General features: G+C 67.9%; 58 protein-coding genes, 1 pseudogene and 3 riboswitches (1 of these 62 only partly in view). Of the genes and pseudogenes, 20 read left to right on the top strand and 39 right to left on the bottom strand.

Features of this window, described 5'->3' with window-relative positions; all coding sequences use genetic code 11:
- Positions 1-1388: the 5' portion of a cobaltochelatase subunit CobN gene (cobN, locus tag ABZ789_RS18045; RefSeq protein WP_358426376.1), read on the bottom strand. 2224 nt of this gene lie to the left of the window's left edge; 1388 of the gene's 3612 nt are visible here — the first part of the coding sequence; its start codon is at positions 1386-1388; the stop codon falls past the left edge of the window.
- 52 nt (positions 1389-1440) lie between these two features.
- Positions 1441-1633: riboswitch (cobalamin riboswitch) on the bottom strand.
- A 37-nt stretch (positions 1634-1670) separates the two neighbouring features.
- On the opposite strand from cobN, the gene ABZ789_RS18040 reads away from it, so the two are divergent.
- The 3 genes from ABZ789_RS18040 to ABZ789_RS18030 are packed head-to-tail and all read left to right on the top strand — an operon-like array spanning position 1671 to position 4983.
- A complete protein-coding gene (locus ABZ789_RS18040; RefSeq protein WP_358426373.1) occupies positions 1671-2741 on the top strand; it encodes a cobalamin biosynthesis protein CobG in 1071 nt (356 codons plus the stop codon).
- Positions 2738-3412: a precorrin-8X methylmutase gene (locus ABZ789_RS18035; protein WP_358426370.1), complete on the top strand. Its 675-nt coding sequence runs from the start codon at positions 2738-2740 to the stop codon at positions 3410-3412. Before ABZ789_RS18040 ends, ABZ789_RS18035 begins: the two co-directional genes overlap by 4 nt.
- Complete coding sequence (locus ABZ789_RS18030) at positions 3409-4983, top strand: precorrin-2 C(20)-methyltransferase (RefSeq protein ID WP_358426367.1); 1575 nt, start codon at positions 3409-3411, stop codon at positions 4981-4983. The genes ABZ789_RS18035 and ABZ789_RS18030 overlap by 4 nt, the downstream gene beginning before the upstream one ends.
- On the opposite strand, the gene ABZ789_RS18025 is transcribed toward ABZ789_RS18030, so the two are convergent.
- The 4 genes from ABZ789_RS18025 to cbiE all read right to left on the bottom strand — a co-directional run bounded on the left by ABZ789_RS18025 (position 4938) and on the right by cbiE (position 8986).
- Positions 4938-5486 carry a TetR family transcriptional regulator gene (locus ABZ789_RS18025; protein ID WP_358426364.1) on the bottom strand — a complete coding sequence of 183 codons (549 nt, stop codon included), beginning with the start codon at positions 5484-5486 and terminating at the stop codon, positions 4938-4940. The two genes, ABZ789_RS18030 and ABZ789_RS18025, sit on opposite strands and share 46 nt — an antisense overlap.
- Positions 5487-6917, bottom strand: a complete 1431-nt coding sequence (locus ABZ789_RS18020) for an MFS transporter (protein ID WP_358426361.1) — start codon at positions 6915-6917, stop codon at positions 5487-5489. It abuts the gene before it with no gap.
- Between the two features lie 105 nt (positions 6918-7022).
- Positions 7023-7784: an SAM-dependent methyltransferase gene (locus tag ABZ789_RS18015; protein ID WP_358426358.1), complete on the bottom strand. Its 762-nt coding sequence runs from the start codon at positions 7782-7784 to the stop codon at positions 7023-7025.
- Positions 7781-8986, bottom strand: coding sequence for a precorrin-6y C5,15-methyltransferase (decarboxylating) subunit CbiE (cbiE, locus tag ABZ789_RS18010; RefSeq protein WP_358426355.1), 1206 nt, complete (start codon positions 8984-8986; stop codon positions 7781-7783). The genes ABZ789_RS18015 and cbiE overlap by 4 nt, the downstream gene beginning before the upstream one ends.
- A 40-nt stretch (positions 8987-9026) precedes the next feature.
- Positions 9027-9223, top strand: a riboswitch (cobalamin riboswitch).
- A gap of 34 nt (positions 9224-9257) precedes the next feature.
- Here cbiE and ABZ789_RS18005 point away from each other — a divergent pair.
- Genes ABZ789_RS18005 through ABZ789_RS17990 form a run of 4 tightly spaced genes read left to right on the top strand, consistent with a single transcriptional unit; the run spans position 9258 to position 15056 of the window.
- A complete protein-coding gene (locus ABZ789_RS18005; protein ID WP_358426352.1) occupies positions 9258-11153 on the top strand; it encodes a VWA domain-containing protein in 1896 nt (631 codons plus the stop codon).
- Positions 11153-11767 (top strand): cob(I)yrinic acid a,c-diamide adenosyltransferase, encoded by a 615-nt coding sequence (gene cobO, locus ABZ789_RS18000; RefSeq protein ID WP_358426349.1) that lies wholly within the window; start codon positions 11153-11155, stop codon positions 11765-11767. The genes ABZ789_RS18005 and cobO overlap by 1 nt, the downstream gene beginning before the upstream one ends.
- Positions 11764-14139 (top strand): cobyrinate a,c-diamide synthase, encoded by a 2376-nt coding sequence (locus ABZ789_RS17995; RefSeq protein WP_358426346.1) that lies wholly within the window; start codon positions 11764-11766, stop codon positions 14137-14139. Before cobO ends, ABZ789_RS17995 begins: the two co-directional genes overlap by 4 nt.
- Positions 14136-15056 (top strand): cobalamin biosynthesis protein, encoded by a 921-nt coding sequence (locus ABZ789_RS17990; RefSeq protein WP_358426343.1) that lies wholly within the window; start codon positions 14136-14138, stop codon positions 15054-15056. The genes ABZ789_RS17995 and ABZ789_RS17990 overlap by 4 nt, the downstream gene beginning before the upstream one ends.
- 9 nt (positions 15057-15065) lie before the next feature.
- Here ABZ789_RS17990 and ABZ789_RS17985 read toward each other — a convergent pair whose 3' ends face one another.
- On the bottom strand, positions 15066-15755 hold the full coding sequence (locus ABZ789_RS17985; protein WP_358426340.1) for a haloacid dehalogenase type II: 690 nt from the start codon (positions 15753-15755) through the stop codon (positions 15066-15068).
- 114 nt (positions 15756-15869) lie between these two features.
- Between ABZ789_RS17985 and ABZ789_RS17980 the strand changes: the two genes are divergently transcribed.
- Positions 15870-16391: a hypothetical protein gene (locus ABZ789_RS17980; protein ID WP_358426337.1), complete on the top strand. Its 522-nt coding sequence runs from the start codon at positions 15870-15872 to the stop codon at positions 16389-16391.
- Between the two features lie 99 nt (positions 16392-16490).
- A complete protein-coding gene (locus ABZ789_RS17975; protein ID WP_358426334.1) occupies positions 16491-17039 on the top strand; it encodes a hypothetical protein in 549 nt (182 codons plus the stop codon).
- On the opposite strand, the gene ABZ789_RS17970 is transcribed toward ABZ789_RS17975, so the two are convergent.
- The 4 genes and pseudogenes from ABZ789_RS17970 to ABZ789_RS17955 all read right to left on the bottom strand — a co-directional run bounded on the left by ABZ789_RS17970 (position 16975) and on the right by ABZ789_RS17955 (position 19922).
- Positions 16975-17772 carry a cobalt-precorrin-6A reductase gene (locus ABZ789_RS17970; RefSeq protein WP_241384717.1) on the bottom strand — a complete coding sequence of 266 codons (798 nt, stop codon included), beginning with the start codon at positions 17770-17772 and terminating at the stop codon, positions 16975-16977. The genes ABZ789_RS17975 and ABZ789_RS17970 overlap by 65 nt on opposite strands.
- Positions 17769-19247: a cobyric acid synthase gene (locus ABZ789_RS17965; RefSeq protein WP_358426331.1), complete on the bottom strand. Its 1479-nt coding sequence runs from the start codon at positions 19245-19247 to the stop codon at positions 17769-17771. Before ABZ789_RS17965 ends, ABZ789_RS17970 begins: the two co-directional genes overlap by 4 nt.
- 4 nt (positions 19248-19251) lie before the next feature.
- A pseudogene (locus ABZ789_RS17960) lies at positions 19252-19674 on the bottom strand (CbtA family protein); the annotation flags it as partial.
- Positions 19675-19733: 59 nt separating this feature from the next.
- Positions 19734-19922 (bottom strand): CbtB-domain containing protein, encoded by a 189-nt coding sequence (locus ABZ789_RS17955; RefSeq protein ID WP_241384720.1) that lies wholly within the window; start codon positions 19920-19922, stop codon positions 19734-19736.
- A 54-nt stretch (positions 19923-19976) separates the two neighbouring features.
- Positions 19977-20046, bottom strand: a riboswitch (cobalamin riboswitch).
- An 81-nt stretch (positions 20047-20127) separates the two neighbouring features.
- On the opposite strand from ABZ789_RS17955, the gene ABZ789_RS17950 reads away from it, so the two are divergent.
- Positions 20128-20664, top strand: a complete 537-nt coding sequence (locus ABZ789_RS17950) for a histidine phosphatase family protein (protein ID WP_358426327.1) — start codon at positions 20128-20130, stop codon at positions 20662-20664.
- A 94-nt stretch (positions 20665-20758) separates the two neighbouring features.
- Here ABZ789_RS17950 and ABZ789_RS17945 read toward each other — a convergent pair whose 3' ends face one another.
- From ABZ789_RS17945 to ABZ789_RS17935, 3 genes are all read right to left on the bottom strand, one after another.
- Positions 20759-21688, bottom strand: a complete 930-nt coding sequence (locus ABZ789_RS17945) for a cation diffusion facilitator family transporter (RefSeq protein WP_241384723.1) — start codon at positions 21686-21688, stop codon at positions 20759-20761.
- Between the two features lie 85 nt (positions 21689-21773).
- Complete coding sequence (locus ABZ789_RS17940; RefSeq protein WP_241384724.1) at positions 21774-22919, bottom strand: FUSC family protein; 1146 nt, start codon at positions 22917-22919, stop codon at positions 21774-21776.
- A gap of 10 nt (positions 22920-22929) precedes the next feature.
- Positions 22930-23346, bottom strand: coding sequence for a DUF3151 domain-containing protein (locus ABZ789_RS17935; RefSeq protein ID WP_358426323.1), 417 nt, complete (start codon positions 23344-23346; stop codon positions 22930-22932).
- Positions 23347-23426: 80 nt separating this feature from the next.
- Between ABZ789_RS17935 and ABZ789_RS17930 the strand changes: the two genes are divergently transcribed.
- On the top strand, positions 23427-24377 hold the full coding sequence (locus tag ABZ789_RS17930; protein WP_358426320.1) for a hypothetical protein: 951 nt from the start codon (positions 23427-23429) through the stop codon (positions 24375-24377).
- 130 nt (positions 24378-24507) lie between these two features.
- Here the strand turns inward: ABZ789_RS17930 and fbaA are convergent, their stop codons facing one another.
- Complete coding sequence (gene fbaA / locus ABZ789_RS17925; RefSeq protein WP_358426317.1) at positions 24508-25545, bottom strand: class II fructose-bisphosphate aldolase; 1038 nt, start codon at positions 25543-25545, stop codon at positions 24508-24510.
- A gap of 167 nt (positions 25546-25712) precedes the next feature.
- Here fbaA and ABZ789_RS17920 point away from each other — a divergent pair, with 167 nt between their 5' ends.
- Positions 25713-26456 (top strand): VTT domain-containing protein, encoded by a 744-nt coding sequence (locus ABZ789_RS17920; RefSeq protein WP_358426314.1) that lies wholly within the window; start codon positions 25713-25715, stop codon positions 26454-26456.
- A 97-nt stretch (positions 26457-26553) separates the two neighbouring features.
- Here the strand turns inward: ABZ789_RS17920 and ABZ789_RS17915 are convergent, their stop codons facing one another.
- From ABZ789_RS17915 to ABZ789_RS17900, 4 genes are all read right to left on the bottom strand, one after another.
- Complete coding sequence (locus tag ABZ789_RS17915; RefSeq protein ID WP_358426311.1) at positions 26554-27711, bottom strand: glycoside hydrolase family 76 protein; 1158 nt, start codon at positions 27709-27711, stop codon at positions 26554-26556.
- Between the two features lie 77 nt (positions 27712-27788).
- The gene (locus ABZ789_RS17910; protein WP_358426308.1) at positions 27789-28475 is read right to left on the bottom strand and encodes an RNA methyltransferase; all 687 of its coding nucleotides are present in this window, start codon (positions 28473-28475) and stop codon (positions 27789-27791) included.
- A gap of 2 nt (positions 28476-28477) precedes the next feature.
- Positions 28478-29083: a hypothetical protein gene (locus ABZ789_RS17905; protein ID WP_358426532.1), complete on the bottom strand. Its 606-nt coding sequence runs from the start codon at positions 29081-29083 to the stop codon at positions 28478-28480.
- Positions 29084-29142: 59 nt separating this feature from the next.
- Positions 29143-29925, bottom strand: coding sequence for an SDR family oxidoreductase (locus ABZ789_RS17900; protein ID WP_358426305.1), 783 nt, complete (start codon positions 29923-29925; stop codon positions 29143-29145).
- 68 nt (positions 29926-29993) lie between these two features.
- On the opposite strand from ABZ789_RS17900, the gene ABZ789_RS17895 reads away from it, so the two are divergent.
- Positions 29994-30434: a hypothetical protein gene (locus ABZ789_RS17895; protein ID WP_358426302.1), complete on the top strand. Its 441-nt coding sequence runs from the start codon at positions 29994-29996 to the stop codon at positions 30432-30434.
- Here the strand turns inward: ABZ789_RS17895 and ABZ789_RS17890 are convergent.
- The 9 genes from ABZ789_RS17890 to clpB all read right to left on the bottom strand — a co-directional run bounded on the left by ABZ789_RS17890 (position 30431) and on the right by clpB (position 39872).
- Positions 30431-31171 (bottom strand): lysoplasmalogenase family protein, encoded by a 741-nt coding sequence (locus ABZ789_RS17890; protein ID WP_358426299.1) that lies wholly within the window; start codon positions 31169-31171, stop codon positions 30431-30433. The genes ABZ789_RS17895 and ABZ789_RS17890 overlap by 4 nt on opposite strands.
- Before the next feature lie 22 nt (positions 31172-31193).
- Positions 31194-32315, bottom strand: a complete 1122-nt coding sequence (gene galK, locus ABZ789_RS17885; protein WP_358426297.1) for a galactokinase — start codon at positions 32313-32315, stop codon at positions 31194-31196.
- Positions 32312-33427: a galactose-1-phosphate uridylyltransferase gene (gene galT / locus ABZ789_RS17880; RefSeq protein WP_358426294.1), complete on the bottom strand. Its 1116-nt coding sequence runs from the start codon at positions 33425-33427 to the stop codon at positions 32312-32314. The genes galK and galT overlap by 4 nt, the downstream gene beginning before the upstream one ends.
- Before the next feature lie 4 nt (positions 33428-33431).
- Positions 33432-33971 (bottom strand): orotate phosphoribosyltransferase, encoded by a 540-nt coding sequence (pyrE, locus tag ABZ789_RS17875; RefSeq protein ID WP_358426291.1) that lies wholly within the window; start codon positions 33969-33971, stop codon positions 33432-33434.
- An 86-nt stretch (positions 33972-34057) separates the two neighbouring features.
- Complete coding sequence (locus tag ABZ789_RS17870; RefSeq protein WP_358426288.1) at positions 34058-34675, bottom strand: LemA family protein; 618 nt, start codon at positions 34673-34675, stop codon at positions 34058-34060.
- A 113-nt stretch (positions 34676-34788) separates the two neighbouring features.
- Positions 34789-35571, bottom strand: a complete 783-nt coding sequence (locus ABZ789_RS17865) for an SDR family oxidoreductase (RefSeq protein WP_358426285.1) — start codon at positions 35569-35571, stop codon at positions 34789-34791.
- 41 nt (positions 35572-35612) lie between these two features.
- The gene (locus ABZ789_RS17860) at positions 35613-36272 is read right to left on the bottom strand and encodes a hypothetical protein (protein ID WP_358426529.1); all 660 of its coding nucleotides are present in this window, start codon (positions 36270-36272) and stop codon (positions 35613-35615) included.
- Between the two features lie 29 nt (positions 36273-36301).
- Positions 36302-37249, bottom strand: coding sequence for a hypothetical protein (locus ABZ789_RS17855; protein WP_358426282.1), 948 nt, complete (start codon positions 37247-37249; stop codon positions 36302-36304).
- Positions 37250-37316: 67 nt separating this feature from the next.
- Entirely contained in the window at positions 37317-39872 is a 2556-nt protein-coding gene (clpB, locus tag ABZ789_RS17850; protein WP_358426279.1) for an ATP-dependent chaperone ClpB, read from the bottom strand.
- Between the two features lie 270 nt (positions 39873-40142).
- On the opposite strand from clpB, the gene ABZ789_RS17845 reads away from it, so the two are divergent.
- Positions 40143-41303 (top strand): FAD-binding oxidoreductase, encoded by a 1161-nt coding sequence (locus ABZ789_RS17845; protein WP_358426276.1) that lies wholly within the window; start codon positions 40143-40145, stop codon positions 41301-41303.
- Here the strand turns inward: ABZ789_RS17845 and ABZ789_RS17840 are convergent.
- The 3 genes from ABZ789_RS17840 to ABZ789_RS17830 form a co-directional block, all read right to left on the bottom strand.
- Positions 41284-41850, bottom strand: coding sequence for an ester cyclase (locus ABZ789_RS17840; protein WP_358426273.1), 567 nt, complete (start codon positions 41848-41850; stop codon positions 41284-41286). The two genes, ABZ789_RS17845 and ABZ789_RS17840, sit on opposite strands and share 20 nt — an antisense overlap.
- Before the next feature lie 100 nt (positions 41851-41950).
- A complete protein-coding gene (locus ABZ789_RS17835) occupies positions 41951-42514 on the bottom strand; it encodes a hypothetical protein (protein ID WP_358426270.1) in 564 nt (187 codons plus the stop codon).
- Positions 42515-42590: 76 nt separating this feature from the next.
- The gene (locus ABZ789_RS17830; protein WP_358426266.1) at positions 42591-43241 is read right to left on the bottom strand and encodes a hypothetical protein; all 651 of its coding nucleotides are present in this window, start codon (positions 43239-43241) and stop codon (positions 42591-42593) included.
- A gap of 77 nt (positions 43242-43318) precedes the next feature.
- Here ABZ789_RS17830 and ABZ789_RS17825 point away from each other — a divergent pair, with 77 nt between their 5' ends.
- From ABZ789_RS17825 to ABZ789_RS17815, 3 genes are read left to right on the top strand one after another with little or no spacing between them, the layout of a single operon-like run.
- The gene (locus tag ABZ789_RS17825) at positions 43319-43642 is read left to right on the top strand and encodes a type VII secretion target (RefSeq protein WP_358426263.1); all 324 of its coding nucleotides are present in this window, start codon (positions 43319-43321) and stop codon (positions 43640-43642) included.
- Positions 43639-44340: a hypothetical protein gene (locus ABZ789_RS17820; RefSeq protein WP_358426260.1), complete on the top strand. Its 702-nt coding sequence runs from the start codon at positions 43639-43641 to the stop codon at positions 44338-44340. The genes ABZ789_RS17825 and ABZ789_RS17820 overlap by 4 nt, the downstream gene beginning before the upstream one ends.
- A 33-nt stretch (positions 44341-44373) precedes the next feature.
- Positions 44374-44649: a hypothetical protein gene (locus tag ABZ789_RS17815; protein WP_358426257.1), complete on the top strand. Its 276-nt coding sequence runs from the start codon at positions 44374-44376 to the stop codon at positions 44647-44649.
- Between the two features lie 133 nt (positions 44650-44782).
- Here ABZ789_RS17815 and ABZ789_RS17810 read toward each other — a convergent pair whose 3' ends face one another.
- Positions 44783-46336: an AMP-binding protein gene (locus ABZ789_RS17810; RefSeq protein ID WP_358426254.1), complete on the bottom strand. Its 1554-nt coding sequence runs from the start codon at positions 46334-46336 to the stop codon at positions 44783-44785.
- 221 nt (positions 46337-46557) lie between these two features.
- Here ABZ789_RS17810 and ABZ789_RS17805 point away from each other — a divergent pair, with 221 nt between their 5' ends.
- Positions 46558-47349, top strand: a complete 792-nt coding sequence (locus ABZ789_RS17805) for an FAD-binding oxidoreductase (protein WP_358426251.1) — start codon at positions 46558-46560, stop codon at positions 47347-47349.
- Between the two features lie 21 nt (positions 47350-47370).
- Here the strand turns inward: ABZ789_RS17805 and ABZ789_RS17800 are convergent, their stop codons facing one another.
- The 8 genes from ABZ789_RS17800 to ABZ789_RS17765 form a co-directional block, all read right to left on the bottom strand.
- Positions 47371-47886, bottom strand: a complete 516-nt coding sequence (locus ABZ789_RS17800; protein ID WP_358426249.1) for a hypothetical protein — start codon at positions 47884-47886, stop codon at positions 47371-47373.
- Positions 47887-47915: 29 nt separating this feature from the next.
- The gene (locus ABZ789_RS17795) at positions 47916-49628 is read right to left on the bottom strand and encodes a 3-ketosteroid-delta-1-dehydrogenase (protein WP_358426246.1); all 1713 of its coding nucleotides are present in this window, start codon (positions 49626-49628) and stop codon (positions 47916-47918) included.
- A 121-nt stretch (positions 49629-49749) separates the two neighbouring features.
- On the bottom strand, positions 49750-50673 hold the full coding sequence (locus ABZ789_RS17790) for an alpha/beta hydrolase (RefSeq protein ID WP_358426243.1): 924 nt from the start codon (positions 50671-50673) through the stop codon (positions 49750-49752).
- A gap of 63 nt (positions 50674-50736) precedes the next feature.
- Positions 50737-51222, bottom strand: a complete 486-nt coding sequence (locus ABZ789_RS17785) for a hypothetical protein (protein WP_358426240.1) — start codon at positions 51220-51222, stop codon at positions 50737-50739.
- Positions 51223-51225: 3 nt separating this feature from the next.
- Entirely contained in the window at positions 51226-51747 is a 522-nt protein-coding gene (locus ABZ789_RS17780) for a nuclear transport factor 2 family protein (protein WP_358426238.1), read from the bottom strand.
- A 55-nt stretch (positions 51748-51802) separates the two neighbouring features.
- A complete protein-coding gene (locus ABZ789_RS17775; protein ID WP_358426236.1) occupies positions 51803-52693 on the bottom strand; it encodes an SDR family NAD(P)-dependent oxidoreductase in 891 nt (296 codons plus the stop codon).
- Positions 52690-53583, bottom strand: coding sequence for an SDR family NAD(P)-dependent oxidoreductase (locus ABZ789_RS17770; protein WP_358426233.1), 894 nt, complete (start codon positions 53581-53583; stop codon positions 52690-52692). The genes ABZ789_RS17775 and ABZ789_RS17770 overlap by 4 nt, the downstream gene beginning before the upstream one ends.
- A gap of 118 nt (positions 53584-53701) precedes the next feature.
- Positions 53702-54550, bottom strand: coding sequence for an SDR family oxidoreductase (locus ABZ789_RS17765; RefSeq protein ID WP_358426526.1), 849 nt, complete (start codon positions 54548-54550; stop codon positions 53702-53704).
- Between the two features lie 81 nt (positions 54551-54631).
- On the opposite strand from ABZ789_RS17765, the gene ABZ789_RS17760 reads away from it, so the two are divergent.
- The gene (locus ABZ789_RS17760) at positions 54632-55276 is read left to right on the top strand and encodes a TetR family transcriptional regulator (RefSeq protein WP_358426230.1); all 645 of its coding nucleotides are present in this window, start codon (positions 54632-54634) and stop codon (positions 55274-55276) included.
- Positions 55277-55330: 54 nt separating this feature from the next.
- Complete coding sequence (locus ABZ789_RS17755; RefSeq protein WP_358426227.1) at positions 55331-56539, top strand: NADH:flavin oxidoreductase; 1209 nt, start codon at positions 55331-55333, stop codon at positions 56537-56539.
- Positions 56540-56664: the final 125 nt, after the last annotated feature.

The raw sequence follows: 56664 nt of genomic DNA, 5'->3' as shown, positions 1-56664 counted from the left end.
ATCGCCTTGTCGTCACCGCTGCCGTCGACGAACAGCGACCCGGGCGCCGGTCCCCACGCCTCGACGATGGCATCGGTGAGCTCGACGGGTAGATCACCGGTCCATGCGAGATAGTCCGACCTGGTCACTCGCACCGGGTTTCCGGCCAGCTGGTCGGCGGTGAGCCATTCCTCGTCCTGCCCACCGGCATCGATCAGGGCGTGGATGAGGGTGTTGCCGGCCTCGGTGTCGTCCTCGACGTCCATGCCGGGAAATCCGTCGCCGAGGTCGTATCCGGCATCGCGTAGAGCGCGCAGCATGCGGATCGCCGACACCGGGGTATCGAGACCGACGGCGTTACCGACCCGGGAATGTTTGGTCGGGTAGGCGGACAGCATGATCGCTATCCGGCGCTGCGGCGGCGGCACATGTCGCAATCGTGCGTGCGCCACCGCGATACCGGCGACGCGTCGGCACCGTTCCGGATCGGTGACGTAGCAGGGCAGTCCGTCGGCGTCGAGTTCCTTGAACGAGAACGGCACCGTGATGATGCGGCCGTCGAACTCGGGAACCGCGATCTGCGTGGCCGAATCCAGCGGCGACACACCGTCGTCCGACTCCGCCCAGTCGTCACGACTCCAGGTCAGACACAGCGCTTGCAGGATCGGGATGTCCAGTGCCGCCAGATCCCCGACGTCCCATGCCTCGTCCTCACCGCCGGCGCTCACGGTGGCAGGTCTGGTTCCGCCGGCCGCCAGCACCGTCACGACGAGCGCGTCGAGGGTTCCGAGCGCAGCGAGCAGATCGTCCGGCGCACCGCGCAGCGAGGCGCAGTGGATCACGACTCCGCGGGCCCTGCCCGTGGCGTCGATCGCGTCGGCGAGGTCGTGTGCGAATTGCACGTTTCCGCTGGTGTGGTGGGCTCGGTAGAACAGCACGCCCACACGGGGCAGGTCGTCGCCGGCCGGCGCCGCGGGCCGGTCGAGTATGCCCCACGCGGGCAGTTCGGCGGGCGGTTCGAAGCCTTCACCGCCGAGCAGCACGGTGTCGCACAGGAATGCGTGCAGCTGTGCGAGATTCACCGGGCCACCGTGGGCGAGATAACGATGCGCCTCGGCGGCGGTGCCGATGGGTACGGTCGAATGCCCCATGAGCTCGGCGTCGGGAGTCTGCTCACCGCCCAGGACGACCACCGGAACCCCGGCCGCGAGCACGGTCTCGAGCCCGTTCTGCCAGCTACGCGCGGAGCCGAGTATCCGTACGACCACCAGGTCGGATCCGTCGAGCAGAGCAGGCAGTTCGGTGGACACGTCGAGGCGCGAGGGGTTACCGAGCGTCCACTCGGAGCCGCTCGACCGCGCCGACAACAGGTCGGTGTCGGACGTCGACAACAACGTCAGGCGCGTCACGACGCGGCCCGAAAATACAGGCGTACAGCCATGTTCAGTCTCCAAAACCCTCGTGGACCTCACGTGCCGTGGCCGGTCTCCTGGCTGACGGGTCATCGCTGCTGCGCCGACCTTCCCGGATGACTCCAGTGGCCTCCGAACCGGCGGACCGGTACGGACGAGGGCGAGCAACTATCCGCTCACAGTGGCGAGGGCCGCGCCGGTTTCCCACCGGCTTCCCGAGCACCACGGCGATGCGAGCGTAGCGCACGCCGGCCGGAAGGTGTGCAAGCATGTGCGTCCGTGGACACTCAGCCACCCCTTCTCCCCCCCGACCGGTGCCCCGGAATTCTCCGGCCGCACATCGCTGCCGACGGTGCGCTGGTGCGCGTGCGGGTACCCGGCGGGCAACTCCCCGACGGCGCTCTGCACGCGCTCTCCGCGGCGTCCACCGCGTTCGCCGACGGCGACGTGCATCTGACGTCGCGCGGAAACCTGCAGCTCAGGGGTATCGAACTCGACGAGTGCGGGTCGGTGCCTACTGCCCTGGCGGCAGCGGTGATCGCGGCGGGACTGTTGCCCTCCGGGAGTCACGAACGGGTACGGAACATCGTCGCCTCGCCACTGTCGGGACTGCAGGGCGGTCTCGCCGACGTCCGTCCGCTCGTCCGCGAGCTCGACGCCGCATTGTGCGCCGATTCCACGCTCACGGATCTGCCGGGACGGTTCCTGTTCGGCATCGACGACGGTCGCGGTGATATCGCCGCTTTGCGATGCGACCTGACCGCGATCGTCCGCGACGCCGGGACGGCGACGATCTCGATCGGCGCGCTCGAGGGCCCGTCGGTCCCCTTTTCGCAGGTTCCGGCGACCCTGATCCGGCTCGCTCGCCACTTCGTCGAGATACGGGAATCGGTGTGGCACGTGCGCCTGCTCCCGCGCGCGGGTGCCGAGCTCGGGGGCGGGGATCCCGTACCACGCCCGGCCGGCTTCACCATGCCGTACGGAATGCTCGGTGACGCGGTGTCGGTTCTGGTTCCGCTCGGGATTCTCACCCCGGGAATGGTGGCCGCCCTGCCCGATCGGGGTGTCGTCGTCACACCCTGGCGTGGTCTGGTGATCGCGGGCGGAACGAATCCCGTTGTCCTGCGGGAAGTCGGCTTCGAGACCACTGCCGAGTCGGTCTGGCAGCGGGTGAGCGCGTGCACGGGCGCGCCCGGGTGTAGCCTCGCCCAGGGTGACACCCGGGCCGAGGCCCGCCGGATCGTCGCCGGAGATACCACCGATTCCCGAATTCATGTCGCCGGGTGCGAACGCGCCTGCGGCGCACCGCACTCCCCGCACACTCTTGTCCTCGCCAGGAGCTCACCGTGACCGTCCAGCCTCCGCGCCCCCCGCGCGTGTCCGCACCGCCCCGCCGGTACGACTACGTCACCGACGGCGCCGAGATCTACGTCCGGTCGTTCGCGACGATCCGCGCCGAGTCGGATCTGACCGCGGTCCCCGCGAATGCCGAGAAGGTCGCCGTGCGGATGATCCACGCGAGCGGACAGACCGATCTCGCACGCGATCTCGTGATCCATCCCGATCTCGTTCCGGCAGCGCGCGCTGCGCTCAACGCCGGCGCGCCGATACTCACCGACGCGAACATGGTCGCCTCCGGCGTCACGCGCACGCGGCTTCCCGCCGGCAACGACGTGGTGTGCCTGCTTGCCGATCCGCGCGTTCCCGAACTCGCCGAGCGCTGGGCCACCACGCGGTCGGCCGCGGCGGTGTCGTTGTGGACGGACCGGCTCGACGGGGCGGTCGTCGCGATCGGCAATGCACCGACCGCGCTGTTCCATCTGCTCGAGATGCTCGACGCGGGCGCCCCGCGTCCCGCGGCGATCGTGGGCGTGCCCGTGGGGTTCATCGGTGCCGCCGAATCCAAGGAAGCACTGCTCGGCCATCCGTTGCGGATACCGCATCTGGTGGTCCGGGGGCGGCGCGGCGGTTCGGCGATGGCGTCGTCCGCGATCAATGCACTTGCGCAGGAGGCGGAATGAGCGAGACGACGATGCCCGGCAGACTCTACGGGGTGGGTCTCGGGCCCGGCGACCCGGAGCTGATCACGCTCAAGGCGGCCCGGCTGATCGGTGAGGCCGACGTGCTCGCCTACTATTCCGGCACGCACGGCCGTTCCATCGCCCGATCGATCGCGGCCGGGTTGATCTCGGACGGGGTGATGGAGGAACTGCTGGTGTATCCGGTGACCACGGGCGCCACCGAACACCCCGGTGGCTACGACGGCGCGATCGCCGACTTCTACGACGAGTCCGCCGAGCGGCTGGCCGTCCATCTCGGCGCGGGCCGCACCGTGGTGGTGCTGTGCGAGGGTGATCCGCTGTTCTACGGCTCGTACATGTATCTGCACGACCGCCTCGCGCCGCGATACCCGACGGAGGTGGTACCGGGTGTGACGTCGGTGTCCGCTGCTGCGGCTGCCGCGGCCGAGCCGATGGTCCGCCGCACCGACGTACTCACCATCCTGCCGGGCACGCTTCCCACCCCGGAACTGGCCCGCCGCCTCGCCGACACCGACGGCGCGGCGATCATGAAGCTGGGCAGGACGTTCCCCGCCGTCCGGGAGGCGCTCGCCCAGTCCGGTCGACTCGACGACGCGGTCTACGTCGAACGCGCATCGATGGATCGGCAACGCATCCTGCCGGTCGCCGAGGTCGACGCGGACACGGTGCCGTACTTCTCGGTGATCCTCACCGCCGGCGACCGCGCGCCGAAGAACCGCGAGATCGGCGACCGCTCCCGGCCGGTTGTGGTGGAGCCGCCGGAAGCGGACGTGACGAACGAGTTGCTCGTCGTCGGGCTGGGCCCGGCCGACGACAAGTGGCTGACGTCCGAAGCCGCGGACGCGCTCACGCAGGTCGATCACGTCGTCGGATACGGACCGTACGTCGACCGCGTTCCGGTTCGCCCCGGGCTGCACCGTCATTCGAGTGGCAACACCGTGGAGGTGGACCGCGCACGATTCGCGCTCGATCTCGCTCTGTCCGGTGAGAAGGTCGCTGTGGTCTCCGGCGGTGACGCCGGAGTGTTCGGGATGGCGTCGGCGGTCTTCGAGGCCGCGCAGGACGAGAAGTACGCGTCCGTACCGATCCGCGTCCTGCCGGGTGTCTCCGCGGTGCAGGCCGTGGCAGCGCGGGCGGGCGCCCCGATCGGTGGTGACTTCGCGGTGATGAGCCTGTCGGATCGCCTCAAGCCGTGGAACGTGATCGAGAAGCGACTGGCGGCGGTCGCCGAGGCCGACCTCGTCCTGGCTGTCTACAACCCGGCGTCGCGCTCGCGCAGCACGCAGGTCGCCGATGCGAAAGCGATACTGCTGAAACATCGTCCGGCCGACACCGTCGTCGTGATCGGGCGCGATGTGGGACGACCCGGCGAGTCTCTCGAGGTGACGACGCTCGAGAAGCTGGATCCGGTGAGCGTCGACATGAGATGCCTGCTCATCGTCGGCGCGGCGGCTACGTCGGTGACGTCGACCGGTGCCGTGTGGACGAAGCGGTCGGTCGACGTTCAGAGTTCGGGATCGTCGACGACCGCTTGGACGAGCCGGCCGTAGGTCTCGATGAGGGTCGCGCTGGGAATCACGTCGGGTGGCAGCATCTCGAACGTCCTCAGGCTGCCCGCCAGCCCCAGCAGAAGCGTGACGACCATCTGCGAGCGCGCCGTCCCCGCCGACCGGTCGCCGATCAGCGCCGCGATCCGGCCGACGACCCGCTCGCTCGTGCGTGCGCGGGCAACCGCCGGATCCGTTGCCTCACGAACCAGGAAGGGTGCCACCGCCCAGAATTCGTAGTCGTCCGAATCCCGTCGTTCGACGACGGCACGCACCATCCGGTATCCGACCGGCTCGTCGTGACGGACGGCCTCGGCGAGCCCGGGAGAATCCGGAGCCGCCGCCTGGAACAGTTCGGCCTTGCTGCCGGTCAGTTTCATCACGAGCGCCGGTGAGACACCTGCCGCTTCGGCGACATCTCTGATGGTGGTGCCGTTGAAACCCCGCTCGGCGAACAGCGGCCGGGCGGCGTCGAGGATGACCTCGCGGGTGGATCGTTCGGTCACTTATGCCTTCGCCTCCACTGATACGTCCGCGACGCTCGCCGTCGACGGTCGATGCCGGGGAAGGAACACGGCTGCCAGGCCGGCGGAGAACGTCGCGACGCCCGCGATCGCGAACATCACCGTGAAGGCACTGTGGGACGGGAAGACCGTCCCGGCCACCTCGACGGTGAGACCGGCGACCAAGGCTGCGACCACCGCACTCATACCCGATGATCCGATCGTCCGGAGCAGGCTGTTGAGACCGTTGGCCGCAGCGGTCTCGGAAAGCGGGACGGCTCCCATGATGAGTGCCGGCATGGTGGCGAAGGCCATCGCGTTGCCGATGCTGACGAGGACACTGCCGATGATGATGAGCGCCACCGTGTCGTCGAAAGCCATCCGGAATCCGTAGGCCACGGTCATGAGCAGGCCCGCGGCCAGGAGTGTGGTGCGGCCACCGAAGCGTGCGGTCAGGCGGGCCGACAACGGAGAGACGACGAGCATCGTGAGTCCGCCCGGAACCATGCACAGTCCCGCGGTCGCTGCGCTGAGTCCGAATCCGAAACCGGTGACCTCGGGGAGTTGCAGTTGCTGCGTGGTGGAGAGCGTGTTCGCGTACGCCGCGAAGCCGACGAACAGCCCCGCGAGGTTGGTGAGCAGAACGGGCCGGTGGGACGAGACCCGCAGGTCGATCATGGGAACGGGCACACGCAGTTCGTAGGGCACCCAGAGCGCGAGGACGACGGCGGCCGCCCCCAGGCTCACCAGGGTCTGCGGACTCGACCAGCCCCACACCGGGCCCTTCGAGATGCCGAGGAGCAGCGCCACCAGCGCGAGCGACAGCAACACTGCGCCGACGAGGTCGAAGCGGCCCCGGGCACCGGATGCGCTCGCCGGAACCGTGACGAGGATGCCGACGAGGAGGAGCACACCGGCAGCCGCCGAGACGTAGAAGACCGACGCCCACCCCAGGGTGTCGTAGAGAATGCCCGCTGCGGGCAGTCCCAGGGCGCCGCCGATGCCCATCGTGGCGCTGGTCAGCGCCACCGCGCCGGCGACCTTCTCGCGGGGCAGCAGGTCGCGCAGTACTGCCATGGCGACGGGGATGAGCGCCGAGGAGAAGCCCTGCAGGGCGCGCCCGATGAGGACCGCGAGGTAGCTCCCGCCGAGCGCGGCGATCAGCGACCCCACGATCATCATGGCCAGCGACAGCACCATCATCCGGCGCTTGCCGAACATGTCGGCGGAGCGGGAGACGATGGGCGTGGCGACCGCTCCGGTCAGCAGCGTGATGGTGACCAGCCAGGTCGCGGCGCCGGCCGAGGCGTCCAGGATCTCGGGGAAGTCCGGGAGCAGCGGAATGACCAGCGTGGTCTGCAGGGCCGCGACGAGGCCGGCCAGGCTCAGCAGCGTCGTGATCGTGGTGCTCGACGCCGATGTCGTTCGTGCCATGTCCCCATCTCCGTTGTCGCCCATCAGGGTGAACACCGTTCACCCTGACCGAGTGAACGGTGTTCACCCCCGGCTTGTCAACAGGTCCGGCGCGAGGATGAAGCGTTATCCGAGACCGTGACGTTCGCGGGCGGGGTCGTAGAGGTGCGAGCAGGCGACATCGGGTTGCTCCCGGACCCCGAGGGCCCGTCCGACGACGATCACAGCGGTGTGCTTCAGTCCCGTTGCCTCGACACTGTCGGCGATGTCCGCGAGGGTGCCGCGCAGCACGACCTGGCCCGGGCGCGACGCGAACGCGACCACCGCGACGGGGCAGTCGGCGCCGTACTCCACCGTGAGTTCCTCGGCGAGGACCCGGACGCGTGTGATCGCCAGGTGCAGGACGAGACTCGCCCGGAGCCCGGCGACCCGCGCGAGCGCCTCCGTGCCGGGCATCGCCGTCGACCGGGCCTGGGTGCGGGTCAGCACGACCGTCTGTACGAGTTCGGGAACGGTCAGTTCGGTACCGAGCGCCGCGGCCGCCGCAGCGTAGGCCGGAACACCGGGCGTGACGTCCCAGGGCACCCCTGCGGCGTCGAGTCGTCGCGTCTGTTCGGTGAGCGCGGAGTACAGCGACGGGTCGCCGGAACACAGCCGCACCGCATCGAGCCCGCGCCGGTGTGCGTCGACGAGGTGGGCGGTGATCTCGTCGAGGTCCAGATGTTGCGTGTCGATCAGTTCGGCGTCGTCACGGCAGTGCGAGAGGGTCTCGGCATCGAGATAGGTACCGGCGTACAGAACCACCGGGACCTCGCGGAGCAGGTTCACCGCCCGCAGCGTGAGCAGGTCGGCCGCTCCCGGTCCGGACCCGACGAAATGGACGGTCATCGTTCACCTTTCACTGCACTCCATTGCACCACGGGTCGTTGCGCGCGCCACCCGGTGAATGTTCCGATCGGATCTGCGTGTTCGACGGACAGGCGCACGAGTTCACCGCCGTGCATCTTCCACCACCGCACCAGGACGGCCTCGGTCTCCAGGGTCACCGCGTGCGCGACGAGCCTTCCGCCGGGAGACAGTGCGTCCCAGCATGTGCCGAGCACGCCGTCACGGCTTCCTCCCCCACCGACGAAGATCGCGTCGGGCGCTTCGAGACCGGCGAGTGCAGCGGGGGCGGGTCCGCGGACGACGCGCACGGTGGACGGCACACCCAGCGCGGCGGCATTGCGCTCGATCGCGTCGGCGCGACCGGCCTTGCCCTCGACCGAGATCGTGCGGCAACGGGGATGCGTGCGCGCCCATTCGATTCCGACGGAACCGGCACCGGCACCGACGTCCCACAGCAGCTCCCCCGGACGCGGCGCGAGGGCACATACCGCGGCGAGGCGCACGGTCCGCTTGCTGAGCTGGCCGTCGTGCTCGAACAGCTCGTCGGCGAGACCGGGCACTGCCGACAACCCCGCGGAACCGTCGACCTCGATGCACAGCAGACTCAACGGCGGAACCGATGCGTTCACGAGATCGTCTGCTGTCGAATCGATCCGGGATTCTGCGTCCTCCCCGAGATTCGAGAGCACCGTCGTCCGCGACCGGCCGAATCCCCCCTCGGCGAGCAGCGCCGCGACGTCCGGCACCCGCCCTCCGTCGACGAGGACGACGAGCCGCCGCCCGCGGGTGAGAAACCGTCGCAGCGAGTCGATCTCGCGTCCCACCACGGTCACCGTCTCGCATTCCTCCGCAGACCAGCCCATGCGGGCGCGGGCGAGCGCCACCGAGGACACGGCGGGGATCACCCGCACGGCGTCGCGGCCCAGTCGACGGATCAGGGTGGTGCCGATCCCGGAGACCAGCGGATCGCCCGACGCGAGGGCGACGACATCCCTGCCTGCGTGCCGCTCGAGGAGATCGTCGAGGCCCGGCAGCAGCGGCGACGGCCACTGCTCGCGCATCGCACGGCCGGCAGGTACCAGCCCGAGGTGCCGCCGGCCGCCGAGCAGAACGTCGGCGGCGAGTATTCGTTCCCGGACGAGCGACGGCACACCCGGCCACCCGTCCGCTCCGATACCGACGACGGTGATGCGTGAACCCATGGCGGTGAACCCTAGCCCACGGGTTGGGGTTAGACTCGGCCGCAGCAAGGCAATCGAAGGTGCCCCTCACGGGGATAATCGGGAAGCCGGTGAGAATCCGGCACAGGCCCGCTGCGGTGACCCGGGAGTCGTCGATCACGCGCATACGCGCAGCCACTGGACCACACGGTCCGGGAAGGCGATCGCACGGCGTCCGACCGGGAAGTCCGAATACCGGCCTTCGAACAGCTTGCCCCGGAGAACATCCCAGCGGGAGCCTGTGGAGGTTGGAGTGCACGTGTATCCGTTCGGCGCGGTGGTCGGTTCCGACGACCTCGCGCTGGCCCTGACCCTGTGTGCGGTGTCGCCGTCGATAGGCGGTGTGCTGGTACGCGGCGAGAAGGGCACCGCGAAATCGACGACGGTGCGTGCCCATGCCGCACTGTTGCCGCCGGTCACCGTCGTGGAGGGGTGCCGATTCTCGTGCGATCCGACCGCACCCGATCCGTCCTGTCCGGACGGCCCTCATCCTGCCGATGCGGCCGCGCACATCCGGCCGGTGCGGCTCGTGGAACTACCCGTCGGTGCGGCGGAGGATCGTGTCACCGGCTCGCTGCATCTCGGAAAAGCACTGTCCGAACGCAGGGCCGAATACGAACCCGGCCTCCTGGCCCTCGCCCATCGGGGTGTGCTGTACGTCGACGAGGTCAACCTCCTGCACGACCACCTCGTGGATCTGCTGCTCGACGCCGCCGCGATGGGCCGTTCCACCGTCGAACGTGACGGTGTGTCCGTCGCACACGCTTCCCGGTTCGTGCTGGTCGGAACGATGAATCCCGAAGAAGGCGAACTGCGTCCGCAACTCCTCGACCGCTTCGGACTCGCCGTCGACGTAGCCGCGCCCCGCGACCCGCGGGTGCGTGCCGAGATCGTGCGGCGACGCATGGCCTTCGACGCCGATCCCGCCGGATTCGCCGACCGCTGGGCGGATCGGGACGCCGAATGGTCACGGGGCATCGTCGCCGCGCGCGAACTCGTCCCGCAGGTCGTGCTGAGCGACGACGCACTGGTCTCGATCGCCGAGGTGTGCGCGGCCTTCGACGTGGACGGCATGCGCGCCGACCTCGTCACCGCTCGCACCGCGATCGCGCACGCCGCGTGGTACGGGCGCACCGAAGTGACACGCGAGGACATCGCGGCAGCGGCGCGGCTGGCACTGCCGCACCGGCGGCGACGCAATCCCTTCGATGCGCCCACCAGCAGCGACGACCTGCTCGACGAGTTGCTGAGCGAGGACGACGCCGACCCTGATCCCGATCCCGGCCCCGACGACGATCCCGGTGGCGGGGAGAGCGCACCCGGCGAAACTGCGGGCGACGTGGCCTCCGACTCGGCCGGCCGGTCGTCCACCACGCTGTCGGCGGCGTCGGATCCGTATCGCACCGAGGTGTTCTCCATCGACCGGGTCGGGCGCGGGGCGGCCGGTCGCCGGTCGCGGGCGGTCACCACGATCGGCCGCACCGTGGGAAGCCGGCGCGGCGATTCCGGTCCCGTCCACCTGCCCGCGTCGATTCGTGCCACGGTCGTCACCGACAAGGACGGCTGGCAACTGCGCCGCAAGATCATCGAGGGCCGCGAGGCCAATCTGGTGCTGCTGTGCGTCGACGCCTCCGGGTCGATGGCGGCACGCAATCGGATGGTCCAGGTCAAGACGGCAGTCCTGTCCCTGCTGCTCGACGCCTACCGCCGCCGCGACACCGTCGGTCTCGTGACGTTCCGCGGCACCGGCGCCACCCTCGTACTTCCGCCGACCGGTTCGGTCGACGTCGCGGCCGCCCGGTTGCAGGAACTTCCGGCGGGCGGACGTACACCGCTCGCAGAAGGACTGCTCGAGGCTGCGAGCACCATCCGGAAACACGCGCTGCGCGACCCGGAACGGCGGGCACTGCTCGTCGTGGTCACCGATGGCCGCGCGACCGCGGGGCATCACGCTGTCACGCGATCCCTCGATGCCGCAGACATCATTGCCGCGCAAGGCATCTCCTCGGTCGTCGTGGACTCCGAGACCGGCCGGTTCCGGATGGGTCTCGCGGCCCGTCTGGCCGAACGCCTCGGCGCCGAATACGTACCCGTCGGTGAGGTGGACGCCGACGCACTCGCCGGAATCGTCAGGGAAAGGGCTGCCTGATGCCCCAGGGACAACCCACCGTCGTGCCCGACGACGGTCTCACCACCCGCCAGCGTCGGAACCGGCCCCTGTTGATGGTCAACACCGGTGACGGAAAAGGCAAGTCGACAGCAGCTTTCGGCCTCGCTCTGCGCGGGTGGAACCAGGGATGGTCGGTCGCGGTCTTCCAGTTCGTCAAGTCCGCCAAGTGGCGCCTCGGTGAACAGACGGCCTTCGAGACTCTCGCCCGCCTGCACGACGAGCGGGGTACCGGCGGTCCCATCGAGTGGCACAAGATGGGGTCGGGCTGGTCGTGGTCGCGAAAGGAGGGCGCCGAGGAGGATCACGCGGCGGATGCTCTCGCCGGATGGCGCGAGATCCAGCGACGTCTCGCTGCGGAACAGCACGGGTTGTACGTGCTGGACGAGTTCACCTATCCCATCGGATGGGGTTGGATCGACATCGACGAGGTCGTCGAGACCCTCACTTCACGGCCGGGGCGCCAGCACGTGATGATCACGGGCCGCCGGGCCCATCCGAAGCTCGTCGAGGTCGCCGACCTCGTGACGGAGATGACGAAGATCAAGCATCCGATGGATGCGGGACAGAAGGGTCAGCGAGGGATCGAGTGGTGAGAGTTCCACGTGTGGTCGTCGCCGCACCCGCGTCCGGGCACGGCAAGACGACTGTCGCCACCGGTCTCATGGCCGCTCTGCGAAGGGCCGGACACATCGTGTCGGGCCACAAGATCGGACCCGACTACATCGATCCCGGATACCATTCGCTCGCCACGGGCCGGCCCGGTCGTAACCTCGACCCGCACCTCGTCGGCGAGGACCTCGTCGCTCCCCTCTTCCTGCACGGCGCCGCCGGCGCGGGCATCGCCGTGATCGAAGGCGTCATGGGGTTGTACGACGGGATGATCGACACCGACGGGTACGCGTCCACCGCGCACGTCGCGTCTTTGCTGGCCGCGCCGGTGGTTCTCGTCGTCGACGTCTCCCATGCCTCCCGGTCGATCGCGGCGATCGTGCACGGCATGGCGTCCTACGACCGCGGCACACGGATCGCCGGTGTGATCCTGAACAAGGCCGGATCCCGGCGGCATTCGGACGAGGTCGTCCGCGCTCTCGAACCGACCGGCATCCCGGTCCTCGGAGTCGTCGGGCGCGACGACGGTATCACCGTCCCCTCGCGGCATCTCGGACTCGTTCCGGCCGAGGAGCGCGGCGAGGCGACAGCACAGGTCGATCGGCTTGCGACGCAGATCGCCGAACGCATCGATCTCGCCGAGATCGTCGGTATCGCCTCGGCGGCACCGGATCTCCCGGCCACGGCGTGGGATCCGGGATCCTCCGCGGAGGACGGTCCGGTGATCGCCGTCGCCGGTGGCCGGGCCTTCACCTTCCGGTACACCGAGACCGAGGAACTGCTGCGAGCCCACGGATGCCGGCCCGTGGCGTTCGACCCGCTCCGCGACGAACGACTGCCCGCCGGCACCGCAGGCATCTATCTCGGTGGCGGCTTCCCCGAGGTGCATGCCGCCGACCTCGCCGCGAACGCGCCTCTGCGCGCGCACCTGCGCGACGCGATCGCGGCGGGGGTTCCGACCGTCGCCGAATGTGCCGGTCTGCTCTACCTGGGACGCGACGTCGACGGGCACGAGATGGTGGGCGCACTCGACGCCTCGGCGCGGATGACACCGCACCTGACACTCGGCTATCGCACGGCGATCGCCCCTCAGGACACTCTCCTCGCTCCTGCCGGCAGCCGTGTGACCGGACACGAATTCCACCGCACCATGATCGATTCCGGCTCGTCCCCGGCGTGGTTGCTCGACGGCCGGCCGGACGGCGTCGCGACCGCGACCGTACACGCGTCGTATCTGCACACGCACTGGGCCGGACATCCCGAGCTCGCAGGACGATTCGCGGACGCCGCACGGGCAGCGGAACCCGCGCCCGAACCCACCTCCGCACCGGCACGTCGTCGAACACCCGAACCCGACCTGCACCATCATGGCGACCGCGACGCGGCCGAAGGGCTGGTCGACCTGGCCGTCAACGTCTCGCGCCGACCGCGACCGGCCTGGCTCGACGACGCCCTGCGTTCCTCGCTCGACCGTCTCGATCGTTATCCCGACCCGAGCGGCGCCCGCGCCGCCCTCGCCGCCCGTCACGGCCGCAGCATCGAGGAGGTTCTCCCGACGGCCGGAGGCGCCGAGGCGTTCACCCTGCTCGCCCGGGCACGCCCGTGGCGGAAGCCGGTCGTGGTGCACCCGCAGTTCACCGAGCCCGAGGCCGCCCTGCTCGCTGCGGGACACCACGTCACCCGTGTGGTGCTGCGCCGCGAGGACGGATTCGTCCTCGATCCGGCTGCGGTTCCGGAGGACGCCGACCTGGTGATCGTCGGCAATCCCACCAATCCCACCTCGGTGCTGCATCCGTCCGGCACCATCCTGGCACTGGTACGACCAGGGCGGGTCGTCGTAGTCGACGAGGCGTTCATGGACGCCGTTCCCGGTGAGACGGAATCGCTGACGGGCCGGCGCGTTCCGAGGCTGGTGGTGCTGCGGTCGCTCACCAAGACCTGGGCGATCCCGGGTCTGCGCGCCGGGTATGTCGTCGGCGACCCTGAGATGATCGCGGATCTCGCTGCGCAGCAACCACCCTGGTCGGTATCGACTCCCGCCGCTGCCGCGATGATCGCGTGCGCGTCCGACGAAGCGGCACGCGAGACTGCCGTGATCGCCCGGGAGATCACCGCCGACAGGGCGGTTCTCGTCGACGCTCTCTCCGGTCTCGGAATCCACGTGGTCCCGTCCGCTACGGCCCCGTTCGTGTTGGCGGAAGTACCCGAAGGAACTCGGGACAAGCTGCGGGAGAAGGGTTTCGCGCTGCGTCGTGGCGACACCTTCCCCGGTCTCGGTGACGAGTGGGTGCGCATCGCGGTGCGCGATGCCGCCACCACGGCGGCGCTCGTCGAGGCATGGAGAACGATCCTGTGAAGCAGAGGGCCCTCGGGCTGGCGCTCGGTTACGCTGCCGACCAGGTTTTCGGCGATCCGCAGCGGTGGCATCCCGTGAGCGGTTTCGGAACGTTGGCGCGCGCCGCCGAGGACCGGCTCTATGCCGACAACCGCGGTGCCGGGGTGGTGTTCACCTCGGTGCTGGTGGGTTCCGCCGGAGCTGTGGGGTACGTCGCCGACCGCGCGACCCGCCGTCGCCCGGTGCTGTCGATCGCGGTCACGGCCCTCGCGACCTGGGTCGTGCTCGGTGGACGCTCGCTCGGCCACGAGGCGCGGACGATCGATGCCCAGCTCCGGGAGGGTGATCTTGCTGCGGCACGCCGCCAGGTGACGCACCTGGTGGGACGCGACCCGTCACGACTGGACGAGCGTGGCATCGCCCGTGCCACCGTCGAATCGGTCGCGGAGAACACCTCCGACGCCGTGGTGGCCCCGCTGTGGTGGGGCGCTCTGCTCGGCCCCGCGGGCCTGCTGGGTTACCGGGCGGCGAACACACTCGACGCGCGGGTCGGGCATCGCACGCCGCGCCTCGCACGGTTCGGGTGGGCAGCGGCGCGATTCGACGACCTGCTCAATCTCGTTCCCGCGCGCGTGACGGCAGTTCTGACCGCGGCGCTCGGCGACGATCCGCGTGCGGCGGTCACGGCCTGGCGTCGTGATGCCCACAAGCATCCGAGCCCGAATGCCGGCCCGGTGGAGGCGTCGTTCGCGGGTGCACTCGGCCTGCGCCTCGGCGGCACGAACGTCTACCAGGGGGTCGTCGAGGACCGCGGCACGCTCGGGAACGGACGTGCCCCGGAACCGGCCGACATCGGCCGGACCGCCCGGCTGGCCGCGAGGGTGGGCACCGGGGCGCTGGCGACGGCCGTGGCCGTAGCGCTCACCTGCCGCTGGTGAGCGTCGCCGTCACGGTATGTCCCGCAGGTCGTCGATGCGATGGTCGAACTCGCCGGAGGTGTCGTCGACCGCGTCCTCGAGGCGACCGGATTCGAGCGGCCGGTACATGAAGACGGTGTTCAGACCCGCTTCACGGGCGGCCCGGAGGTCGTACGGATGGGACGCGACCATCGCCGCCCGGGCGGGCTCGACGCCGAGATAGCGGCACGTGCGCTCGTAGAGGAACAGCTCGGGCTTGAACGCGCCGAACAACTCGGCCGTGAGGATGGCATCGGCCTCGAGCTGCTGGTTGCGGAACAGGTTCACCATCGTGGCCATGTCGGTGTTCGACAGGGTGGCGACCACGGCCCGGGAGCGGAGCTTCGCTAATCCGGGACGCACATCGGGCCAGGCTTCGAGCCGCTGCCACGCCTGTGCCGCCTCGGAGCGGAGCTCCGGGGGGACGTCGATCCCGAACTGCTCGCACACCGCGCCGAGACCGTCGGCATAGGAATCCTGCACCCGGTACCAATGGTCGACCGACTGGTCGAGTTCGAGGATGCGCTCGTAGTAGTCCTGTCTCCAGGCCCGCACGAAATCGCCCACCGCGGACGGATCCACGTACTCACCGAGGACCGTCTCCACCGCGCGGGCCACCGGTGTGTAGAAGTCCGTCAAGGTGCCCTGCACGTCGAAGATGTACGCGTCGTATCGGCTCACGCCCCGAGCATGCCCGTTCGTGTGCAGGTGAAACCGGGCTCACCGAAGCACGCACGCCGGCGGGGTGCGCGCCGCATACTGAGTCGAGGTGTCGCCAGGCTCCGGGGGTACTTCATGGACGACCTGTCGGAATATCGTCACGATCTCGACCGCATCGGAAACCGGGTCGCCGGCGAGGTGACCCTGGGACGTTCACGGGCGTGGATCCTGGCGGGCTGCGTGGCGTTGCTCGTCGTGGGGCTGCTGCTGCCACAGGCCACCTCTGTCACCTCCCTGACGACCTTGGCACGCTGGGACTCCGCCGCGGTCGCCATGCCGGTACGGATCTTCGACGCGTTCGTGCTGGTGTTCGGGGTGGTGGCAGCCCTCGTGGCGCTGGTGCGCAGACGCTGGCGCGCCGCGACCGTCGCGATGCTCGGTTCGGGCCTCGCTTCGATGGTGGGATTGTTCGCCGTCTGGTCGCAGGCCGGGCTGGTCACCCACATGCCCCACACGCCGCAGGTCGGGCTGTATCTGTGCTGGGGGGCGGTGATGGCGTCCACCGCGGTGTGGCTGCCCGTCGTCGTCTCCGCCGCCCCGCTGCGCACCGCTCCCCCGGTCACCTCCGGTGTTCTGACGCCACGGAATCGTCGCTGATCCGCCACAGACCGGATGCATGGTGGCGCGCGCCTCGGTGCAGTGCAACACTGTAATCAGTGCAACACGCACTTCGGGTCGCGTCCCTGGGAGGGCATCATGCGACATTCACATATCCACGGATTCGGACGGCCGGGCGGCTGGCAGCAGGCCGATGTGCCCGACGCGGGCGATGCCGGCGAGTGGTTCGCCGGCAGACTTCCCGAGGACTGGTTCTCCGGACCGCCCGCCATCGACATCGACAGGGAAGAGATCGTCGTCGTCGGTCCCCTCGAGGTGCCCGACGGCACGAGTGACACCGAGATCGACGGCCGGATCGCCCGATTTCGCGAGACCACACGCGCCGACCGGATGCGGGTCGCCGACGAGGCCGAAGCCCGTTACGGCCGCAAGGTGGCGTGGGGAGTGACGGCCGGTGACCGCACCGTCCTGTTCACCCACCTCGCCGTACCCGTGATGACACGGTTGCGGCAGCCCGAGCGGAAGGTTCTCGACACCCTCGTCGACGCGGGTGTGGCACGGTCTCGTTCGGACGCACTGAAATGGACCGTCCGGCTCGCCGGACAGCACTCCGAACAGTGGCTCAGTGAGCTGCGGGAGGCCATGAAGAAGGTCGACGATCTGCGCTCCGAAGGTCCGCAGGTCTGACCTCCGCGACCCGGAGAACCCAGTCCCGCGCCGTCGCCACGGAATCCACCGTGGCGACCCCGCGGGGTGTGGCGGGTCGGCGCACGACGATCACGCGCACACCCAACTCGTCTGCGGCGTCGAGTTTCCCGCGCGTGAGCGCACCACCCGAGTCCTTCGTGACGAGGGTGTCGATCCTGTTGTCGAGCAAGAGACTCCGTTCTTCTTCCCTGCCGTAGGGGCCGCGTCCGAGCAGCACGGACCAGTCCGGTGGCAGTTCGATCGCGGGCGGGTCCACGACGCGGACGAGCACGTCGTGCGCAGCGAGCGGTCCGACGAAGCGGTCGAGAGTCTGCCGTCCCGTGCTGAGGAAGATCCGTCGGCCGGTCGCGGCGGCATTCGCGGCGGCATGGTGGTCGTCGGCCCATGTCCATCGACCGTGCCGGTCGTGCCAGCCGGGTCGTTGCAGACGCAGCAACGGCACGTCTGCGGCGGCACATGCCCCAGCGGCATTCGTACTGATGCCGGCAGCGAACGGATGGGTGGCGTCGACGACGGCTCGGATGCCGCGCTCGTTCAGGTACCGGGCGAGGCCCTCGGCGCCGCCGAACCCTCCGATGCGCACCGGGCCGACGGGCAGTCGCGGGTTGCGGACCCGGCCTGCGAGTGAGGACTCGAACTCGATCGCGTCGTCGTCCAGAGCCGCGGCGAGCGCGCGTGCTTCACCGGTTCCGCCCAGGATCAGGACCGTCACCGCAGAGTCCCCGTCAGCACCGGCAGGGTCCGCTCGTCGGACAGCATGCCGAGCAGGGAATCCATGTCGAGGTACTCGTCGACGAGATCGGCGAGTGCCTCGATGCGGGATTCGCGTGCAGCCGGGAAACTCACCTCGCCGGTACGGATCTCGCGGCCCACCGCCGCAGCGACCTCGCGCAGCCACGCCCGACGCAGAGCGTCCCCTTCGAGGGCGCCGTGCCACATGGTGCCGAACACCGAACCCACACGGGTGCCACCGAGGAAATCCGTGCCGCCGTCGACGGTGATGCGTCCGTGATGGATCTCGTATCCGGAGGCAGCCGCATCCAACGCCGCACCCCTGGGTAATCGCAGAACCTTCTCCGGGCCGAATGTGGTTCGCACCGGGAGCAGTCCGAGACCGGTCGCGCTCGCGCCGGCCACACCTTCGACACCGTGCGGGTCGTCGATGCGTGTGCCGAGCATCTGGAACCCCCCGCAGATGCCGAGGACCGGATATCCCCGGCTCGCGTGTTCGACGATCGCGGTGTCGAGACCCCGCGAACGAAGCCACGCGAGATCCGCCAGGGTCGCGCGGGTTCCGGGCACGATCACCACATCGGCTCCGGCGAGTGCCCGAGGATCGTCGACGAAACGAACCCGCACGTCCGGCTCCAGGCACAACGCGTCGACGTCCGTGAAGTTGCTGACGCGCGGCAACATCACGACGCCGATGGTCACAGCGCCGTCGCCGTCGTGCGCGGGACGGGAGGTGAGGGCGAGCGAATCCTCGGAGTCGAGCCACAGATCGCGCTGCCAGGGCAGCACGCCCAGTGCCGGGCGGCCGGTGAGTTGTTCGAGCGAATCCAGTCCGGGCTTCAGGAGCGAGACGTCTCCCCGGAACTTGTTGATCACGAAGCCGCGGATCAACTGCTGGTCGGCAGGATCGAGCAGTGCCAGCGTGCCGTACATCGACGCGAACACACCGCCGCGGTCGATGTCACCGACGACGATGGTGGGCAGGGCTCCGTGTCGCGCCAGACCCATGTTCACGTAGTCGTGGGAGCGCAGATTGATCTCCGCGGCACTCCCCGCGCCTTCGCAGACCACCACATCGAACCGGGACCGCAGGTCGTCGAAGGCGGCGAAGGCGGATTCTGCGAGATGACGCCGTCCACCGGCGAATTCACCGGACTCGAGGGTCCCTGCCGGTCGCCCGAGCACCACGACATGGCTCCGGCGGTCACTGCCCGGTTTCAGCAGCACCGGATTCATCGCCGGTTCGGGCTCTGCGCGGGCGGCGACCGCCTGGACCCACTGGGCACGCCCGATCTCGGCGCCGGCACTCGTCACCATCGAGTTGTTCGACATGTTCTGCGCCTTGAACGGCGCGACCTTCAGGCCACGGCGGGACAAGGACCGGCATATCCCGGTGACGACCACGGACTTTCCCGCGTCCGAGGTGGTCCCGGCGACGAGCAGACCCGCTCCCACGTCGTCAGGCAGTGATCGGCGTACGACGGGATGCGCGTTCGGTGAGGTACGCGAGGACCACACCCAGCGCCGCCCACAGGCCGAGCTGCACGGCGAACGACGCGGCCCGGAATTCCCACGACAACATTGAGGGGAAGCTTTCCCCGACCTCGTCGACGCTCGGCAGCACGAGATAGCCGAAGCCCACCACCACGAGGAATGCGAAGGCCGGACCTGCGATACGCACGGTGTGCAGATCCTGGGTGGCGAGTGCCTTGGCCACCGCCACGGCGACTACGATCGCGACGAGTCCGAGGACGACCGAGGCGAGCCACAGCAGGGTGGGTTCGTTGATCGTGTCGGGATCACCCACTGCCGGTGGGTTCGCCGGGTACTGCAGGACGGACGCGTAGAGGGCACCGAGTGCGAGCAGACCCGCAACAAGGCCGGCGAGTAGGCTCCTGCACAGCAACTGGATGTGGTTTCCAAGCATCGTGGTCCCCGTTCTCAATGGCACGGAAGACCGAGCAAGTGCCGGCCGTCGTGCATCAGTTCGTGCATGAACATCCCGGTGCGCGAGATCGCGCCCCGATCGAATCCGGCCGGATAGAGAACGAGAAATGTCGCCACGATCACTGCGGCGAGAGCGACTGCGGCAGAGCCGAGCGACTCGTCGGGCGTATGAGCAACAGCCATGACAATCCTCCAGGGATTTCGCGTCCCATTCGATTCCGTCATGTACCGCGGGAGTTTTCTGGCTTCCGGAGACCTCGTGTTCTCCGGTTACAGTGGCGCGACCGCTCCGGTCTCACACCGGATTGCCTACACCTCGGCACATCGTTACCGGACGAACCTTCGCACCGCCCGGTCGACGATGTCAAGCGGAAAGGACATACCTACCATGACTCGATTGTTCCTCCTCGCACACGCATCCACGCTTGCGACGGAGCAAGCCCGATTCCCTCGCGACGAGCCGATCTCGGAAAGAGGCCGACGCGAATTCGACCGCGCCTCCGCACCGGTCGTCGACCGGTGGGTGTGTGCACCGGAGCGGCGCACGGTCGGCACCGTCCACGCCTTCGGGTTCGCCGCCGAGGTCGAACCCGCTCTACGCGAGCTCGACTACGGCACGTGGGCCGGAACTGCGATGGACGACGTACCCGAGAGCGAGTTGGCGGCGTGGCTGACCGACCCGGCAACGGCACCGCACGGCGGCGAATCCGTCGAAGACCTGCTCGGCCGGGTCCACGACTGGCTGGCAGCACAGGACGACGGTTACGAACGCGTCGCAGCGGTGACACACCCCTCGGTCGTCCGGGCCGCGACGGTGTGTGCTCTCGACGCTCCGGCGACCGCGTTCTGGCGGGTCGACGTGCGGCCGCTGGACGTCGTCCGGTTGCACGGTCGGCCGGGTCGGTGGACGTTGCGTCTGCACTGACCCTGCCGCCGCCGTGCGGCTTCGGCTGACGGAATTTCATCCGAATGGGCCCGGCGCCTGCTACTGCCGTGGCCGACCCTGGCGACCGCCGAGATCACCACGTCACGTCCTTCTCGCACTGCGTGCCGTCGACCGTCGACTCGACCTGCACCGTGGCGTGTTCGAGCCCGTGCGACGAGAGCGTCGTGCGAGCGGAATCGAGGATCCACTGCGGGTCGTGGTCGCTGACGAGGTGGACGGTCGCGACGTCCATTCCGGTCGTGAGCGTCCACACGTGCAGGTCGTGCACGCCGCACACCCCGGGCAGGGCGAGCAGGTCGGTGCGCAGGAGGTCGACGTCGAGATGTGCGGGTGAGGTCTGGGTGAGGATCCGCAGCGACTCCGCGGCCAGTCGCAGGGCGCGCGGCACGACCCACAGGGAGATGAGCACGCCGACGACGACGTCGGCCAGGCTCCACCCGAAGATCATGACGAGAGCGCCCGCGATCAGGACGCCGACCGATCCGACGGCATCGGCGAGCACCTCCATGTAGGCGCCGCGCACCGCGAGACTGTCCTTCGCGTCGGATCGGAGCATGAGCATCACGACGATGTTGGCGGCCAGACCCGCGAGGGCGGTGACGATCATGGGCAGGCCGGGAAGTTCCGGGGTGTCGCCGATGCGGTCGATCGCTTCGTAGAACACCCAGCCCGCGACCCCGAGCAGCAGCACCGCGTTGACCATGGCGGTGAGGACTTCGGCGCGGTGCCAGCCGAAGGTCCGCGAGGCCGCGGCGCTTCCCCGGCGGGCGAGGATCAGCGCCACCATGCCCATCGAGACCCCGACGATGTCGGTGAGCATGTGGCCGGCGTCGGCGAGCAGTGCAAGGGATCCGATCAGGACACCGACGACGACCTCGAGCACGAAGAACGCCGCGAGGATGCCCAGTGCGACAGCCATGCGCCGAATGACGGCACGCGTGGGGCCTGCGCCCCGGCCGTGCCCGTGGCCGACGCCGTGTGAGTGCCCGTGACCCGAACTCATCGCTCTCCCTCTCCGAAACCTCCGGCCATCGTATGCATGAATGCGCATATGTATCAACAGCCACGCAGACGTTGCGGATCGGGAGTCAGTTCTCCGGTTCGTATGCCGGATGCTCGACGGTGGGAGGAAGAGTCGCGATCGCGGAGATCCGCTTGAGTCCGGCAGTCTGCAGCAGATCGACGATCAGCGACCTCATCTGGGCGAACACGACGGTCGCCGAGACACCTGCATCCGCGACCAGTTCCGGATCCATCTTCTTCGCCACACTGCGCAACACCCGCGCGGCCTCGGCCTGATCGGGCTGCTCCCCCGGCTCGGCCAGCACCATCTCCCGGAGGACGTCCACCGCGTCGGCGACTTCGACGAAACGGTTCACCAGTCGCGGGTCGAGGATCTCGTCGTCGCGGACGAGGGTCAACGCGCGTCGGGCGAGGACGCGGATGTTGCGCATGGCGTGATCGATGGGATCCGCGGCAGCTGTCAGCACCGCGAGACGCTTTCGGCTGTTCCAGTACAGCGGCGAGATCCGGCTGATCTCCCTGCCGCCCTTGAGATGGGATCGCATCGCGTCGATCGCAGGCTGTGTCGCGCGGGCCTGCCGCAGCGCCTCCTCGATCGGTTTCGGGTTGTTCTCGACGAGACCGGTCTCGACCTTGCGCAACACCTCGCTCGCGGTGGCGAGGATCTCGGCGGCGTTGCGGCGGGCGCGCCGCACCGGATGGGTGGGAACGAGCGCGACGACGGCGATCCCCATGAGCCCGCCCACGAGGGCGTCGACCATCCGGTCCACGCCTCCCGCGTCGCCCGGCGGCAGGAGGGTGGCGACGAGCACCGCAGAGTTTCCTGCCTGCATCGAGAAGATCGGACCGCTGTTGATCGCCACGGCGGTACCCATCGCCATCATCACCACCAGGGCGATCTGCCACGGCCCGCTGCCGATCAGGGAGACGATCAGGTCGCCCACCCCGATACCGACGGTGACACCGCAGACCAGCTCGACGGAACGCCGCATCCGCGCCCCGAGCGACAGCCCGAGCGACACGACGGCGGCGATCGGCGCGAAGAAGGGCTGGCTGTGGCCGACGAGATCCTTCGCCACCCACCACGCCAGTCCCGCCGCGAGTGCGCACTGCACGATGGGCAGCGCGGACGAACGCAGACGCCCGACCGAATCCTCCAGGCGCTGACGAACCTCCTGACGGGTGGGCCGGCGCCTGTTCGCCGCGAACATTCAGCGGCGTCTATTCGACGCCGAGAGCTTCCGCTGCCCGCGGATCGCAGTCCTCGAGCAGGTCGAGGCAGCGGGCGTGCTCGTCCGCCTCACCGATCAGTTTCGCGGCGCGGGCGAGCACGGCGACGCAGCGCAGGAAACCGCGGTTGGGTTCGTGGCTGTAGGGGACGGGACCGAAACCCTTCCATCCGTTGCGGCGCAACTGGTCGAGACCGCGGTGATATCCGGTGCGCGCGTAGGCATAGGCCTGGATGGTTTCGCCCCGGTCGAGCGCGGCCTCGGCGAGATAGGCCCATGCGATCGAGGCGGTGGGATGGTCGGCTGCGACCTTCGCCGGATCCTCGTTGTTCAGCAGGGCCGACTCCGCCTCGTCGTCGCCGGGAAGCAAGGTGGGCTGCGGGCCGAGAAGATCACCGAAAGACGTCATGAGGGCCATTCTGCCCTCCGCGCTCGGAGGCTGGATAGAGTCCCCGGGTAACCGCAGGCCGTCGAGCGAGGTGCAGCACGTTGTCGGACCCGAAGAACGAAGAGACACCCGAGAAGACTTCGACGACCCCCAGCGTCGACGCGGCAGACGACGTCGCGACGAACGAGGTCGTCGCACAGGATCCGAGTCCCGTCGATCCCGAGGGCGGATCAGCGGGCCGGGAACCGGCAGCCGCTCCGGCCGGTGCGGACGAGAGCCTCGATGTCCCCCCCGTCGAGAGCGGTGACGGACACAGCACCGAGAGCGGTGACGAAGACCGTGACGAGAGCGGTGACGAACGCAGCGACGGCACCGCCGAGAACCGGGGCGAGGAGGAAGCCGAGACACGCAGCATCGACGGGAGTGCCGCCGAGACCGTCGCCCTCCCCGTCGTCGCGCCCGGCCCCGCCGAGGCACCCACGGTGCAGATCCCGGTGCGCAGTCACGTCCCCAAGGCGCCGCCCCAGCGGATCCCCCCGCGCACCGAGAGGCCACCGGCCGAGCCCGAGCCCGCCCGCGTCACCATCCAGCCCACCCCCACACGCATCCCCCCGGCACGCGACACGGGACGCGGACGGCGGCTCGCCGTGGCCGGTGGAGCCGTCCTGGTCGTGGCGGTGGTCGCGGCCGTGGCGTTCGTGTTCCTGCAGCAGCGCGCGGACGACTCGCCCGAGAGCCGGATCCGGGCGAGCATCGACACCTTCGTCGGAGCGCTCGAGGCAGGGGATCTCGACGCCTTACGGGCGTCCACATGCGGAGGCCTCGCCGACTTCTACGCCTCGGTCGATCCGGAGGACTTCCGCGAGATCCACCGGCTCGCGGTGGAACAGGGCGAGATCCCGGTGGTGACGAGCGTCGATCGCGTCCAGATCACCGAGAACAACGCCATCGCCCAGGTCACCGCGCACACGACGAACAGCCCGTCCGACGTCACCGACCGCACGTTCGATCTCGAACTCGTGGGCGAGGAATGGAAGGTGTGCGGCGAATAGGCGCGCTGCCCGGACGCGCGGAAGTCGTCGTTCGCGCCCGGCCCGGCACGACGGGAACTGCACACCGATCGGAATCGCGAATGGGGCGCCGACGGGAACGTCGGCGCCCCTGTCGTGTGTCGGATCGGTCCTATCGAGCGGAGACCGAGCGTCCTGCCGACTTGAGGTCGTTGCAGGCTTCGATGACACGCTGGGTCATCGAGGCCTCGGCCTTCTTCAGGTAGCTGCGCGGGTCGTAGACCTTCTTGTTGCCGACCTCGCCGTCGATCTTGAGCACACCGTCGTAGTTGGTGAACATGTGCCCGGCGATCGGGCGGGTGAACGCGTACTGCGTGTCGGTGTCGACGTTCATCTTCACGACGCCGTAGCTCAGCGACTCGTCGATCTCCGACTTCAGCGAGCCCGAGCCGCCGTGGAAGACGAGGTCGAACGGCTTCGAGCCCTCGGGGAGACCGAGCTTGCGCGACGCGACGGCCTGACCCTCGGCGAGCACGGACGGCTTGAGCTTGACGTTGCCCGGCTTGTACACGCCGTGGACGTTGCCGAACGTCGCGGCCAGCAGGTACTGGCCCTTGTCGCCGGCACCGAGTGCGTCGACGGTCTTCTCGAAGTCCTCGACGGAGGTGTAGAGCTTGTCGTTGATGGCGTTCTCGACGCCGTCCTCTTCACCGCCGACGACACCGATCTCGATCTCGAGGATGATCTTCGCGGCCTTCGCGGCAGCGAGGAGTTCCTGTGCGATCTCGAGGTTCTCGTCGATGGGGACCGCCGAGCCGTCCCACATGTGCGACTGGAACAGCGGATTCTGTCCGTTGTTCACCCGCTCCTGGGAGATGGCCATGAGCGGACGGACGAAGCCGTCGAGCTTGTCCTTGGGGCAGTGGTCGGTGTGCAGAGCGATCGTCACGTCGTACTTCTCGGCAACGACGTGCGCGAACTCGGCAAGGGCGACAGCGCCCGTCACCATGTCCTTGACACCCAGGCCCGAGCCGAATTCGGCCCCACCGGTCGAGAACTGGATGATGCCGTCGCTGCCCGCATCCGCGAAGCCCTTGATGGCGGCGTTGATCGTTTCGGACGAGGTGCAGTTGATCGCCGGGAACGCGAAGGAGTGCTCCTTGGCGCGGGCCAGCATCTCGGCGTAGACCTCGGGAGTCGCGATAGGCACAGCGGCTGTCCTCCAGATGAGAGTCGATCGGCACACCACCGGGATGTGGCGGGTGCCCGGGTTGTCCTTGCAGTATGTCAAGTGACGGGTTCGTTCGATACTCGGGCCGTCCCGGGTGGCGGGTCGGAATTCGGGAGGACGTTGCCCCCGCCGGTACCCTGGACCGCGTGACTGTGCTCGAAGCCTCGGAGTCCGTGACCAATCTGGCCCTACTGCCGGGGTTTCTGGATCCTGTCAATCTGCTCAATTCGTTCGGCACCTGGATGCTCATCGGGCTTCTGGTGGTGGTGTTCGTCGAGTCCGGGCTGCTGTTCCCGCTGCTGCCCGGCGACTCCCTGCTGTTCACCGCCGGTCTGATCGCGGCGTCGAAGTCGACGGAGGTCGAGCCGTTCGCCCCGCTGTGGGTGCTGATGGTGACGATCCCGATCGCCGCGGTTCTCGGTGACCAGGTCGGCTACTTCATCGGCGCGAAGGGCGGCACCAGACTCTTCAAGGAAGACGCGAAGCTCTTCAAGCAGGCCTACATCGACGAGGCTCACAAGTTCTTCCTCCGTCACGGACCCGCGATGATCTTCCTCGCGCGTTTCGTGCCGATCGTGCGCACCTACGCCCCGCTCGTCGCGGGCGCCGCGAAGATGCCCTACCGGGTGTTCATCACCTACAACATCATCGGCGGCATCGTGTGGGGCGCGGGTGTGACCCTGCTCGGTTACCTGCTGGGCCAGATCGGCTTCATCGCCGACAACATCGACATCATCTTCCTGCTGATCGTGTTCGTCTCGGTCATCCCCATCTTCACCGAGGTCGGCAAGCGTGTGCTGGCCTCGCGCCGCGCGGCGAAGAACGCCGAACCGCCGGTCGTCGAGGCGGACGCCGCGACCACCCCGATCAAGCGCATCGAGACTCCGTAGACCTTCGCACCAGCCATTCGCACACCCGGGAAGGTGGATGCGCGGCCCGCAGAGCGGCCGTCATCCACCTTCTTCCGTCTTCGGGGCCGGGGAGACGTCACGACCGGGACGCCGCGACGGCGTAGGCCGCTTCCATGAGCATCCACCCGCCGAGCTGGACCGACATGTCCCGCTCGGGCACGGACGACTCGCGGACGCCGCCGCCCGTCGACCGCGCGATCGATCGCCCCAGGCCCGGCAGACGCGCCTGCCGGGACCAGTCGCGGCCGAAGACGGGCAGTTCCTCGACCTGCAGGCGGTTCTCCCAGGCCGCGTCCGCCGACGCCAGCACGATGCGGGCGGCGGCGTTGCGGGCACGCACGTCCTCGCTGTCGACGACGGGCAGCGTGGTGGCGACCATCGCGAGATAACGGGCCAGGATGCCGTTGAACAGCCCGCCGTCGCCTCCTCCCCCGCCGGTGACGACACTGCGCTCGGTGAGATGGTCGTCCACCGCGGCGACGAGCGCATGGACTCTCCGGCGGTGCCGCGGATCGTCGAGTTGCACCGCGAGTTCCGTCTCGAGGCCGAGCGTCACGCCCTGGCAGTAGCTGTAGATCGCCCGCTCGTGCACACCGTCGCGGATTCCGTCGAAGACGAGGCCGGTCTCGGGATCGAGCAGGCTGTCGTGGATCCAGTCGGCCATCTCCTGGGCGCGGTAGACCTTTCCGGTGCGGGCGAGCAGCAGCGCTGCCGGGCCGTTCGCGGGGGCGTTGAAGAAGTTGTCCTGCCGGCGCCACGGGATACCGCCTCCGTGGTCGGGCTGCCACGCGTCGACGAGTTCGTCGACGAGGGTGGCGATCGCGCTGCGGTGATCGACGTACAGATGGCGTTCGGCGCGTTCGAGCGACAGGCCGAGCCACGCCATGTCGTCGAAGTAGTTGTTCGTCCACCCGGTGATGTTGCGGATGCGGTGGGTGCGTGCGAGCCGGACGACGCGACGGCGACGGCGCGTGGTGGCGTCGCGCTCGGCGGCATCGACGGCCGTGTCGATCAGATGCGCCTGCCACCAGTAGTGCCAGGTGAAGAACAGCCGTTCACGACGAACGGCCGGCCACCCGACCACCCCGAGCGCGGTGCCGGGCAGCCCCCACAGCCGACGGACGTGCCGCGACACCACCGCTGCCTCGGCGGCATCGGCTCGCTTCGACCACCGGGCGGACTCGTCCCGGGCGGACCCGTTCCGATTCGAACGCTGTCCCGATTCGGTGTTCATCACCCTCCACACTGCCCGAACCCGCGGACCGCCTCCACGACGGTCCGCGACTTTCATCCCGGATTGCGGGACAGTTGTTACCAGGCAGCAGAGAAGTCGGCGTGTTGCCGGATCCAGGCGTGCATCGCGATACCTGCGGCGACCCCCGCGTTGATGGAGCGTGTCGAGCCGAATTGGGCGATCGACACCGTCATCGACGCCACGCTGCGGGCCTGCTCGGTGACACCGGGGCCCTCCTGACCGAACAGCAGCAGGCAGCGCTTCGGCAGTGTCGCCGTCTCGAGCCGCACCGAGCCGGGTGTGTTGTCCACTGCGACGATCGTGAGATCCTGCTCGGTCGCCCACGCGACGAGAGCATCGACGTCGGGATGGTGCAGGAGATGCTGGTAACGGTCGGTGACCATCGCCCCGCGCCGGTTCCACCGTCGTCGACCGACGATGTGGACGGTGCCGACGGCGAACGCGTTGGCGGTGCGGACGACCGTTCCGATGTTCGCATCGTGGGCGAAGTTCTCGATGGCGACGTGCAGAGGGTGCCGACGCCGGTCGATGTCCTGCACGATCGCCTCGCGCGTCCAGTAACGGTAGGCGTCGACGACGTTGCGCCGGTCGCCGTGTGCGAGCAGTTCCGGGTCGAACCGCGGGTCGGTGGGCGGCTCGGTGCCGAATTCCTCGGTCCAGGGTCCGTAACCGTGCGGGTGCTCACCCCATTCGGTCGGGCCCGACTCTTCTTCGACGACCGGTTCGGAATGTGTGTCGGTCACTGTCAGAACGTTTCGTTCGAATCCGGTGCGACGCGGAAACCGTGGCCCGTGGCGTCGTTGGTGCAGGTCACGTCCGACTCACTCGTGGAACACGTGTAGCCGAGCTGCGACAGTTGCGAGCCCGGCGGCAGCACGGGGCTCGCACCGTCCGGCGAGAGGTAGACGGGTCCGCCGGAGCACACGAACGCGCCTTCGCCGGTGTCCTGCACCCGGATGCCCTGCCCCCAGTTGACCATGCAGTCCTCCGGGCGCGGCGGGATGGGATCGGTGAGACCTTCGCAGCCGGCCTCGGTGCGGCTGGGCAGACGGACGATGCCGCACCGGTACGTACCGTCCGGGCTGCTGAAGTAGTACGACTCGTTGCGCTGGTATGCGACCTCACCGAGGGGGGCCGGCTCCTCCGCCGTGGATGATTGTTCGGCCGTCGACAGCGGGGCCGTTTCCACGGTCGTACTCGGAGCGACCGTCGGGGACGAGGCCGATGCGGTCGTCGTCGACAGGGATGCGTTTGCCGACGGTGCTCCGGAGGCGGTCTCCGTACTGTCCGCGGACCCTCCGCATCCCGCGACGAACAGCGCCGCAGATACGACGGCTGCTACCGGCCACATCCGAATTCTCACGTGACACCCTTCCCGACGACGTGCGGGTGTCACTCTATCGACCGGGTTCAGTGGCCCGTCAGCCGCCGGTTGACCAGCCGGTTCGCCCATCCGGGTGATATCTGGGCAAGTGCCGACAGCAGGGTCGCCTGCCGGCCGACCGGGCGATGTACCCGGGCAGAGCGACGGCCGGGCCGGGTCGCATCGAAGACCGCGCGGGCCACATCGTCGGCGCCGAGATTCACGCCCAGGGAGCGACGCGCGCCGATGTCCATTCCGTCGACCATGTGTGTATCGACGAACAGCGGCCACATGGCCTGGACCTTGATGTCGTGGTGGGCCCACTCGAGTTCCAGTGCTTCGGTCAGGCCGCGCACCGCGAACTTGGTGGCGCTGTAGGTGGCGAGGTCGGGCTGGCCGTAGAGCGCCGACGCCGAACACATGTTCACGATCTGCGCGCCCGGGGTGTCGCGGAGGTACGGGAAGGCAGCGTGGCAGCCGAGGACCACGCCGGTGATGTTGACGTCGATGATCTGCCGGTGCCGGCTCACGGGGGTGTCCTCGAACGGTCCGGACGACAGCAGGCCGGCATTGTTGACGAGGATGTCGAGCCTGCCGTCGACGCAGAACTCGGCGAGTGTGCGGCTCCACTCCTCGGCGTCGGTGACATCGAGGATGCCGGTGACGATCTGCCCCGTGGTGATCGGGGCGCTCTCTTCGGCCAGGCTCTCGAGGCCCGCGCGGTCGATGTCGACAGCACCGACGCGATAGCCACGGCGGGCGAAGAGCAGGGCGGTGGAACGGCCGATTCCGGCAGCGGCTCCGGTGACGACCACGCTGGGGGCGGACATGGGCGCCAGCCTAACCTCGATGATGTCGCCGTGGGGTTGCCGGGCGATAGGCTGGAGCAAGAGCTGCCATGAATCGTCGTATCGCCAGCACCATCGCCTTCGTCACCGTGGGATATATCGTCGTTCTCGCGTTGTGGCTGAACTACTTCCTGCCGATTTCCGAGCCGGGCACCGAGGGATTCCAGGTGGTTTTCCTCGTGTGCCTGTACGGCACCGTGCTCGGCCTGTCGCTGGCGCTCGCCGGTCGGCGCTCGAAGACCTTGCGCCGGATCGAACGCGATGGTTACGAGGGGTGGGCAACCATCCGCGCGGCGACGCCGCTGGATCGGACGTCGACCGGTCAGTTGACCCGGCTCGATCTCGAACTCACGGTGCCGGGTTCGGAGTCCTATCGCGGCACGGTCGTCTACGAGGTAGACCGTCGCGACCTGCACCGCTACGCGCCAGGCGAGGTCGTGAGCGTCTGGGTGGACCCGCTCGACCGAGACCGGATCCTGCTCTATCCCTAGCGCCTCCGCTCGGCTAGCGGACCCTTGCGGGTGAGCGCAAGCAGGCCTTCGACGAGCAGCAACTGTGCGAGGACATAGGTGACCAGCACGAATCCCTCTGCCGCCGCGCGGGTCTTCTCGTCCTTCAGCAGAGTGCGGCGAACCACGATCGAACCGTCGGACAGCGTGAAGATCAGGCCGCCGAGGCCGAGCAGGCTCCGTCGATCGGCGTTCGGCACCGGTAGACCCGCGCGCACTCGCGCCCCGGGCGCGAGGGCGGGATCCCCGGCGAGGGTGGCGGTGGTGGCGAGCAACGCCCCGTATCCGGTCAGCGGCGCCGCCACCGAGCGATTGCGGGCGGCGAGCAGTCCGGCCGCCCCGGCGAGCGCACCGGCACGCTGCACGGCGACGGACTTCGACACGCGGGCGCCGTGCCGGGCGAGGATCGTCGAGTAAGCCGTCTGCATGGCGCCGAAGCATGCTGCGCCGCGGAGGATCCTGCGGTCCTCGTCCGATCGGATCATCGCGATGTCGCCCAGTGTGGCTGCGGCCAGTCCGGCGACCAGCAGGGCCGTGTCGGTGCGGTCGGTGTCACGGGAACGCCGCAGCACCCGCACGGCGAGTGCCGGTGCGATGAGGGGTTTGGCGAACTTCTGCAGTTTCTCGTTTCCGGACACTCCACCGACGACGGTGGCGGCCGATGCGGCGGCGAACACCGCGTGCTCGACGCCCCACTCCTTGCGACTGAACCAACCCATGCGCGCACAGTACCCGCAGCGGTCAGCAGCGACGTGCGCCCCCGGACGCCGTGGCGCACAGGAAGGCCGGCGCCGGAAGGTCGCGACGTGCAGCGGCAGCAGCGACCGCCTGCCGCACCCGATCGACACGCGAGTCCTCGCACAGGACGATCGCCGACCCGCCGAAACCGCCACCGACCATCCGGGCGCCGAGACCCCCTGCCGCGACAGCCGCATCGACGGCGGTGTCGAGTTCGAGACAGCTGACCTCGAAGTCGTCGCGCAACGACCGATGCGATGCATCGAGCAGAGGACCGAGATCGCGGATTCGTCCGGCACGCAGGAACTCCGCGGCCTCACGAACACGGGCGATCTCGCCGATCACGTGCCGGGCACGGCGACGCAGTGTCGGGTCGCCGATCGCGCCGGCCGATGTGGCCTCACGTAAGGTCCCGACACCGAGAAGCTGTGTCGCTTCCTCGACCTCACTGCGTCTGTGCCCGTACTGCCCGTCGGCGAGCCGGTGCCCGGTTCCGGTGTCGACGACGAGCACCGTCAGTCCCTGCGCTCCGGCGTCGAACGGAATGTGTTCGCTGCTGTGGTCGGCGAAGTCGAGCAGCAGAGCGTGCCCGGCGCGGCCATGCAGCGCGATGCGCTGGTCGAGCCCCCCGGTGGGTGCACCGGCATAGTCGTTCTCGGCACGCACGCACGCGACGGCGAGTCGCTCGCGGCCGTCGTCGTCGAGCGGAAGCCCGGACAGTTCGGCGATTGCCACCGCGACCGCCGTCTCGAGTGCTGCGGACGAGGAAAGGCCCGCCCCGACCGGAACTTCCGAAGCCACGACGACGTCCGCACCGGTGAATCCCGGCGGTTCGAGTGCCCAGATCACTCCGGCGACATAGGCGGCCCAACCGTCGACGCGGCGGTCGCGCAGATCGAGATCGGCTGCTTCGAATCCGGCGCTGCGCACGCGGAGCCGATGATCGGCGCGGCGGCGCAACGCGACGGCAGTGACCTGCGGGAGAGCTATCGGCAGGCACAGACCACCGGCGTAGTCGACGTGCTCACCGATGAGGTTGACCCGGCCGGGGGCACACCAGCACCCCTCGGGTTCGGATCCGAACTCCGCCACGAACGACGACCGAGCAACCTCTCCGATGTTCATGTCGCAACCTCGCGAAGGCGTGCGGCGATCCGTTCGGGGGTGGTGTCGCTGATCCAGGCGCCGAGTGCCGACTCGGATCCAGCCAGATATTTCAGTTTGTCCGGCGCCCGCCGCAACGAGAAGATCTGGCAGAACAGACGCATCTCCCCACGACCTGCGCGAACCGGCGCCTGGTGCCAGGCAGCGATATAGGGGACGCGTTCCACCCCGGGAAAGAACCTGTCGACGCGCCCCAGCAGGTCGCGATAGGCGACGGCCAGTTCGTCGCGTTCGCCGTCGTCGAGGGCCGCGAGATCCGGCACCTCGCGGTGCGGGACGAGATGCACCTCCACGGGCCAGCGTGCTGCGGCGGGAACGTAGGCCGACCACGCGTCACCGGACCACACGAGTCGGGTCCCGGCTCGCCGTTCGGCCTCGAGGATGTCGCGCTGCAGCGACCTGCCGGTGCGCCGATGATGCTCGCGGCCGCGGTCCAGGAGAGCTTGCGAGCGGGGCGGGACGAAGGGATAGGCGTAGATCTGTCCGTGCGGATGCTGCAGCGTCACACCGATTTCGACTCCGCGGTTCTCGAAGCAGAAGACCTGGTGCACATCCGGACGCCGTGACAGGGCGTCGGTGCGGGCGGCGAGCACATCGATGACGGTGCGCGCCCGGGACAGCGGGAGGTCCGCGAACCGCGCATCGTGCTGGGGAGTGAAGGCGACGACCTCGCAGCGGCCGGACGCCGGTCGTCGCGGCCACAGCGGGTCGTCGTCGACGAGGTCCTCACCGCCGGACAGCGCCCCGAGGGAGGGGAAGCGATTCTCGAAGACGACGGCGTCGTAGTCGTCGGCCGGGATCTCGGTGCACGAACCCGCTCTGCTCGGGCACAGCGGGCAATCGACGGTGGCGGGCAGGAACGTGCGGTCCATGCGGTGCGCCGCGAACACCACCCACTCTCCGGTGAGGGGGTCGCGGCGCATCTCGGCCGACGCCGCGACCGGCGGCAGGTCGCGGCCGTCGTGGGTTTCGCGGGTCGCGGCACCCGAGACGAAGGGCTCGGTGTCGTCGAAGTAGATCAGTTCACGACCGTCCGCGAGATGTGTGACGGTCTGCCGGACCCGCGCGGTCACACGACTACTCGTCGTCCAGACCCAGGTCGGCCAGGCCGAGCAGGGAGCGGTACTCGACCCCCTCGGCGGCGATGATCTCGTCGGCGCCGGTCGCACGGTCGACGACGGTCGCGACACCCACCACGGTCGCACCGGCCTCACGCAGCGCCTTGACGGCGGTGAGCGGCGAGTTGCCGGTGGTGGTGGTGTCCTCGACGACGAGTACACGCTTGCCGGTGACATCCGGGCCTTCGATCTGCCGCTGCATGCCGTGGGCCTTGGCTGCCTTGCGGACGACGAACGCATCGATGGGCCGGCCGGGAGCGTGCATGACGGCGAGCGCGACCGGATCGGCACCCATCGTGAGGCCGCCGACAGCGTCGAAGTCCCAGTCGGAGACGAGTTCGCGCAGCAGCTTTCCGATGAGCGGACCGGCCTTGTGATGCAGGGTCGCCCGTCGCAGGTCGACGTAGTAGTCGGCTTCCTTACCCGACGACAGGGTCACGCGGCCGTGGACCACCGCCAGCTCGCGTACCAGTGCTGCCAGATCGTCACGGTCACTCATTGCGTCCTCACCCGTCGTTCGTCGTCGCGACGCCGTTGCGGTCGCGCTCGTATCGGGAAACGAGCCTAGTCGCTGCGGACGGCCGCTCAGGCAGCGACGGTGCCGGAAGGTGCCTCGGGCTGCGGCCGGACCTCGCTCCCGGCGACTTCGGAGGTCTCGGTGGTGGCGGATGCGGTGACGGGCGCGGGCGCCTCGAACAGCACGACCGGACCGATCGCGGCGAGCTTCGCGCACAGGGAGGTGGGGAAACGGCCGACCGCGGCGTTGAGAGTGCTCACGAGGTCGTTGTGCACTCGTACCGCTCCGGCGATCCGCTGTTCGCGGTTCTGCAGTTCGTGCGCGATGCGGAGGAACGGCCAGTGATCGACCCCGTCGAGTCCGGCGATGAGTTCGTGGATCGTCGCGGACAACGCGTTCTCGGCGCCGGCGCGTTCGGCGAGACCGAGACGCTGGTCGCGCACGGCGATGGCGAGCGACCGGGCGCCGACGACCGGCCGGATACGTTCGCGATCCACACCGGCACCGGCCGATGCCGCGACGAGCGCGGGCACGAGGTCGTATCTGTCGTCGAGTTCGTGGTGGAGCAGACGCAGGCTCTCGCGGTGACGTTGCTGCAGTGTTCGCAGGCGACGCACACCTATCCGCAAGCACAGCACCACCGCAACCACGACAGCAACACAGAGCACCAGAGCCACAGACGTCACGCGCAGAAATGTACCCAGCACCGGAATTGCGTCGACGACTGCATCCGGCGTGTCCGTCGCGGTGTGTCCGTACTGTGATCTCGGAAAGCCCGTGCCGGCCCTCGAGCTGCGGATCAGGTGCGGCCGCGGCCGTTGCCGAAGGTGTTGGTCAGTTTCCGCACGAGGTTCTGCGGCACCAGCCGGGCCGCGGTGGCGATCGCCTTGTACTGCAGTCCCGGAATGCTGCGCACCTTGCCCTTGTCGAGGTCGGCGAGCGAGGTACGCACCACCTGGTCGACGTCGAGCCACATCCGGTCCGGTGTGGACGACATGTCGATGCCGGCACGACGATGGAATTCGGTGCGCACGAATCCGGGGCACAGCGCCTGCACTCGCACACCCGTGCCGGCGAGCCCACCTGCGAGACCTTCGGTGAACGACACCACATAGGCCTTGCTGCCGGAGTAGGTCGAACCACGTCCGGGCAGCAGACCCGCCACGCTCGCGACATTGACGATGTCACCCCTGCCGGCCTCGATCATCGACGGAAGCGCAGCTCGGGTGAACGCCACGACCGAGGTGACGTTGACGTCGAGCTGGGCCTGCAGCACGGCGGGATCGGCGGTCCAGAACTCGCCGGTCGTGCCGAAGCCGGCGTTGTTGACGAGCATGTCGACACCGCGCTCGAGGCGCTCGACGACCGAAGCCCGGCCGTCGGCGGTGGCCAGGTCGGCGACGATGATCTCCGAGGAAGTCCCGAAGCTCTGCTTCAGTTCGGTGGCGAGTTCGTCGAGGGCGGGACGGGTGCGGGCGACGAGCACGAGATCGTAACCCCGGCTCGCGAGGATACGGGCGAAACCTGCCCCGATTCCCGAAGTGGGTCCGGTCACGAGCGCAACGGATCGGGCGGAAGTCATGGCCGTCACACTAGTGACACCGAGCGGGCTCGACCACCCTGTCAGCTGTGCGCGGACGGGCGTCCCGGATCCTGCGCGCCGCGGTCGAGCTCTTCGGGTTCGACGACCGGCGGGAGCACGTGCAGGATGCCGGAAAGCCGGGCGACCGTTTCGATCGCCGAGTCCCATTCACGTCCGCTGCTGCCGATCGGGATCGATCCGAGGGTCCATTCGCCTTCGCTCCACAGCATCTGCATGTGGTCGGGAATGGACTCGGTGAATGCCACCATCCGCTGATCGCACACCCGGCGCGCGATCTCGAGATCGGTGGCGAAGACGATGCGCGGCCCGATCGAACCGAGCAGGTTCATGTCCGGGTCCTTCGGCGGTGGTGTCGACTTGAGACGCAGGTCGATGTCGACGTCCGAACCGACCTTGCGCCGCACCGCGATGATCGTCGCGGTCTCCTCGATGTCGAACAGGACGAACTCCTCGCCGCGGCGGACACCGCGCACCACGTCGATCGCGCCCAGATATTCCTGCTTGGCCAGTGCGGCGCGGTGCCACTTGGACGGCAGATTGTCCTCGGCAGAGATGTACTTGTAGCCCTGCGCCTTGGCCCAGATCTCACGGATACGACCCGACTGCTCTCGTCGCGTGCGATCGACGTAGAGCAGGGCGATCGCACCCAGACACGCGATCGCCGCCAGAGAGAACCACATGACAGTCATCGTCGAGTCAGCCTAGCGGTTCAGCGGCCCGAACCATCGAAGGACGGGATGGACGCGCTGACGACGGTCTCGGCAGTCATCTGCCCGTCCTCGACCTCGCTGCCGGTCGCCACGGCGGTCGCCCCGACCTCGAGGCTGTCGACGGTGTTTCCGGAGAGCGTGATGATCTCGGTCTCGGGGGTCAGGGTGACAGTCACCGTCGAACCGCCGATGATGCCGAGAGTGATGCTCGCGCCGTCGTTCGCGGTGATGGTGCCGACGACCGCGCCCGCTTCTCCCATGAACTCGCCGAGCCCTCCCGGAAGCCGGTCGAGGGGCAGTTCCGGTGTGGTCTGGTCTTCTCCCTCCTCTTCCGGCGCCGGAAGAGTGGCCGGAGGCGGTGGCGCGATCGTGGCCGGTTCACGATCCGACGCGATCGGCGAGGTGGAATCGTCGGAGCGGCTGAGGAGGAAACCGATGGTGGCGCCGAGGCCGACAAGGATGACGGCGGCGAGCGCGATCATTCCCCAGCGCGGTCCGCGCGGCGACTTGCCGGCATCCTGGCCGGGCACCGGCCCAGTGGGCGGATAGCCCTGCCCGGGACTCGCCTGGCCGGGCGCCGGATATCCCGGAGTCGTCTGCCCCGGAGCCGCAGCTGCCTGCTGAGACATGGGATCGTATCCGGGGAGCACCTGCGTCGGCTGATAACCGTGTGGGGGCGGATTCCCCTGCGCGGGCGCATAGGGCTGTTGGGACGGATCCGTCCCGGATACGGGATAGGCCTGCGTGGGCTGATACTCGCTCCCCGGTCCGCCCCACTGGTCGTATCGGGTGTACGCGACGGTCGGGTTGGTCACCGGCCGCCCGTATGCCTCGGTCGGATTGTCGGTGTGCAGCACTCGGGTCGCGTCGTCGTCCGCCCCGCTCGACTGCTCGTCGAGTGCGTAGGCCCGTTCCTGAGGAGTGCGCGGATCCTGGGGATTCGTCATAGCGTCTTCCAGAGTAGGCGGTGCGCGTTTCCGGTAGCAGGGCTACCGGAAACGCGCACCGACGCCGTCAGGCGCTGATCTGCAGGCGGTCACCGTTGTCGGTGACTCCCACGTGCACGGTGTCACCGTCCTTGATCTCCCCGGCGAGCAGCTTCTTGGCGAGCTGGTCACCGACGGATTGCTGGATCAGGCGACGCAGCGGACGTGCGCCGTATTGCGGGTCGTAGCCGCGTACTGCCAGCCAGAACCGCGCGGTGCCGGACACATCGAGCGTCAGTCGCCGTGCGGCCATCCGGGCGGCGAACTGATCGAGCTGGATGTCGACGATCTTCTCGAGCTGCTCCTCCGAGAGCGGGTCGAAGATCACGACGTCGTCCAGCCGGTTGATGAACTCCGGCTTGAAGGCCGCTCGCACCGCTGCCATCACATGGTCCTTGTCGCCGCCCGCGCCGAGGTTGGACGTGAGGATCAGGATGGTGTTGCGGAAGTCGACCGTGCGGCCCTGGCCGTCCGTGAGCCGGCCGTCGTCGAGCACCTGCAACAGTGTGTCGAAAACGTCCGGGTGAGCCTTTTCGACCTCGTCGAACAGCACCACCGTGTAGGGGCGGCGGCGCACGGCCTCGGTCAGCTGACCGCCGGACTCGTAGCCGACGTAGCCGGGAGGGGCACCGACGAGCCGGGCCACCGAGTGCTTCTCGCTGTACTCGGACATGTCGATGCGGACCATGGCGCGCTCGTCGTCGAACAGGAAGTCCGCCAGAGCCTTGGCCAGCTCCGTCTTGCCCACACCGGTCGGTCCGAGGAACAGGAACGAGCCGGTCGGACGGTTCGGGTCGGCGACACCGGCACGGGCACGTCGCACCGCATCGGACACGGCCTGAACCGCGATGTCCTGGCCGACGACCCGCCGGCGCAGTTCGTCCTCCATCCGCAGCAGCTTCGCCGTCTCGCCTTCGAGCATGCGACCGGCGGGGATGCCCGTCCACGCCGCGACGACATCGGCGACGTCGTCCGGTCCGACCTCCTCCTTCAGCATCACGTCGCCGTCGGACGAGGCACCGGTGGCTTCGGCTGCGGCATCGAGCTTCTTCTGCAGTTCGGGGATCCGGCCGTAACGGAGTTCGGCGACCTTGCCGAGATCGCCGTCGCGTTCGGCGCGTTCCTCCTCGCCGCGCAGAGCCTCGAGCTGTTCCTTGATCCCGCGCACCGAATCGATCGCGGTCTTCTCGTTCTGCCAGCGCGTGGTGAGCTGGCTGAGCTTCTCGCGCTCGTCGGCCAGTTCGGAACGGAGCTTGTCGAGGCGTTCCTTCGATGCCTCGTCGGTTTCCTTCTCCAACGCCATTTCCTCGATCTCGAGACGTCGGACGATACGTTCGACGGTGTCGATCTCCTCGGGGCGCGAGTCGATCTCCATGCGGAGACGCGACGCCGCCTCGTCGACGAGGTCGATGGCCTTGTCGGGCAGGAACCGCGAGGTGATGTAGCGGTCGGACAGGGTGGCCGCGGCGACCAGCGCGGAGTCGGTGATGCGCACACCGTGGTGCACCTCGTACCGCTCCTTGAGTCCGCGGAGGATGCCGACCGTGTCCTCGACGCTCGGCTCACCGACGAACACCTGCTGGAAGCGACGCTCGAGAGCGGCGTCCTTCTCGATGTACTTGCGGTACTCGTCCAGGGTTGTCGCACCGACGAGCCTCAGCTCGCCGCGGGCGAGCATCGGCTTGATCATGTTGCCGGCGTCCATCGCCGACTCCCCGGTCGCGCCGGCACCCACGATGGTGTGCAGCTCGTCGATGAAGGTGATGATCTGCCCCGCGGATTCCTTGATCTCGTCGAGCACGGCCTTGAGACGCTCTTCGAATTCACCGCGGTACTTCGCGCCCGCGACCATCGAGCCCAGATCGAGCGAGATGACCGTCTTACCGCGCAGCGACTCGGGGACGTCACCGGCGACCACACGCTGAGCGAGACCTTCGACGATGGCCGTCTTACCGACGCCGGGTTCACCGATGAGAACCGGGTTGTTCTTGGTGCGCCGCGAAAGCACCTGCACGACGCGACGGATCTCGTTGTCGCGCCCGATGACCGGGTCGAGTTTGCCTTCGCGCGCCCGCGCGGTCAGGTCGGTGGAGTACTTCTCGAGTGCTTGATAGGTGGCTTCGGGATCGGCGTTGGTCACGCGCCGGTTGCCCCGGACGGTCGTGAACGCGTCACGCAGGGCGGTCGGAGTGGCACCGTGACCTGCGAGGAGTTTCGCGACGTCGGAGTCGCCGCTCGCAAGGCCCACGAGTACGTGCTCGGTGGAGACGAATTCGTCGGTGAGTTCGGTGGCAAGTTTCTGTGCCGCGGTCATGGCCGCGATCGCCTCACGGCCGAGTTGCGGTGTGGTGGTCGCTCCGCTGGTCTGCGGAAGACGGCCGACGAGTTCCTCGGCCTCCCTGCGGACCGCCGCGGGTTCGACGCCCACCGCTTCGAGCAGCGGACCGGCGATCCCGTCGGCCTGATCGAGCAGCGCCACGAGCAGGTGGGCCGGACGGATCTCCGGGTTACCCGCAGCGGACGCCGTCTGAAGTGCAGCGGTGAGTGCGGCTTGGGTCTTCGTCGTCGGATTGAACGAGTCCACTGCGCGCCCCTTTCGTTCTCTGCGTACCCGACGCGCGGTCGAGTACATCCCTGTCGATTCTGCAGCCGATTCCGTCCCGCAGACAGTCTCGGCGGTGTCGAATGGTTCAACTGATCATAAGTTGAGTTTGTTCCACTCAACTTTTCTGAGTTGAGTGACCCTGGCCACAAAGAAGCGTTCGTGTATGACGAAACCGGCGGCCGGTGGCCCGGCATCACCGGAACGACTACAGTGACGGCGTTCGCGCAGCACGGTTAAAGGGAGGATGGCGTGGAGGCTTTCGCCATCGCCCGGGTTCAGCTCAGTTTCGCGTCGATCATCGCCACCCCCACCGGGGCGGATCGTTTCGCGACCGCCTTCTACACGTCCATGTGGGCCGAGTCCACCGGTATCCGCGCGCTGTTTCCCGCCGGAATGGAGAGCATGCGCCGCCGGTTCTCGACGGCAGTCGGCTGGGTCATAGGCCGTCTCCACGAAGCCGACACCGTCGAGAAGTTCCTGGCACAACTCGCCCGTGATCACCGCAAGTACGGGGTCGAACCCGTGCACTACCGCGTGGCCGGAAGTGCCCTGCTCGTCGCCATCCGCGAATGCACACCGCTGATCCTGTGGACCGCGGCCCTCGAACGGACATGGGCGGAGGTGATCGACCGTCTCGTCGAGACGATGGCGACCGCCGCGGCGACCGACGACCTGCCCGCATCGTGGGGTGCCACCGTCGTCGGTCACGAGCGCGTGCTGCCCGACCTCGCGATCATCCGGCTCGAAACCGATGGTCCCATCCCCTACCACGCGGGCCAGTACATGAGCGTGCAGATCCCGCAGCGCCCCCACATGTGGCGCTACCTGTCTGCCGCCATCCCTCCGAACCCGCAGGGGCAGATCGAGTTCCACGTGCGACGAGTCTCCACGGGATGGGTGAGCCCCGCCCTCGTCGGCGAAACCGCCGTGGGCGACCGGTGGACGATCGGGCCGCCGCTCGGGGGCCTGCATGTCGATCGCGAGAGCGGCCGCGACGTCCTGATGATCGCCTCCGGCACCGGTCTGGCACCGATGCGTGCCCAGATCATGGAGATGGCGATGCGGGGGGACAACCCGCGCGTGCACCTGTTCTACGGCGGGAAATACCCGTGCGACCTGTACGACCTCGAGACGCTGTGGCACATCGCCATGACCAACCCGTGGCTGACCATCGTGCCCGTGCTCGAGGAGAAGGAGAATCCTTGGTGGCACCCGGTTCCCGTGAAGGAACCGCCTCCGGGCCTCAACCGGCCGATGTTCGGCAAGCTCGGCAAGGTCGCCGGGCAGTTCGGTACGTGGGCCGACCGGCAGATCCAGATCGCCGGGTCACCGTCGATGATCCGGACGACGCTGTACGCGCTGTCGGCCGCGGGCACCCCGCGGCAGAACATCAGCTTCGATCCGCTCTGATCTGCTTGCGCAGCTTCCGTGCTGCGAGAACGTTCCGCACCAGCGAGATCGGATGCGGCGGCACCCATCCCGCCTGCTTCGCCATGCCGAGGTCGTCGCGCACGGCCCAGTGCTCGACCACCTTGCCGTCGGCCACCCGCAACCAGTGGGCCTGCCGCACCGAGAACCGCTTCCCCGTGGGCGCGAACACCTGATCGACGCGCCCGTACTCGTCATACGTCACGAACGGGCCCTCGTGCCGCGCCGACATGACGGCGTCGACGACCACGAGATCGTCCTGCTCCACGACGTGCTTCACCTCGAACCTCAGATCTGCGAAGGCGTCGCGCATCCACAGGGCCGTCGCGAAGAAACCCTCGGGTCCCGGCACTCTCGCGGCCGGCGGTTCGTCCTTCGCCTCGTGATTGACCGCATCGGCGGACACCACCTCCTCGAAGACACTGCGATCACCGTCGGCCATGATCATCATGGATCGCACAGCGAGAGCCTTCTTCTCCTCCGAGCCGAGTTCCGAGGCGGACGCCGGAGTGGAACCTTCGATCTTCACGGCACTTCTCCTGCCTGTGAAACGGGACGATCGGTCCCCCCGGTACCGAGTATGAACCGGCCGGTCCGGAAGTCAACGCCGCCGGAGAACGAAGCGGGAACTATATCCGCTGCGCCTCCACCGCCCGCGCGAATTCCGGATGTGCACGTGAGATGACCAGTTCGGAACCGTCCTCCGCCACGGACACTCCCACCGACGCCCGCCGCGGTTCCAGGACGCGCAACGCGACGAAGATCGGCAGGAACGACAAGCCGAAGACGCTGAGCAGCGCGAGACCGTAGATCTTCGGAGCACCCTGCACGAGGGCGAACACGAGCGCCAGGAAGATGACGCCGAGCACCGTGCAGGTCGCGGCGGCCGCGAGCTGCCAGCGTGTCCGGACTGCGACGCATTTGCCGCACACCGGCCAATCCACCGCCGCGACCTGCACGGTATAGGCGGCTTCGAGGGCCGAGCCGATCCGGTTCGCCCCGCGGCGGGGCTCCGACGCGTCGGCCGCGACCGTCACCCGGACACGATCGGATTCCGGTTCGCCGTGGCGGGGGCACACCGGGGGGATGGGATCGACCGGTCGCATCGCACCGTCTCCGGGCGCATTCGCCCCGGCACCCGGATATTCGACAGCCAACCGCACCTCGACCCGCTGGGGTCCCCCGTTCACCATGCGAGGGAGTATGTCAGCAGGCCGCCGGCAGTAAAAGGCCGGACGCCGGCACTCTTCTCACACCGCCCGCGCTGTCTCAGTGTTCGTACGGCTGTATGGGCGCCTGCGAGGCACCCGCGGGTGCGTTGCCCAGTTCGCGCACGAAGTTCGGGTGCGCGTCGGCGATGACCAGCGCGGAGGCGTCGATGGGGGCTTCGAGCCCCAGCCAGCCCTGCCGGATCTGCCGGACTCCGAGCCCGAGGGCAGGAGACCACAGACCTCCGAAGAAAGCCATCGTGGCCAGTGCCTTGTGGTCGGGGCCCGTACCGGTCACGCCGATGACAACCACCGTGAGCAGGAGCAGTACCGAGATTGCGAGGAAGAGCGCCATGAACCCTCGCGCCACCCTATTCACCACTACGCAGCGCCGGCACAGCGGGAGCCGGATCGCGATGTGCCGCGACCAGTGCTCCGACCGTGAATGAAAGGTGTGCGCTTTCGCGGCCGCTTCGGCCCCGAGGATGCGGATCTGACCGCGGGTGTGGCGGGTCTTCCGTCCCGTGGTGATCCAGGTACGCAGCGTCCGGACTTCGGGCTCCCCGTGCACCGCACATACCGGCGGGAGCGGGTCGCGCACGGTGAGGAAGAGATCCACTCCCCCTTCCGGGGCCGGCCTCGCATCCTCGCGGCGTTTCAGCTCCAGATGCACATGCGCGCGCCCGGTTTTCGCGATCCCCCCGAATCTCATGGCCGGAAGTGTAGCGGCGGTCGCGACACGCACCTCGATGCCCTACACTTCGTCCGATCACGACTCGGGGGGATGTCTTGACACAACCGACGTTGCACGTGCAACCGGACGATCTACGCGCCGCCGCGCTTCATCTGCGCGAACTCACCGAACAGGCCACGAGCGCCAGGAGATACGCCGAGAACTGGCTGACAGCACCGGAGATCGGCGGATTCGTCTTCCTCGATGTGGTCGAGCGGGTGAACGGGTTGCGGTCCCGATTGGCTGCACTGTACGAGGAACTCGCCGTGGTCACCGACACCGCTGCGGAGGCCGTGACGGAATCGGCCCGGATGTACGAGCAAGAACTTCGCGCGGTCTCGGAGCAGTTCGCCCGCCTGGATCCGGATACCACGCGATGAACGGCCGCCCGATCGAGTGCCTGTCCGAGCCGACCGCCTCGGACCCGGTACCGGACCTGCTCGAACGCACCCTGGGGCTGTACTACGTGAGCCCGAGCTTCTGGGTCGCCGAATTGTGCAAGTACGTACTGGACCTCGATCCGTGGGCGTGGGCCGCCGAGCACTACTCCGGCGACTGGGCGGCCGTGCTGCAGGCGAGCGACGGGGTCGCCAAGCTCGCCGACTTCCATCGCGTCTACGCGACGGCCACCGGGGACGTCCGCGGCGCGGTCGCGTCGTGGGCCGGGCCGGCGGGCGACGCCGCCGGACGGCACCTCGACACGCTGGCGGATGCACTGCGCGAGCAATCCTGGTCCGTGCACGAGATCGGGAAGCAACTCGAACGGGTCGCTCTCGGAATGTACGAGGTGGGCCAGGCCTTCACCGAGATCCTCTCGGCGATAACGGATGCTGCCATCATCGCAGCGATCAAATGGGCGGCGACCACCGTAGCGAGCGCGACCGGGGTCGGTCTCGCGGGCTCGGTGATCGTGGGCGGAACGTCCGTGGCCGAGCTGAAGAAGATCGTCGAGCTGTGGTCCGAAGCGATGACGATCCACACCACGACGTGGACGGCCGTGCAGGGTGTGATGGGCCTGCTCACCGGCCACCTGTCGACGATCGAGAACCTCGAGATCCCCCGTCTTCCCGCGCCGTGAGGCCCGCCCTCGTCCGTACAGAATCGAGGCCCGATGAGTGAATCCGAGTTCGTCGTCGATGTTGCCCGCGGCGACGCCGCGTTGTCCCGCGAGGTCGTCGCGGCACTGCAGTCGATCGCCGGTGCTGTCGACGACCCGGCGCTGAGAAGTCTTGTCGAACAGGTCACCGCCGGCCGGCTCGGCGTGCGGGAATTTGCTCGGACCGAGGCGTTCTCGGCGATGATGGATGTTCACCTCGCCCCGGCGCTGAGCACATTGGACGGGACGCCCTACAACGACCTCCTCCGACAGCACGAAAGCGGGTCGTGACAGGCGACCGATCACGACCACGCGGGGGACCGCGGAGGAGCACACGCTCGCGGGTACCCACCGCCGGACCGGCAGCACTCACCGGAAGGTACCGCGTCGCATACCTCGGTGAGCGCTACCGGCAGCGCGGGCACTAACGATAGGAGGCGCGCAGAGTCTTCTTGTCGAGCTTGCCCAGCGGCGTCAGCGGCAACGCGTCGAGGAAGTCCACGGATTTGGGTGCATGCACCGAACCCTTTGCAGCACGCACCTTCTCGATGAGTTCTTCGGCGGGAACCGACTGCCCGTCGCGCAGCACGACGCATGCCTTGACGGCCTCGCCCCATTTGGCGTCGGGAACACCGACGACGGCAACCGAGGCGACCGCCGGATGCGAGGAGATGACGTCCTCGATCTCGCGGGGAAAGACGTTGAACCCGCCGGTGACGATCATGTCCTTCTTGCGGTCGACGATGGTCATGTAGCCGTTCTTGTCGGCGCGCGCGACGTCTCCGGTGTGCAACCATCCGCCGCGCAACGCTTCGGCGGTTTCCTGAGGCTTGTTCAGATAGCCCTTCATGACGAGCGGGCCGCGCACGCAGATCTCGCCGAGCTCGCCCTGCGGCACCTCGTTCAGGTCGTCGTCGAGCAGGCGGACGTCGAGCCACGGCACGGGGCGACCACACGACGCGAGACGGCCCGGATCGTCGACGAGGTGCTCTTCCTTGCGCAGCACGGAGATCGTCATGCCGCATTCGGACTGGCCGTAGAACTGGAAGAAGACCGGGCCGAGTCGCTCGATCCCCTCGCGCAGACGGGCCGGCGACATGGCCGACGCGCCGTAGAACAGCGTATCGAGGCTCGAGAGGTCGCGGGTGTCGAAGTCGGGATGGTCGAGCAGCATGTAGATCATCGTCGGGACGAGCATCGTCGCGTTGATGCGGTGCTTCTCGATCGATTCGAGCACGAGAGCGGGGTCGAAGTGCGACAGCACGTACAGGCAGCCACCGCGCAGGAGCGTGGGCACGAAGAAGGCCGCGCCGGCGTGCGAGAGCGGGGTGCACACGAGAAAGCGCGGCTGGTCGGGCCACTGCCATTCGGCCATCTGGATCTGGTTGAGCGCCGCGCCGGAACGGAAGGAGCCCATCACGCCCTTGGGCTTTCCGGTGGTACCGCCGGTGTAGACCACCGAGGAGGTGTCCTCGATGTCGACGGGTGCGGACACGAGACGCTGTTCGACGAACTGTTCGGACAGCGCGAGGATGTCGGTGCCGACGGAAGACGGGCCGAGGGAGAACAGATTCTTCAGCGTGGGGACCTGCTCACGCAGTTCCGCGGCGCGCTCCTCGAAGTGACGGGGATCGAAGATGAGGGTTTCGATCTCAGCGTCGGTCGCGATGTACAGGTGGTCGGGAAGCGAACCCATCGGGTTGAGGGCCGAGTTACGGCATCCGGCGATCATCGTGGCGCCCATCGAGATGAGCACCTCGGGGCGGTTCTTGGACAGCATCGCCACCGACGATCCCTGCCCCACCCCCACAGACGCGAGCGCCTGCTGGAACCGGCTGATCGCGGCGCGCATCTCGGCTCCGGTGAGGACGACGTCACCGAGGTGCAGTGCGGGCCGGTCGGCGCTGCGGTCGAGCGCGGTGATGAGGAGATCGGGCGTGAATGCGGGACGGTAGAGGTCGGCGTACTCCTCGGGCATGGTCGTCCTTCCAGTGTGCTGTGACGGTTCGGTGTGTGACGGCACCGGGCGACGTCTCCCTGCTGTGGTGCCCATCACGCACCGCAGTCACGATAACCGCTCCGGAGTGAAAACTGAAACACGTTCCACTATGCCCATTCCACACGTTCTCGCCTAGAGTCTTGGGCACATCCGGCGACGACGCCGATTCGAACGCGACAACACGACACCGGGGGTCACGAATGCAGTCGGCCACGCCGTCCAAGACCGAGACCGAGACGGCAGTTACCGCGACCGTCGTCGAACATCATCGGCTGCGGCACGACCTCGCGGTCGTCCGCCTCGAATGCGACGACGCGATCGTCGACTTCCGTCCGGGCCAGTACGTCGACGTGGCTGTGCCCCAACGTCCCACACTGCCGCGTCGGTTCTCCCCCGCCCTGCCGCCGTCGATGGACGGCAAGCTCGAATTCCACGTACGGACGGTGCCGGGCGGCTGGGTGAGCGGCTCGATCGTCACCGAGACCCAACCGGGTGACGTGTGGCAGATCGGATCGCCCCGAGGCGGCGACCTCCACATCGACGACACCGGACGCATCGTGATCATGGTGGCCGGCGGAACCGGACTCGCCCCGCTACGGTCGCTGATACTCGACACCGCGCGGCGACCGGAACCGCCCCGCACCTTCCTCTTCACCGGTGCCCGCAATCCCCGCGACCTCTATGCCGCGGACATGCTGACCCTGCTGTCGGAGGCGCTGCCCTGGCTGACGGTGGTGCCGGTGGTCGAGACCCTCGAGATCCCCGACGTCCCCGATCCCTGGTTCGACCGCATCGCGCCGCGAATCGGCGAGTTCGGGCCCGACCCTGACGAACTGCTCGAGGGCAGCGTCGACGAGGTCGTCACCTCGTACGGGGCGTTCGGCGACCACCAGGTGCTCGTGTGCGGGCCCGCGGCGATGGTGCGCACCACCGCCCAGCGGCTGATCGAGACGGGCACACCGGCCGAGAACATCCGTTACGACCCGTACTGAGCGCCGGGCCGGGCCGGTTCGCTACGACTCGACCGCGACAGTCACCCACGCCCGCGCGACGACAGAGCCGAACGCATCCGTGCCGACGAGCGCGACGTCCTCGGCGTGCTCGTGGTCGGTGCGGTACCGCTGCAGCACGGTCGCAGACCAATTCGGTGATCCGGTGAGCGCGGAGTGCTCGTGGAGCCGCATCCGGACCCTTCGCACGTCGGCGATCTCGAAGCGCTCGGCGACCGAACGGAGGAGTTCTCCGATGAGGGGGACGCCCTCCCCTCGCCCACCGTCCGTGCACACCGGCCCGGACAGGAATACCTCGGCGACGAGACGTCCGACCGTGTCGAGATGGCCGACCGTCCGGTCCACCCTGCCGGATTCGTCGCTGCGGGTGCGGGTCCGGCAGGTCAGCGCATCGCCGGTCGGTGGTGTGAAGAAGACGATGTCCGCTTCGTCCGCCCTCTCGTCGTGGAGACGGGACGCGGCACCCCACAGAGACAGGACGGTAGGGAGGGGACGGACGTCCCCGTCGGTGATCGTCACATGCCCTCCCTACCTCTGTTTCCGTTTGCTCAGGCGACCGGCGTGCTCGACGACGCGGCGTCTCGCGCCGCGATGTAGCCGAACACCAGGCCCTGCCCGATCGTGGCGCCCGCGCCGGGATAGCGGTGTCCGAACGCGTTGGCCGCGGTGTTGCCGATCGCGTAGAGACCGGCGATGGGGCTGCCGTCCTCACGGAGGACCCGCGCCCGCTCGTCGGCACGCACGCCACCGCAGGTGCCGAGATCGCTCAGTGTCATCTTCACCGCGTACAGCGGTCCGTGCGTCAGGGGCCGCATGTTCGGGTTGGGCTGGACCGTCGGATCACCGTAGTACCGGTCGTAGGCACTGCGCCCCCGGCCGAACTCGGAATCCGTTCCGGCTGCGGCGTCGTCGTTGAACTTGCTGAAGGTCGCCGCGAAGGTGTCCACGGGCACGCCCATCGACGCCGCGAGCTCCTCGGCCGTGGATGCGCGGTGGGCGATGCCCGCCTTGTACCAGGACTCGGGAAGCGGCTGGCGCGGGAATACCCCGGCGGCGAATACGTAGCTGTTGCGGTACTTCTGGTCGAAGACGATCCACATCGACTCGATCGGATCGCCGGCGCGCTCTCGTTCGAGGGTCAGCTGCCCGAACGACATGTAGTCGGACGACTCGTTCGTGAACCGCCGTCCGGTCTGGTCGACGATGAACGAACCCGGCAGCGAACGCTCGGCGAGCATGACCATCGGCGGCTTGCCCGGTCGGGTCGGCGCGACGGCGGGGAACCACCAGGCCTGATCCATGAGGTCGAGATCGGCCCCGACTTCCTGGGCCGCCTTGATCGCGTCTCCGGTGTTGGTCTCGGCGCCGAGGCTCTCGTGGTCGAGCAGTCGCTCGGACTGGAACTTGCGCCGCATGGCCATGTCGTGGTCGAACCCGCCCGCGGCGAGCACTACCCCACGGCGCGCGGTCACGGTCACCTCACGTCCGTTCTGCACGAGGACGGCGCCCGTGACCCTCTCACCCTCGGTGACCAGGCGCACCAGCGACGTCCCGGTCCACACGGGCACACCCGCCTTCAGCACCCCAGCGAACAGACCGGCTGCGATCGCCTGCCCACCCGCGACGTATTCACGCTTGACGGCAAGTCCCGCGACCCCCTGTGCGAGCCGCTTGAAGATCCGCGGAAAGCCCTTGTGCGGCACACGCAGCATGAGGTTCATCCACTTGTAGTCCGCACCCGTCGTGGGCATCGGAAGGCCGGCCTCCATGAGCCCGGGGCGCAGACGCGCACGTTCCTGGCCGAGCACCGACAGGTCGAAGGGGAGGCATTCGCAGCTTCGTCCGACCGCCGAGCCACCCGGCAGTTCTGGGTGGTAGTCGGCGTAGCCCTCGGCCCAGAACAGCTTCATGGGAGTGGTCCGGCGGAGCATCTCGACCGTCGCGGCACCATGGTCGACGAAGGCTTCGCCGCGCTCGACGGGTGCCGTTCCGTCCACGACCGACCGGACGTAGGTGTGACCGCGCTCGACGGTGTCACCCGAGCCCGACTCCACCAGCACAGGATTGGCCGGCACCCAGAAAGCGCCACCCGAACGGGCGGTGGAACCACCGACGTATTCCGACTTCTCCACGATGAGAGTGGACAGTCCCGCTTCGTGCGCGGCGAGCGCGGCAGCCATGCCGGTACCGGATCCGATCACGAGCAGGTCCACGGTGGTGTCGCGGGCGGGGGTCACGGCCGGTACGGGTGTCGTGGCCATCGGCAGTCTCCTTCACGTCGTTGTCTGCGGGACGGTAGGCCAGTTACAGGGGGCGGCAGGTGAGTGATCCCGATCACCGGGAAGGAGCGAGGGCCGTCGATCGGGTTTCCGGAACATTCGCTCACTTCCGCCGCGTGAAGGCATCGGTGAGGTAGTCGACGATCCGATCGAACAGTTCCTTTGCAGCGGGGAGCACGGCCGTCATGGTCGCGAAGCCGTGCATCATGCCGTCGTATCGTTGCAGTTCGACCGGCACACCGGCCTCCTGCATGCGTCGCGCATACTCCTCCGTGCCGTCTCGGGTGGGATCGATCTCGGCGGTGACCACGAGGGCCGGAGGCAGGCCCTCGAGGTCTGGAGCGAGGCCCGGAGACGCCTGCAGCGAATTCCGGTCGGCGGGGTCCGGCACGTACATGTCCCAGAACCAGTGACAGTCCTCGGGGGACAGAAGCGTCGTGGCGTGCTCGGGATTGGTCACTTCCATCACCGCCGTGCCGTAGAGAGAGATCTGCGCGGCGGGAAGCGGAAGCCCCGCATCTCGGAGCTGATGAGACAACGCGAAGGCCAGCGCCCCACCTGCACTTTCGCCTGCGATGACCGCCCTGGTCACGTCGACGGACCGAAGTTCATCGGGTGCGGACTTGATCCATTCCCACACCCTCCGGCAATCGTCGAGTGCGGCAGGACACGGGTGCTCCGGCGCGAGACGATAGTCCACCGAGACGATGACGGCCTGCGATGCAATGCTCAGCTTTCGCAGATACTCCTCGTTCTGATCGAGATTCCCGACGACATAGCCCCCGCTGTGCATCCATTGGACCACAGGCAATCCCGGATCATCGGACGGTCGGTAGATGCGCACCCGGACACCGCCGTCCACGGAGGGAACGACCACGTCCCGACTGTGATGAATGGGGGTTACCACCGGAACTGCGTTCGCAGCGAGTGCAGCACGCAATTCCGCAACGGGTGTCTCGTGCATGGCTTTCGCCATACGGGCTGCGGAGTTGTCGACCACTCGCTGGGCTTCCGGAGAGAGCGGCATGTTCGTTCTCGTTTCGTCGACGAAGGGCAGGGACGGTTCCGGTCGCGACCGGATCCGATCGGATCAGACTGCTGGGGTGGAAGCTCCCACGGGATGATCGGCGTAGCGCACCGACTCCTGCGTGTCGAGTACGACGTGTACGGCGCTGAAGACCGGTCCCGCTTCGGTGGTGCGGATACTGCCGCGCACGATGCCGCTCGATACGTTGAACGGCTTTCCCGCGACGATCTTGGTCACGAAGATGTAGGACGAGAACTCCACCTCTCCGTCCACCACACCGGTGACGAACACATTGGTGCCGTTATGGCGCAGCGGATAAGGGCTGTTGCGCCGGTGATCGTCCTTCCACGCCATCACTTCGTCGGCTCCGCGCACGTCGACGCGGATGAAGTCCTCGTAGTCGGTGCCACCTGTGTCACTCGCGCAGGTGAAGGCGATGTCGTCGGCCATCAAGGCCCGCAACGCGACCGGATTCCACTCGTCGTAGTGGAACCACCAGGCTGCAACGAGGGCGCTGACGGTGCCGGGAGTGAGGGTCGATTCGTTCATTGGTTACTCCTGCGGAGATCGAGACCGATATTCGAAGAATCCGGGGGTGTGATCGACGCGCAAACGCGTCAGATTCCTGTACGCGATCAGCCATACACCGTCGACCCTGCGGTATGTCTCGTGATAATGGCCGTATCCGTGCAGGTGCTCTTCGGTCGAGCCGTTGCTCCACCACAACTTGTCTTCCATCGCCCAGACACCGGTGGCGGTCGTGTCCGAGGTCAATGTGATCTCCGGGGTATGTCCGTGGTGCACGCTGGTCACGCGGACGGGTCCGTCGAGAACTCCTTCGATCGCGCGCCTGAGCGCATCCCGGCCGACGACAGCCGGTCGCCGTGCCGACCCGTCGCCGACCGCAGCGCCGAAGGTCTCGCTCACGACATCTTCTGTATGCACGCTGCCGTACAGGTCCCATTGTTTGGTGTCCATGATGCGCAGCCGCGCGGCGAAGACATTCTCGATCTCCCGAATCGCAAGCACGCGCTCCGCCGGGTCGAGGGTAATTTCTTGTACTGGATCGGTCACAATCCCACTCTTTCGAAGATCGGTCGCTATCCGGGAGACCTGCAGGGAGGTCCTGTCACCGGTCGTGTTCGGCGGCGATGCCCATTCGCGTGAGCATCGCCTGAGGATCGGTCGGCGGTGCGAGATCGAGAAGCTGGTGCGCACGTCGATGCATCGACGCAATGCACATGTCGTCGTCGGAATGGACCCAGAACTCGCCTCGCGCAATCTGCTCGATCATGTGCTCGGCAGCGACGAGCGGATCGAGTCCCTTCTCGACGTTGTCGCGTTGCATGGCAGCGAACACCGCGTTCGCCGTGGGATTGTCCGTAGGCGCCTCCCGCTGAGCCGACAAGAAGATCTCGCTCCGAATCGAATGCGGGATCACCGCACTTACCTGGATCGGTGCGCCGACGATCGCCAGGTCTTGGTGCAGACACTCCGTCATCGCCAGTACCGCATGCTTGCTCACGATGTACGGGGATTGCACCGCAACGGCATTCAGCCCACCCACCGATGACAGGTTGGCAATGCACGAAGGGCTTCCCGCAGCGATCATTCGCGGCACGAAAGACCGAAGACAGTAGAAGACACCGTCGACATTGATCTGCATCAACCGCTGCCACCGTTCGCGGTCGATCTCCCACAGAAGGCCGGCCGACTCGATGCCGGCATTGTTCACAAGGAGCTCGACACTGCCGTGACGACCGAAGATCTCACTCGCCATCACATCGACGGCGCCGGGGTCGGCGACATCGACGGCATAGGGTTCCGCCGCGCCCCCCGCAGAGACGATCTCGTCGGCGACCTTCGCCGCGCGATCTCCGTCGATGTCCGAGACGACGACCGTCATTCCCAGCGATGAGAGATGCCGCGCCAGACCTTCACCGATGCCTGCGGCTGCGCCGGTCACAACAGCCACACCTCGGGAGAATCGTTCCCGCGCACTGCTCGGCTGCATTCTCATGCCCTCGATCCGTCGTCGGCGATGTTGGGATTGCACCAGGCGGGTGGCTCGCGTCGAGGCAGTTCGTCCTTGCCGTCGAGACTCATGACGGGCACTGACTGCGACCATGGGAAGTGCAGGCTGAAACCGACCAGACCGGTACGTTCGGCCGCAGGAAGGGTGCACATCTCGAGAACCGTCTGCGCCAGGTACTCCGGCGGCTCGGTTTCGTAACCCTCCGGCAGCAGCGTGGCAGCACCCGGGGTCATGATCGCCGTAGATGGCCCGACGGCATTGACGGCGATATTGTCGTCCACAAGTTCCGCGGCGAGGCCTTGCGTGAAGCGATGCAGGGCAGCTTTCGCCGACGCATAGATCACGTCACCGGACGTCTTGTTGTATTCACGGAACGGCCGGATCGGGCTCATTCCGGTCGAGGAGCCGATATTGACGATCCATCCGGCACCGGACTTGCGCATGTGGGGAATGGCCGCCTGCGAGAGAAGGAACGGGACCTTCAAGTAGTGCTCGATCGTTCTGTCGAACGTCTCCTCGCTCATCTGCTCGATCGAGGAGTAGTCGGCGAAACCCGCGTTGTTGACCAGGATGTCGAGTCCTCCGACGGCACTCGTCACTGCGTCGATCAGTCCCGCGCGCTGGTCGCGGTCCTCGAGATCGGCCGCGATCGGAACAGCGCGACCGCCGGCCTGTTCTATCAGCTGCACCGTCTCTTCCAAGGTGCCCTCGAGCACGTGCTCCTGTCCGTCCCGAATCGATCGGGAGGGGGACATGGAACGAGCGGTGACCACTACGGTGGCACCCTCGGATGCGAGACGCCGCGCGATCGCCCTGCCAATACCCCGGCTGCTCCCTGTCACCAGAGCCGTACGTCCGGTCAGTCGTTGTGTCATGTCGGTTCCTGCTGCCTGTTCGTCTGTGTGCTCGGACTTCTCGTCGAACAACTCCGAAGCTATGCCGCAGTTCGCACAGGCGGACCGTTCCCTCCCGTTGTGCGGGAGGTCACGCCGACTACCTTCCCGAGTTGCGGAACCGAAGCAGATAGGACAGGAGGTGACGAACCGGAACCGACCTGGGCCAGTCGTCGGCACGGAAGTACGCGTCGGAACCACCGTCGACGAACACCACACTGCCGCAGAGGAAATCCGCAGCGTCCGACAGCATGAAGACCGCCCATGCAGCAAGCTGTCCGGCATCACCGAAGCCACCGACGGGCAGGGGGAACGAGCGGATCGCCTTCGCTTCGGAAGGCGTGGACAACTGCTTCTCCAGCAGCGGTGTCAGGATCGCTCCCGGCGCCAGAGCATTCAGGCGGATACCGGCGCCCGCCCATTCCGGTCGCACGGCGGTGCGGCGAACCCATCTGCTGACGGCGATCTTCGAAGCGGCGTAGATGATCGAAGGCGCAACCTTGCCGAAGATGCGGACCGATCGCACCGCCTTGTCCGCGTCGCCGTGCAGAAAGGCCTTGACCGTCCTGCCCGGAACAGCGGGCGTGGTGGTCGTCGAATTGCTCGAGAACACGACCACCCTGGCGTTGCCTGCTGCCTCGAGGGCTGCCCGCCAGCCCACCAGAAGGTCGACGACCCCGAAGTAATTGACCTCCGCGATCAACCGGGGGCGGTCCGGTCCGGGCGCCGGACCGAGACCCGCAGCGAGCACGGCGCCGTCCAGTCGGCCATCGGCGGTCTCGAGCACGTGCTCGATGGCATCCCTCCTGCCCTGATGCGTCGACAGGTCCGCGACCACTTCCGCCTCCTTGACGTCGACACCGATGACGGTGTGCCCGGCGGCGCGAAGTTGTTCTGCGACGGCGTGTCCCATGCCCGAAGCAGATCCTGTCACCACATAGACGCCCATGCCGTCCCCCCTGCCCTTGCCTGCCGGCATTTCCGGCAGCCGATATTTGACATAGTAGGACAAAAATGGTGTCCTCCGTATGTGCGTCAGGAATCCTCCGAGCTGTCAAGGACATCCACCGAATCGGCGGTCGGGCGCAGGCGTGGGCGCCCGTCGGTCATCGACACCGAAGCGATCGCCGAGGCGGCTTACGACCTCTGGTCCCGGCAGGGCTACGCGGATACCAGCTGGAACGACCTTGCCGAAGCGACCGGAATCAGCGCCCGTACCCTCATCAGACACTTCTCCGCCAAGTCCGCGATCGCTTGGATCGGCGTCGACCCTGCAACCGAGCGTCTGCGCGCATCGCTTTCCGCCGCCTCCGAGACTGCTCCGCTGACCGACGCCGTACGCGCCGCGATCGTCGAATCGGTGTCACATCGTCCGCACATTCAGCGAGTCGGGCCCGATTGGCTCCGTCTCATCGCCGGCACACCCGAACTCGCCGCGATGGCGTCGGAGGCCTACCAACCGTGGATCACCGAGCTCGCCGGCTACATCGGCCGGCGAGTCCCCGAAGTTCCGGCGGCGATCGCGCGTGCCTTGGCGACCGCGTACCAGGCGGCAGCGTTCGCAGCATTGACGGAATGGGCCCAAGAGGGCGCACACGGAGATCCCGCCGATGCCGTCGACGCGATGTTGCGCTGGATGGACATCGTTCCTCGCTCCTCGGCACGGTCCGCCTGAATCGGCACCGGCCGCATGAAATCCCTCTCACAGCCCGAGAATCCGGAGATCGTCATGTCGACACTCAATCCCGAGTCAGCTTCCGCGCCTACGGTCGATCCGCTGGCGCCTGCCCGCCTCGGACCGATCACACTGCGCAACAGAATCATCAAATCCGCAACCTTCGAGGGTGCCAGCCCCGACGCCCTGGTCAGCGACCGGCTCATCGACTTCCATGTCCGAGTGGGTGAAGGGGGCGTCGGGATGACCACCGTCGCCTACCTCGCCGTATCACCCGAGGGGCGGACCGAGAAGGATCAGATCTACTGGCGCCCCGAGGCTCTCGACGGGCTTCGGCGTCTCACCGACGCGGTGCACGCGACCGGCGCGAAGGTATCGGCGCAGATCGGCCACGCGGGTCCCGTGGCCAACTCCCGGTCGAACGGACTCCCCTCGCTGGCACCCTCCGCCCGCCCGAACCCCCTGTCGATGAGCATCGACCGCAAAGCGAGCGAGGACGACATCGGGCGGATCATCGCCGCGCACGGCGAAGCGACACGATACGCCCGCGAGGTCGGATTCGACGCAGTCGAGGTCCACCTGGGACACAATTACCTCGCCAGTTCGTTCCTGAGCCCGAAGGTCAACCGCCGCAAGGATCGCTGGGGTGGTTCGCTGTCCAACCGCGCCGAATTCGCCCGCCGCATCCTCGCTGCCGTCGCAGAGGCGGCCGACGGTGAGATCGCTGTGCTGGCCAAGATGAACATGGCCGACGGGGTGCCCGGCGGGCTCTGGCTCGACGAATCCCTGCCATTCGCGAAGATGCTCGAATCGGACGGTCACCTCGACGCACTCGAACTCACCGGCGGTTCGTCGCTGCTCAATCCCATGTATCTGTTCCGCGGCGACGTACCGCTGCGCGAGATGGCCGAGACACAAATTCCGATCCTGCAACTCGGGATGAAGATGTTCGGCAACTTCGTCTTCCAGCACTATCCGTACGAACCGCTGTACTTCCTCGAGTACGCCCGCCAGTTCCGCGACGAACTCGACCTGCCGCTCGTGCTCCTCGGCGGCATCACCGATCTCGACGGAATGCAGGTCGCGATGCGCGAGGGTTTCGAGTTCGTCGCGATGGCCCGAGCACTGCTGCGCGAGCCTGATCTGATCGCACAGATCCAGCGGGACAGGGACACCCGGTCGTTGTGCATCCACTGCAATCGTTGTGCGGCCAGCATCTTCACGGGAACGCGGTGCCCACTGGTCGTCGAATCCCACTCCTGAGAAGGCACACGGAGGGCCCCGCTGCAGATTCGGCGGGTTCACATGATCGTCGCAACACTCTCAACGAGAGGTTGCGACGATCATGTCGTTTGCGGAGGACTGCGACCGGTTCGGTAACCATCTGG

It is taken from the genome of Rhodococcus sp. NPDC047139, from assembly GCF_040643435.1.
GTDB lineage: Bacteria > Actinomycetota > Actinomycetes > Mycobacteriales > Mycobacteriaceae > Rhodococcus.
Note: the sequence above shows the minus strand (reverse complement) of the source record. Positions and strands in the feature narration are given on the sequence as shown.

Excerpts from the sequence above, each read along its gene's own strand:
- ABZ789_RS18030 (WP_358426367.1), top strand. The coding sequence starts at position 3,409 with ATGAGCGAGACGACGATGCCCGGCAGACTCTACGGGGTGGGTCTCGGG.
- ABZ789_RS18020 (WP_358426361.1), bottom strand. The coding sequence starts at position 6,917 with ATGGCACGAACGACATCGGCGTCGAGCACCACGATCACGACGCTGCTG.
- ABZ789_RS18015 (WP_358426358.1), bottom strand. The coding sequence starts at position 7,784 with ATGACCGTCCATTTCGTCGGGTCCGGACCGGGAGCGGCCGACCTGCTC.
- cbiE (WP_358426355.1), bottom strand. The coding sequence starts at position 8,986 with ATGGGTTCACGCATCACCGTCGTCGGTATCGGAGCGGACGGGTGGCCG.
- cobO (WP_358426349.1), top strand. The coding sequence starts at position 11,153 with ATGCCCCAGGGACAACCCACCGTCGTGCCCGACGACGGTCTCACCACC.
- ABZ789_RS17980 (WP_358426337.1), top strand. The coding sequence starts at position 15,870 with ATGGACGACCTGTCGGAATATCGTCACGATCTCGACCGCATCGGAAAC.
- ABZ789_RS17975 (WP_358426334.1), top strand. The coding sequence starts at position 16,491 with ATGCGACATTCACATATCCACGGATTCGGACGGCCGGGCGGCTGGCAG.
- ABZ789_RS17955 (WP_241384720.1), bottom strand. The coding sequence starts at position 19,922 with ATGGCTGTTGCTCATACGCCCGACGAGTCGCTCGGCTCTGCCGCAGTC.
- ABZ789_RS17950 (WP_358426327.1), top strand. The coding sequence starts at position 20,128 with ATGACTCGATTGTTCCTCCTCGCACACGCATCCACGCTTGCGACGGAG.
- ABZ789_RS17945 (WP_241384723.1), bottom strand. The coding sequence starts at position 21,688 with ATGAGTTCGGGTCACGGGCACTCACACGGCGTCGGCCACGGGCACGGC.
- ABZ789_RS17940 (WP_241384724.1), bottom strand. The coding sequence starts at position 22,919 with ATGTTCGCGGCGAACAGGCGCCGGCCCACCCGTCAGGAGGTTCGTCAG.
- ABZ789_RS17935 (WP_358426323.1), bottom strand. The coding sequence starts at position 23,346 with ATGACGTCTTTCGGTGATCTTCTCGGCCCGCAGCCCACCTTGCTTCCC.
- ABZ789_RS17915 (WP_358426311.1), bottom strand. The coding sequence starts at position 27,711 with ATGAACACCGAATCGGGACAGCGTTCGAATCGGAACGGGTCCGCCCGG.
- ABZ789_RS17905 (WP_358426532.1), bottom strand. The coding sequence starts at position 29,083 with ATGTGGCCGGTAGCAGCCGTCGTATCTGCGGCGCTGTTCGTCGCGGGA.
- ABZ789_RS17900 (WP_358426305.1), bottom strand. The coding sequence starts at position 29,925 with ATGTCCGCCCCCAGCGTGGTCGTCACCGGAGCCGCTGCCGGAATCGGC.
- ABZ789_RS17895 (WP_358426302.1), top strand. The coding sequence starts at position 29,994 with ATGAATCGTCGTATCGCCAGCACCATCGCCTTCGTCACCGTGGGATAT.
- ABZ789_RS17890 (WP_358426299.1), bottom strand. The coding sequence starts at position 31,171 with ATGGGTTGGTTCAGTCGCAAGGAGTGGGGCGTCGAGCACGCGGTGTTC.
- galK (WP_358426297.1), bottom strand. The coding sequence starts at position 32,315 with ATGAACATCGGAGAGGTTGCTCGGTCGTCGTTCGTGGCGGAGTTCGGA.
- pyrE (WP_358426291.1), bottom strand. The coding sequence starts at position 33,971 with ATGAGTGACCGTGACGATCTGGCAGCACTGGTACGCGAGCTGGCGGTG.
- ABZ789_RS17865 (WP_358426285.1), bottom strand. The coding sequence starts at position 35,571 with ATGACTTCCGCCCGATCCGTTGCGCTCGTGACCGGACCCACTTCGGGA.
- ABZ789_RS17860 (WP_358426529.1), bottom strand. The coding sequence starts at position 36,272 with ATGTGGTTCTCTCTGGCGGCGATCGCGTGTCTGGGTGCGATCGCCCTG.
- ABZ789_RS17855 (WP_358426282.1), bottom strand. The coding sequence starts at position 37,249 with ATGACGAATCCCCAGGATCCGCGCACTCCTCAGGAACGGGCCTACGCA.
- ABZ789_RS17835 (WP_358426270.1), bottom strand. The coding sequence starts at position 42,514 with ATGGTGAACGGGGGACCCCAGCGGGTCGAGGTGCGGTTGGCTGTCGAA.
- ABZ789_RS17830 (WP_358426266.1), bottom strand. The coding sequence starts at position 43,241 with ATGAGATTCGGGGGGATCGCGAAAACCGGGCGCGCGCATGTGCATCTG.
- ABZ789_RS17820 (WP_358426260.1), top strand. The coding sequence starts at position 43,639 with ATGAACGGCCGCCCGATCGAGTGCCTGTCCGAGCCGACCGCCTCGGAC.
- ABZ789_RS17815 (WP_358426257.1), top strand. The coding sequence starts at position 44,374 with ATGAGTGAATCCGAGTTCGTCGTCGATGTTGCCCGCGGCGACGCCGCG.
- ABZ789_RS17810 (WP_358426254.1), bottom strand. The coding sequence starts at position 46,336 with ATGCCCGAGGAGTACGCCGACCTCTACCGTCCCGCATTCACGCCCGAT.
- ABZ789_RS17805 (WP_358426251.1), top strand. The coding sequence starts at position 46,558 with ATGCAGTCGGCCACGCCGTCCAAGACCGAGACCGAGACGGCAGTTACC.
- ABZ789_RS17795 (WP_358426246.1), bottom strand. The coding sequence starts at position 49,628 with ATGGCCACGACACCCGTACCGGCCGTGACCCCCGCCCGCGACACCACC.
- ABZ789_RS17790 (WP_358426243.1), bottom strand. The coding sequence starts at position 50,673 with ATGCCGCTCTCTCCGGAAGCCCAGCGAGTGGTCGACAACTCCGCAGCC.
- ABZ789_RS17785 (WP_358426240.1), bottom strand. The coding sequence starts at position 51,222 with ATGAACGAATCGACCCTCACTCCCGGCACCGTCAGCGCCCTCGTTGCA.
- ABZ789_RS17775 (WP_358426236.1), bottom strand. The coding sequence starts at position 52,693 with ATGAGAATGCAGCCGAGCAGTGCGCGGGAACGATTCTCCCGAGGTGTG.
- ABZ789_RS17770 (WP_358426233.1), bottom strand. The coding sequence starts at position 53,583 with ATGACACAACGACTGACCGGACGTACGGCTCTGGTGACAGGGAGCAGC.
- ABZ789_RS17765 (WP_358426526.1), bottom strand. The coding sequence starts at position 54,550 with ATGGGCGTCTATGTGGTGACAGGATCTGCTTCGGGCATGGGACACGCC.
- ABZ789_RS17755 (WP_358426227.1), top strand. The coding sequence starts at position 55,331 with ATGTCGACACTCAATCCCGAGTCAGCTTCCGCGCCTACGGTCGATCCG.